Consider the following 55180-nt stretch of genomic DNA (forward strand, 5'->3'; position numbering starts at 1 on the left):
CTCGACAAGCTGGTGCGCATCTACAAGAACGAGGAATGATCGATCGCCGACCCGTGCCGGCCGGGCTCGCCATGGCGATGTTGGGCGGGCCCGCGCCGGCACGGGGAAGGCCGGTCGCGCTGCGCTAGGCCGGCCGCTGATCGCGGTGTTCGAACCCATGTCGAGACGCGGCCCGTGGGCGGCGTGCGGATAGCGGGCTAGCGGCGGGCGCAATCGAGACGAGGGAGCGAGGCATGACCCAGGATTGGACCGCAGTGGATGGCTATATCGCCGGCAAGCTGATCGGCGCGGACCCGGTGCTCGACGCCGCGCTTGCCGCCAATGCCGAGGGCGGGCTGCCGGCGATCGACGTATCGGCGGCGCAGGGCCGGATGCTCGAATTGTTCGCACGGATGACCGGCGCGCGCCGCATCCTCGAAGTGGGGACGCTGGGCGGCTATTCGACGATCTGCCTTGCCCGCGCCCTGCCCGAGGACGGGCAGCTGGTGACGCTCGAGCTCGATCCGCATCATGCCGAAGTGGCGCGGGCCAATCTGGCCCGGGCCGGGCTCGGCGATCGCTGCGAGGTGCGGGTCGGGCCGGCGGTGGAAACGCTCGCGGCGATGATTGCGGCGGGCGAGGGGCCGTTCGACCTCGTGTTCATCGATGCCGACAAGCCGGGCAACGTCGCCTATCTGGACGCCGCGCTGAAGCTCGCCCGGCCGGGCAGCGTGATCGTGGTCGACAATGTGGTCCGGGGCGGCGGGGTGCTCGACGCGGACAGCACCGATCGCAGCGTGATCGGCACCCGGGCGCTGTTCGACGCGGTCGCATCCGAGCCCCGCCTCGACGCCACCGCGATCCAGACGGTGGGCGACAAGGGCTGGGACGGCTTCCTGCTGGCAGTGGTGAAGCGCTGAAAGCTGGGCTAAGGCTCCAGCGATGATCGACCTGGATGAAGACGGCCTGCCGCCGCTCGACCCGAATTTCGCCGCGCAGTTCCAACAGGACGTGCGCCGCCCGCCCTGCCAGCTCTACCTGATCTCGCCGCTCGAGGTGGGGGGCTCCTTTCCGGAGCGATTGAAGCGCGCGCTCGGTGCTGGCGCCGTGGCGGCGTTCCAGTTTCGAGTGAAGGGCGTCGACCAGCACGAGGCCGCCCGCCTTGCCGAGCCTCTCCGGAAGATCTGCGCCGATGCCGATGTCGCCTTCATCGTCAACGACAGCGTGAGCCTGGCCAAGCGGCTGGGCGCCGACGGCGTGCATCTGGGCCAGGAGGACGGCGATCCGCGCGAGGCGCGCTCGGTGCTCGGCCCGCAGGTGCAGATCGGGGTGACGTGTCACGACAGCCGCCACCTGGCGATGGAAGCGGGTGAGGCGGGGGCGGATTATGTCGCGTTCGGCGCCTTCTACCCCACCGCCACCAAGGAGACCCGGCATCGGCCCGAGCCGGTGATCCTCAGCTGGTGGTCGGCGCTGTTCGAGCTGCCCTGCGTTGCGATCGGCGGCATCACGCCAGAGAACGCCGCGCCGCTGGTCAAGGCGGGCGCGGACTTCCTCGCGGTGTCCAATGCCGTGTGGGGCGGGGACGAGGAAGCCGCGGTGAAGGCGTTCGCCGAGATGCTGGCCTGACCCCATTCGTCGCCCCGGGGAAGAGCCGGGAAGGCGGAAACACTCGGAGTTCCAGCCGTTGTTCTTGCGGAACGTCATCTGCAGGAGCTTGTTTCGGTGCGGAAATTTCTCGGACTAGCAGCTTGTCTCGCCTGTGCCTCCGTCGGTCCCGCCGCGGCGGGGCAGGCGGGAACTTCCGGCAGGCCGCCGCTCGATCATTCGGTCCTGCATGCCCAGGTGATCCTCGATCATCTCGGCTTCTCGCCCGGCATTCTCGACGGGCGCGAGGGCCAGTCGCTCACGGCCGCGCTGAAGGGGTTCCAGGCCGCGCGCGGGCTGCCGGCCACCGGCAAGCTCGACCCGGCGACGCTGCGCGCGCTTGCGCCCTATGCCTCGCTGCGCCCGGTCCGTCGGCTGACGCTCGATGCCGACACGCTCCGGGGGCCGTATGTCAATCCGATTCCCAAGGACCCCGAGGAACAGGCGAAGCTGCCCTCGCTTGCCTATACGCGCCCGCTCGAGAAGCTGGCCGAGATGTTCCACACCACGCCCGAGGTGCTGGTGGAGCTCAATCCGGGCGGCGCCAGGATCGCACCGGGTGCGGAGTTCGTCTTCCCCAACGCGCTCCCGGCCTCGCGCGACTATCCGGCGGACATCAAGCCGGAATGGCGGCGGACGCTCGCCATGCTCAACGTCGAGGCCAAGGTGCCCGAGGCCGATCACATCGTGGTCGACAAGGGCGAGAAGGTGCTCAAGGTGTACGACAGGCGGGAACGCCTGGTCGCCCAGTTCAGCGCGACCATGGGCAGCGCGCACGATCCGCTGCCGATCGGCACCTGGAAGATCAACGGGGCGGACACCAATCCGAAATTCCATTACAACCCCAAGCTGTTCTGGGACGCGAAGAAGGGCAGTGACCCGGCGATGCTGCCGCCGGGACCGAACGGCCCGGTGGGGGTGGTGTGGCTGGACCTTTCCAAGGAGCATTACGGCATCCATGGCACGCCCGAACCGCAGCTGATCGGCCGCACCGAGAGCCATGGCTGCATCCGCTTGACCAACTGGGATGCGGCGCGGCTCGCACTGATGGTCAGGCCGGGCACCCGGGCGGTGTTCCGGGAATAGGAGCCATGCGGCTCTGGGCGAAGCGGGCCGGCTGGGGCCTGGGCGCATTGCTGGCGCTGCTGGCGATGGGGTTCCTGTCGCTGGTGCGGGTCACGGTGCAGCCCGCCGCGCCGATCGCCCTGCCGGAGCTTGCCGGGCCCCAGGACGCGGCCCCTGCCGGCTCGGGCGATTCCACCGAGCTGATCATTCCGGTGGAAGGCGTGACCGCGAGCCAGCTCCGCGACAGCTGGGGCCAGAGCCGCGGCAACGGATCGCGCGCGCATCATGCGATCGACATCATGGCCCCCCGGGGTACGCCGGTACTCGCCGCGGCATCGGGCACGGTCGAGAAGGTCTTCGACAGCGTGAACGGCGGGCACACCCTCTATATCCGCACCCGGGACGGTGCGACGATCCATTACTACGCGCATCTCGACAGCTGGCTGGTGGAGGAGAGGCAGCCGGTGCGCCAGGGCGAGCGCATCGCGGCGGTGGGCGATAGCGGCAGTGCGGCGGGCGGCGCGCCCCATCTCCACTTCGAGATCAAGCGCATGCGGCCGGGCGAGGGCTGGTGGCAGGGACAGAATGTCAATCCCTATCCGCTGCTGCGGAATGCCGGGCCGTGATCCGTCCTCTCGTCGGAAGCCGGGATCTCGTGCGGCAGATCGGACAGCATGCGGCACGAGACCCCGGCTTCCTCCGGCGCGGCCGGAGAAGGGCGGGGGTGGCTTGCCCAAGTCCTCGCGCGCGGCTAAAGGCGCCGGCTCAGCTCTTTCTCAGTTCCAGTAGGTCTTGACCATGAAGATCAGCGGCGTGGACATCCGTCCCGGCAACATCATCGAATATGAAGGCGGCATCTGGCGTGCCGTGAAGATCCAGCATACGCAGCCCGGCAAGGGCGGTGCGTACATGCAGGTCGAGCTCAAGAACCTGCGCGACGGCCGCAAGAACAACGTCCGCTTCCGCTCGGCGGAAACGGTGGAGCGGGTGCGCCTCGACACCAAGGATTTCCAGTTCCTGTACCCCGAGGGCGACAGCCTGGTGTTCATGGACAAGGAAACCTACGACCAGACCACGCTGCCGCGCGACCTGCTCGGCGATGCCGCCGCCTTCCTGCAGGACGGCATGGACGTGATCATGGAACTCTATGACGAAGAGGCGATCAGCGTGCAGCTGCCCGACACGATCGAAGCGACGATCGTCGAGGCGGATGCGGTGGTGAAGGGCCAGACGGCGTCGTCGTCGTACAAGCCGGCGGTGCTGGACAATGGCGTGCGCATCATGGTGCCGCCGCACATCGCCTCGGGCACGCGTATCGTCGTCGACGTGTACGAGCAGACCTACGTCCGCCGCGCGGACTGAAGCCCTCTCCCCTTGGGAGAAGGTTGGGTGAGGGCGGTATCGGACTGCCCTCGACCCGCATCCTCCCGTCGCTGACGCGATGGGCCCCGCCCTCTCCCGATGGGAGAGGGGTTTTGGAGCATTGACTTGGTTTCCCATTCCGGCCTCATCACCGTCATGGAGCGCGCCTGCCGCAAGGCAGGGCCCCGCCTGCGTCGCGACTTCAACGAAGTCCAGCACCTCCAGGTCAGCCGCAAGGGCCCGGCGGACTTCGTCAGCCTCGCCGACAAGCGCGCCGAAGACACGCTGATCGAGGAACTCCAGAAGGCGCGGCCGGACTGGGGCTTTCTGGTCGAGGAACGGGGCGAGATCGCCGGGGATCCGGACAAGCCGCGCTGGATCATCGATCCGCTCGACGGAACCAGCAACTTCCTGCACGGCATCCCGCATTTCTGCATTTCGATCGCGGTCGAGGATCCGCACGGCGCCCAGGGCAAGCCCGAGGTGACGCACGGCTATATCTACCAGCCGCTGACCGACGAGAGCTTCTGGTCGGAAAAGGGCCGTGGCGCCTGGCTCCAGGATCAGCGTCTGCGCGTTTCGGCGCGCCGTCATCTTGACGAAGCGCTGATCGCGACGGGCATTCCGTTCCTCGGCCATGGCGACTTTGCCGAATGGAGCCGCATCTTTGGCGCGGTGGCGCCCGAAGTAGCCGGTATCCGCCGGCTGGGCTCGGCGGCGCTCGACCTTGCCTGGGTCGCCGCGGGGCGGTTCGACGGTTTCTGGGAATCGAACCTCAAGCCCTGGGACGTGGCGGCGGGCATGCTGCTGATCCGCGAGGCGGGCGGCTTCGTGACCGATTATCGCGGGCAGGACCTGTCGCGCGAGCGCAACCAGTATCTCGCGGCCAACGACGTGCTGCATTCCAAGCTGCACAAGCTGGTGGCGAACTCGCTGCGCTGAGCGGCGGGTCGATATTTTCTCCGTCACCCCGCGAAGGCGGGGATGGCGGAGGCAGTTTCAAGGGCTTGCCTGGATTTCCGGTCTAGGGCCGGAGCGCCGTGGCCAGAAAGGCCACCATCCTGGGCCAGGCATCGGCGCGCGCCTTGGCGTTTGCCTCCGGCGTGCCGCCGCCGCGCGGGTCTGCACGCGGTTCCGCCGATCCGCCGCCCAGGTCGTGCCCGGCATCCGGATAGATCAGCGCCTGGGTCTCCAGTCCCTTCGCCTTGCGCGCCGCGACGATGTTGCGCGCCATCCGGCCCGAATTCCACAGGCGATCCGCATCGCCGGTGATCAGCATCAGGGCGCCGCGATATTCCTCGACCGGAATGCGGGCGGCGGCCTCGCGATCGGGGTGATCGGCGCGGCCATTCTCGTGGATGGCGCGCAGATCGGCGGCGGGCCCGGCCTGCAACCCCGCAACGAACCCGCGATAGGGCATGAAGGCGAGCGGCTTCCCGCCGAAGGAGAAGGAAGAGCGCGTGCCTTCCGCTTTCAGCATTTCCAGGCCCCAGCCTTCCCACACCAGGTCGGACGGCGTGTAGGCGACCACGGCGTCGATCCAGGGATAATGGCTGGCCGCGATCAAGGCGAACTCCGACCCCTTCGAGCCGGCGAACAGGCCGAATCGCTCGACATCGACGCCGGGGAACTTGGCCAGCGCCGCGCGGAGATCGGCAAGCTGGTCCACGCGGATGTCGATGAAGCTGCCCGGCAGGTCCGGGAACGCCGGTGCCGGGGCGAACTTGCCCCAGTTGGGCGAATAGTAGGGCAGGCTCACCGCGGCATAGCCGAGCCTTGCGAGGGTGGGGCCGAAGCGGCGGCCGGCTTCGTCGCCACCCTCGGCGCCGGGCAGGATCACCACCACCGGGCGGCGTGCCTCGCCGGCGATCCGATAGAGCCGCGCATGCGGGAAGCCCGCGATCTCGCGCTCGTCGAGCGCCGCCGCCTGTTTCGTCGCCGTGGCCGGTTGGGCGATGGCCGGGCAGGCCGCCATGGCCAGTCCGATTCCGAGCAGCAGATTCCGTGCGATCATGTGAAGAAACCCCCGTTCACAATATTTCACAATAGCTGGTGTATTGTGCATATAAGTCACCGGCTGGCAACCGGCGATTGTGCCGCTGCGGTGCGGTTTGCGCGGTGCCGGAGCCGCCCGGAGCGCCGTTTCGGAAGGCTTCGGGGACAAGGCATCCACAACCGGTTCTTCTTGCGAGTCATTCTCACCCGTCGAGGCGTTGCGTCCCGGGGAAGTGAGTCCTAGAAGCCCCCTCAGATTCCGCATCCGCGAGAAGAGAAGGCCCTTGGTCGACCTGTCACAATATCTGCCGATCCTGTTGTTCCTCGGGGTCGCTCTCGCGCTTTCCAGCGCCTTCGTGTTCCTGCCCATGCTGGTCAGCCGGCTGACGGGTTCGCACAAGCCGACCGAGGCCAAGCTCAGCGAGTATGAGTGCGGCTTCCCGGCCTTCGAGGATTCGCGCAGCCAGTTCGACGTGCGCTTCTACCTCGTCGCCATCCTGTTCATCATCTTCGATCTCGAAGCGGCGTTCCTGTACCCCTGGGCCGTCTCGGTCTTCTCGCTGGGCTGGACCGCCTGGATCTCGATGATGATCTTCATCGCCGAGCTCACGCTCGGCCTCGTCTACGCCTGGAAGAAGGGAGCGCTCGAATGGGAGTAGAACTCACCCCGTCGTCGTCGCCTTTGCCGGGCAGCGGCCTGATCGGCGCGCCGCCGCCGGGAACGCTCCCGGACGTCGGCTTCCTCAATGACATCAACGCCGAGATCGGCGACAAGGGCTTCCTGGTCACCTCGACCGAGGAACTGTTCCAATGGGCCCGCACCGGCTCGCTGTGGTGGATGACCTTCGGTCTCGCCTGCTGCGCGGTCGAGATGATCCACGTCAACATGCCGCGCTACGACATGGAGCGCTTCGGCGCCGCGCCGCGTGCGTCGCCGCGCCAGTCGGACGTGATGATCGTGGCCGGCACGCTGTGCAACAAGATGGCCCCGGCACTCCGCCGCGTCTACGACCAGATGTCGGAGCCGAAATACGTCATCTCGATGGGCAGCTGCGCCAATGGCGGCGGCTATTACCATTATAGCTACAGCGTCGTGCGCGGCTGCGACCGGATCGTGCCGGTGGACATCTATGTCCCGGGCTGCCCGCCGACCGCCGAGGCGCTGCTCTATGGCGTGATGCAGCTCCAGCGCAAGATCCGCCGCGTCGGGACGATCGAACGATGAGCGCGGTGAAGACCGCTGCGCCGCGCTTCGCTTCGAACGAAGGCGTGATCGAGGCGGCCGGGGCGGCGCTCGGCGGCATCCTGCTGTTCGCCGAGGACAGCGTGGGCGAAGTGAACCTGGTCCTCGACCGCGCCCGCCTGGTCGAGGGGCTCACGCTGCTGCGCGACACGCCGGGGCTGGAATATCAGCAGCTCATGGAGATCGCCGGCGTCGACTATCCGGACCGCGAGGAGCGGTTCGAAGTGGTCTATTGCCTGCTCAGCCTGACGCGGAACCACCGCATCAAGGTGAAGACCAGCACCGACGAGGAGAAGCCGGTTCCGTCCGTGACGGGGATCTGGCCGGTGGCGGGCTGGCTCGAGCGCGAAGTGTACGACATGTACGGCGTGCTCTTTTCGGGCAACACCGATCTGCGCCGCATCCTGACCGACTATGGTTTCGTCGGCCATCCGCAGCGCAAGGACTTCCCGCTGACCGGCTATGTCGAGCTGCGCTACTCGGAAGAGGCGAAGCGCGTGGTCTATGAGCCGGTGACGCTGGCCCAGGATTTCCGCAATTTCGACTTCATGAGCCCCTGGGAGGGCGCGAAATACGTGCTGCCGGGCGACGAGAAGGCGGCTGCCCCTGTGGCGCCTGCGCCCAAGCCGCAGCCCGAGGCCAAGGGCGCGCCGACACCGCTGACCGCGGACGAGACGGGCAAGCCCGCGCCCGCCGCCAAGCCGGCCAAGGCGAAGGTGACCAAGCCCAAGGCCAGCGACGGCACCGCCGATACCGGCGCCGGCAAGGCCGGTCCCGAGGCCGGCCCGGCGCCCGCCGATCCGGACCTGGTCAAGAAACCCCGCAAGCCGCGCGCGAAGAAGGCGCCGGAGGGTGAAGCGTAATGGCTGACTATCTCGACGAGATCGAAGGCGTCATCGACGGCGGCAAGCCGGAGAAGGGCGACACCGAGATCGCGAACTACACGATCAACTTCGGACCGCAGCACCCGGCGGCGCACGGCGTGCTGCGCCTGGTGACCGAGCTGGACGGCGAGATCATCGAGCGCATCGATCCGCATGTGGGCCTGCTCCACCGCGGCACCGAGAAGCTGATCGAGTACAAGACCTACACCCAGGCGCTGCCCTATTTCGACCGGCTCGACTATTGCTCGCCGCTGGGCATGGAATACAGCTTCGTGCTGGCGGTGGAGAAGCTGCTCGACCTCGAGGTTCCGCTGCGCGGCCAGTATCTGCGCGTGTTCTTCGCCGAGCTGACCCGCATCTGCAATCACATGCTGAACCTCGGCTCGCACGTGATGGACGTCGGCGCGATGACGCCGAACCTGTGGATGTTCGAGATCCGCGAAGACTGCCTGAACTTCCTGGAGCGCGCGTCGGGCGCGCGCATGCACTCGAACTGGTTCCGCGTCGGCGGCGTCCGCCAGGACGTGCCGCTCAAGCTGCTGACCGACATCGCGGAATGGCTCGACACGCGCCTGCCGCGCCTGTTCGGCGACGCGATCAGCCTGGTCGCCGAGAACCGCATCTTCAAGCAGCGCAATGTCGACATCGCGGTGGTGAGCCGCGAGGACGCGGTGGCCTGGGGCTTCTCCGGCCCGATGATCCGCGGCGCGGGCATCCCCTGGGACATCCGCAAGTCGCAGCCCTATGACGTGTACGACCGGGTCGAGTTCGACATCCCCGTCGGCACGCGCGGCGACTGCTATGACCGGTTCATGGTTCGCGTCGAGGAAGTCTATCAGTCCGCGCGCATCATGAAGCAGTGCCTCCAGCAGATGCCGGAGGGCCCGGTGCTCACCCTCGACCGCAAGATCGCGCCGCCGCGCCGCGGCGAGATGAAGCAGTCGATGGAAGCGCTGATCCACCACTTCAAGCTGTTCAGCGAAGGCTATCACGTGCCCGCGGGCGACGTGTATGTCGCGACGGAGAGCCCGAAGGGCGAGTTCGGCGTCTATCTGGTCTCGGACGGCAGCAACAAACCGTATCGCTGCAAGATCCGCCCCACCGCCTTCAGCCATCTCCAGGCGATGGACTTCATGTCGAAGGGCCACATGCTCGCCGACATCACCGCCATCCTGGGCGCGCTCGACATCGTGTTCGGGGAGTGCGACCGGTGATGGGCGGCGCGATCGGCCTCTTTCTGATGCTGGCCTTTTTCGCGGCGCAGGGCGGGGCGATTTTCGCCACGGCGTTCCTCTGCCTGCGTCGGCTCGGCGCGGACCAGCGGCTGAACCGGCTGCCGGCTATCATGGTCTCCTATGCGGTGTGGATCATGTTCACCCTCATCGGTTACTTCATGCTGGGTGGTGAAGGCGGCCTGATGGACGGCTTTGGCCTTGTCCTGATGCTTTGTGTCACGGCGCTGATCAGCGCGCTGGTCTATGCCGCCGTCTGGAGCTTCGTGCCTTCGCGTGAACGGGAGGGCTGTCATGGCTGACCGCATCGCGATCGCGCACGAGATGATCGCGCACTACAATGCGCAGGATGCCGATGCCTATGTGGCGCTGATGACCGACGGGGCCTGCGAGGCGGGCTATCGCGGCGCGGTGCTGCGCGAGGGCAGGGAAGGCGTGCGCTCGGGGCTGAAGGCGATGTTCGCCGAGTTCCCGCTGAACCGCGCCGATATCCTGGGCAGCTATGCGCTGGGCGACACCGTGGTGCTCCACGAGAAGGTCGCGCGTTCGCCCGAGAGCGAGCCCTTCGAGGTCATGTCGGTCTATTCCTTCGCGGACGGCCTGGTCGATCGGGTGGAGTTCATCCGATGAACCGCCGCACGCTCATGCTGCTCGCGATCGCCTTCACGGCGATGGCCGCCGGCCTGGTCCTGGTGCTGATGTTCCGGGTCTCGGGCAATGGCGAGCATCACAACAACAACGCCTTCGTGGCGCTGATCCCGGTGTACGCGGCGCTGATCCCGATTTTCATCGCGAGCCGCCGCCGTCGCAGCGCCTGTGAGAACGAGAAGAAGAATGGCTGACGCACCCCAACTCCCCGATGAAGCGGAGGTCCGCGCGCGCTGGAGCAATTTCCAGTGGACGCCGGAGAATGCCGTCAAGGCACAGGAAATCATGGGCCGCTATCCGGCGGGCCGGCAGCTCTCGTGCAGCATCCCCTATCTCGACCTGGCCCAGCGCCAGGTGGGCGCGGAGACCAACACCCAGGGCTGGCTGCCGATCCCGGCGATCGAGTTCGTCGCGCGCGAGCTCGGCGTGCCCTATATCCGCATCTTCGAGGTTGCGACCTTCTACACCATGTTCAACCTGGTGCCGGTCGGCCGCTATCACGTGCAGGTCTGCGGCACGACGCCGTGCATGCTGCGCGGCTCGGACGACGTGATGGCCGCCTGCAAGGCGCGCGGCATGAAGAAGGGCCATACCACCGAGGACGGGCTGTTCACGCTCACCGAGGTCGAGTGCATGGGCAATTGCTCCTCGGCGCCGATGGTCCAGATCAACGACGACAATTACGAGGATCTCGACTACGATCGCACGCTGGCGATCCTCGACGCGCTGGCGCGGGGCGAGAGCCCCAAGACGGGCACGCAGGAGCCCGGCCGCCACACCGTGGAGCCGCTCGGCGAGCCGACCAACCTGGCGGCGATGGAGACCGGGAACCACGATTATCGGGGGGAATGGTGATGAAGCCCGAGACCAAGAACCTCGTCTTCGTCATCCTCGCGATCATCGGCGGCATCGTCGTGCTCGGCTGGGCGCTGAAGATCGCCTTCAAGCTGGTCGGCATCGCAATCGTGCTCGGGCTCGCAGTGCTCGCGTACATTTTCATTCAGAACATGGTGGGGAAGGGCCGATAAATGCTCGCGGATAAGGACCGCATCTTCACCAATGTCTACGGCTTCCAGCCGTGGAACCTGCCGGCTGCCCAGAAGCGCGGCGATTGGGACAAGACCAAGGATCTGATGGCGATCGGACAGGACGCCATCATCGACAGGATCAAGGCGTCGGGCCTGCGCGGCCGCGGCGGCGCGGGCTTCCCGACCGGCATGAAGTGGAGCTTCATGCCCAAGGAACCGCGCCCGGATCGCCCGAACTTCCTGGTGATCAACGCCGACGAGTCCGAGCCGGGCTCGTGCAAGGACCGCGAGATCATCCGCCACGATCCGCACAAGCTGATCGAAGGCGCGCTGATCGCCGGCTTCGCGATGCGCGCGCGCGCGGCGTACATCTACATCCGCGGCGAATATATCCGCGAGGCCGAGACGCTCTTCGCGGCCGTGAAGGAAGCGTATGACGCCGGCCTGCTCGGCAAGAATGCGTGCAAGTCGGGCTATGACTTCGACGTGTTCGTCCATCGCGGCGCCGGCGCCTATATCTGCGGCGAAGAGACCGCGATGCTCGAGAGCCTAGAGGGCAAGAAGGGCCAGCCGCGCCTGAAGCCGCCCTTCCCGGCGGGCGCGGGCCTTTATGGCTGCCCGACCACGGTGAACAACGTCGAATCGATCGCGGTCGTGCCGACGATCCTGCGGCGCGGCCCGGAATGGTTCGCCAGCTTCGGCAACGAGAACAACAAGGGCACCAAGCTCTTCCAGATCTCGGGTCATGTGAACAAGCCGTGCGTGGTCGAGGAGGCCATGTCGATCCCGTTCCACGAGCTGATCGAGAAGCATTGCGGCGGCATCCGCGGCGGCTGGGACAACCTCCTCGCCGTCATCCCGGGCGGCTCCTCGGTGCCGCTGGTGCCGGCGGCGCAGATCAGGGATTGCCCGATGGACTTTGACGGCCTGCGCGCGCTCGGCTCGGGCCTGGGCACCGCGGCCGTGATCGTGATGGACAAGTCGACCGACATCGTCCGCGCGATCAGCCGGCTCAGCTACTTCTACAAGCATGAGAGCTGCGGCCAGTGCACGCCGTGCCGCGAAGGCACGGGCTGGATGTGGCGCGTGATGGAGCGGCTGCGCACCGGCGACGCCGACATCAGCGAGATCGACACGCTCCAGCAGGTCACCAAGCAGGTGGAGGGCCACACGATCTGCGCGCTCGGCGATGCCGCGGCGTGGCCGATCCAGGGCCTTATCCGCCATTTCCGTCCGGAGCTGGAGCGCCGGATCAACGAACGCCAGGCAGGTGCCGGCATGCAGGAGGCAGCGGAATGACCAAGGCCATGATGATGCTTGCGGCTTCGGCCGCGCTCGTCTGCGGTGCCGGCACTGCCGCCGCGCAGTCGCGCGGTTCGCAGGAAGACATCGCGCCGGGTGGTTTCGGCAACGATGTGGTCGCCGCGCGTCGCAGCACGCCGGCCGGCGAAGGGCCGGCGGTGTTCGGCAAATGCGCGGTCGATGCCGATCGCGCCGGTGCCACCGCGCTGCTCGACGCGAAGATCGGCAGCGGGGAATCGAAGAACGCTGCGAAGAAGCTGGCCGACAAGAAGACCAGTTGCGGCGCGATGATCGGCCGCGATCGCAGCGAGGAGATCGTTCGCGGCGCGATCGCCCGGCAGCTCTATACCGAGACCTATGCGGCTGCCCCGGCGCCGCTGACCAGCGAGCCGGCGCCCTTCCAGGGCAGCGGCGATCCGAGCCTCGTCCAGTACGACCTCGCCAGCTGCGCCGTGACGCGCGATCCGGTTGCGGCCGATGCGCTGGTCCGTGCGGCCGAGGGCTCGGCCGAGGAGCGGACGGCATTCCCGGCAGTGGTAGCCGCGGTCGGCCGCTGCACGCCGAACGGCGCCAAGATCGGCTTCAGCAAGGCGCAGCTCCGCGCCGGCGTCGCCGAGGGCCTGTGGGCCTATCGCAAGGGCATGGCCGCACGATGAGGCAGTGCCTCGCCCTGGCTGCAGCCCTTTGCGTCTTTGCGGGCGCGAGTGCGCACGCCCAGACGCCCTGGGGCGCCGACATGGGCCAGATGTCGGCCCAGGGCGATGTGCGCCTCCATCGGCCTGAAGAGGATGCCGCCTGGGCCGTCAGCACTGCCGGCGAGGCGCGGCTGCATGCGCTGGCCGCCTGTGCGGTGGCGAAGGAACCGCGCGACGCGGGCAAGATGGTCGCGCTCGGCTTTCCGGGCGAACGTCCTTCCGCAGAGGTGCTGGGCCTGTTCGCCGAAGCGAATTGCGGGGCGCGGGCGGAAGAGATCAGCGCCGGCGGGCGCTTCGTGCGCTGGGCGCTGATCGAGCAGCTCTATCTCGCCAGCCCGGCCGTGCCGGCGCCGGCCAATGCCGTGACGGACGGCGCGGCCAGCAGCAGCGCGCTCGGCGCCTGCGTGGCGGGGCGCGATCCGGCGGCCAGCGACGCGTTCGTGCGCAGCGCGCGGCGCTCGCCTGCCGAGGCGGCGGCCTTCAAGCGGATCGTGCCGGCGATCAACGCTTGCGCGGGCAAGAAGAAGTTGAACCTGAGCGGTGCCGAGATTCACGGCGTGCTCGCCGAGGGACTCTACAAGATGCGCGGTTCGGCCGCGCGGGGAACGAACTAGAATGCCGAAGCTAACCGTCGACGGAATCGAAGTGGAGGTGCCCGCGGGCGCCACCGTGCTCCAGGCCTGCGAGGCCGCGGGCAAGGAGATCCCGCGCTTCTGCTATCATGAGCGGCTGTCGATCGCCGGCAATTGCCGCATGTGCCTGGTCGAAGTGAAGCCCGGGCCGCCCAAGCCCCAGGCTTCGTGCGCGCTGCCCGCCGCCGACAACCAGGAGATCCGCACGGATTCGCCGATGGTGAAGGCCGCGCGCGAGGGCGTGATGGAGTTCCTGCTGATCAACCACCCGCTCGATTGCCCGATCTGCGATCAGGGCGGCGAGTGCGACCTGCAGGACCAGTCCGTCGCCTATGGCCGCGGCCACTCGCGCTACACCGAGAACAAGCGCGCGGTGACCGAGAAGTATATGGGTCCGATCATCAAGACGATCATGACCCGCTGCATCCAGTGCACCCGCTGCGTCCGCTTCGGCGAGGAAGTGGCCGGCGTGGAGGATATCGGCGCGATCTATCGCGGCGAGAACATGCAGATCACCACCTATCTGGAAAAGGCCTTCAAGAGCGAGCTTTCGGGCAACGCCGTCGACCTTTGTCCGGTGGGCGCGCTGACCCACAAGCCCGTCGCCTTCGAATATCGTTCGTGGGAGCTCAAGAAGAACCTGTCGATCGATGTGATGGACGCGGTCGGCACCAATATCCGGCTCGACAGTCGCGGCCGCCAGGTGATGCGCGTGCTTCCGCGCATCAACGAGGACGTGAACGAGGAGTGGGCGCACGACAAGACCCGCTATCATGTCGACGCGCTGGTCCGCCGCCGCCTCGACAAGCCCTATGTCCGCAAGGACGGCAAGCTGGTCGAAGCGAGCTGGGACGAAGCGTTCGACGCGATTGCCGCTGCCGCCAGCAAGGCCGGCGCGAGCGTCGCCGCGATCGCCGGCGACCTGGTCGATTGCGAGACGATGTATGCCGCCAAGGCGCTGGTGAAGGCGCTGGGCTCGGATCTGCTCGAAGGCCGCCAGACCGGCCTCGCCTATGACGTGTCGAACCTCGGCTCGGTGGCGTTCAACACGACGATCGCCGGCGTCGAGGACGCGGACGCGATCCTGCTGGTCGGCTCGAACCTCCGCTTCGAGGCACCGCTGATCAACACCCGCGTGCGCAAGGCGATCAAGAGGGGCGCCAAGGTCTTCGCGATCGGGCCGGAGACCGACCTGACCTACAAGGTCGAGTGGCTGGGCAACGACCTGTCGATCCTGGGCAAGCTGCCGGATCGTGCGGCAGAGGCGATCGACGCGGCGAAGAAGCCGGTGCTGATCGTCGGCCCGGGCGCGCTCAAGGAAGGGCAGGGCGCCACGCTGGCGATGGCCCAGGCTTTCCAGCGGCCCGCCACCGAAACCGAAGGCGCCTGGAACGGCTTCAACGTCGTCCACACCGCTGCCGCGCGCATGGGCGGGCTGATGCTCGGCTATGCGCAGAGGGGCGGCATTGCCGACATCGTCGCCGCTGCGCCGAAGCTCACTTTCTTCCTCGGCGCCGACGAAGTCGATTTCGACGCGTTCAAGGACAGCTTCAAGGTCTATATCGGCCATCATGGCGACAATGGCGCGCATCATGCGGACGTGATCCTGCCCGGCGCCACCTATGCCGAGAAGCCGGGCACCTATGTGAACCTGGAAGGCCGGGTGCAGCGCGCCGACCGGGCGGTGTTCGCTCCGGGCGACGCCCGCGAGGACTGGACGATCCTGCGCGCGCTGTCCGATCGCCTCGGCCACACGCTGCCGTTCGACAATTTCGAGCAACTGCGCGCCGAGATGGCGGGCGACGTGCCGGCGCTGGGCCGCGAAGGCCTGGCCGGCTATGATTTCGCGCCGCCCAAGCTGGCCGCCAAGGCCAAGGGCGAACTCGGCTATCCGATCGCCGATTTCTACCTCACCAACGCCATCTGCCGTGCGTCGCCGACGATGCAGCGCTGCTCGGCCGAGCTGATCCACGGCGAAGACTTCGCAGAGGCCGCAGAATGACTCCGTTTTTCCAATGGCTCGGCCTGCCCTTCGAATGGGCGTGGTTCGTGGCGACGATCGTCGGCATCCTGGTCATCGCGCTGCCGCTGATGCTCGCCGTGGCGATGATCATCTATGTCGACCGCAAGATCTGGGCGGCGATGGCGCTGCGCCGTGGCCCGAACGTGGTCGGCCCGCTCGGCCTGCTCCAGTCGTTCGCCGACGGCCTGAAGGTCTTCCTGCAGGAAACCATCATCCCGTCGGGCGCCAACAAGACTTTGTTCCTGCTCGCGCCGATCATCACCTTCACGGTGGCGCTGATCGTGTGGGCGGTGGTGCCGTTCCAGGCGGGCGTGGCGCTGTCGAACATCAATGTCGGCCTGCTCTACGTGCTCGCGGCCTCGTCGCTCGGCGTCTATGGCATCATCCTGGCGGGCTGGGCCTCGAACTCGAAATACCCGTTCTACTCGGCGATCCGCGCCGCGGCGCAGATGGTGAGCTATGAAGTCTCGATCGGCTTCGTGCTGATCTCGGTCGTGCTCTGGGCCGGCACCTTCAATGTCGGCGGCATCGTCGAGGCGCAGAAGGGGGCGGCGATCTTCGGCTGGGTCAACGGCTATTTCGCCAATCCGCTGCTGTTCCCGATGGCGGTGGTGTTCTTCATCTCGTCGCTGGCCGAGACGCAGCGCGCGCCGTTCGACCTGACCGAGGCCGAGAGCGAGCTCGTCGCGGGCTATCAGACCGAATATTCGTCGATGGCCTTCGCGCTCTACTGGCTGGGCGAATATGCCAACGTCATCCTGATGTGCGCGCTCAATGCGACGCTGTTCTGGGGCGGCTACCTGCCGCCGCTGGACATTCCGGTGCTCTATTACGTGCCGGGCATCATCTGGCTGCTCGCCAAGATGTGCTTCTTCTTCTTCTGCTTCAGCTGGGTGAAGGCCACGGTGCCCAGGTATCGCTACGACCAGCTGATGCGCCTGGGCTGGAAGATCTTCCTGCCGCTGTCGCTTCTCTTCGTGTTCCTGGTCTCCGGGTATCTGATGCTGATGCGAGTGGGACTCTGAGATGCTGATGCTCGCCGCGCTTCTGATGCAGGAGAAACCGCAGGATTCTCCCCTCGCGGTACCCGCGATGCCGATGACGAGCGGCGTGTCGAATCTCGATTGCAAGGTCTTGCTTCGCGATGGCGCGACGGTCGCCTTGACAGCCGATTTCGATCATGCGGCCCGTGCGATCCGATTTCGGTCGAAAGACCGAAGGTTGCCGTTGGGAGATGCGGCTATCCCGCTGCGCATCTATGCGGACTATTCCTCCTTCGAGGGCGGTGTGGCCACTGGAAAGCAATGGCTCAATTTCGAGACATCTCCCTTATCTCGATCCACGACCGTCACCCGGATAGAATTCAGGCTGGAATCCCGGCCGCCCAACGAGTGGCAGGGCGAATTGAACAGCCTTTACGGTCTAGCGATTTGCTACGCCAAACATTTGGATACCAAATGATGAACGTCGCCCATTTCATCCGCACCTGGACTCTCTGGGAGTTCGTGAAGGCGCACGCCCTGACCTTGAAGTATTTCTTCAAGCCCAAGGCGACGATCAACTATCCGTACGAGAAGAACCCGATCTCGCCCCGCTTCCGCGGCGAGCATGCGCTGCGCCGCTATCCCAATGGCGAAGAGCGCTGCATCGCGTGCAAGCTGTGCGAGGCGGTGTGCCCGGCGCTGGCGATCACGATCGAGGCCGAGCCGCGCGAGGACGGCAGCCGCCGCACCACGCGCTACGACATCGACATGACCAAGTGCATCTATTGCGGCCTGTGCCAGGAAGCCTGCCCGGTCGATGCGATCGTCGAGGGCCCGAACTTCGAGTTCGCCACCGAGAGCCGCGAGGAGCTGATCTACCAGAAGGAGAAGCTGCTCGAGAATGGCGACCGCTGGGAGCGCGCGATCGCCGCGAACCTTGCCGCCGATGCACCGTACCGTTAAGCGCACGCCAATCTACAGGGGCCATCCGATTCCGTGATCCAGCTTCTCGCCTTTTACCTGTTCGCATTCGTTGTGTGCGCCTCCGGCGCCATGACGATCCTGTCGCGCAACCCGGTCCATTCCGTCCTGTGGCTCATCCTGGCGTTCTTCAACGCCGCCGGCCTGATGGTGCTCGCCAATGCCGAGTTCATCGCGATGCTGCTCGTCATCGTCTATGTCGGCGCGGTCGCCGTGCTGTTCCTCTTCGTGGTCATGATGCTCAACATCGACTTTGCGGAGCTGCGCGCCGGGGTGATGCGCTATGCCGCGGTGGGCGTGGCGCTTGCCGTCGCGCTGGTCGCGGAGATCCTGATCGCGGTGGGCGCCTATAGCGCCGGTGCGCTCCAGCTCGGCCGCCGCGTCGCGCCGGTCGATGCCAAGGTGCCCAACATCGAGGCGATCGGCCAGCTTCTCTATTCCCGCTACCTGTTCGTGTTCGAAGGCGCCGGCCTGGTGCTGCTCGTCGCGATGATCGGCGCGATCGTGCTGACGCTGCGTCCGCGCACCGACGTCAAGCCGCAGAAGATCAGCCGCCAGGTCCAACGCCGCGCCAAGGACGCGACCCGCAACGTGAACCATCCCGTGGGGCAGGGGGTCGAGCTGTGATCACCCTTACGCACTATCTCGTCGTCAGCGCGATCCTGTTCACGCTGGGCGTGCTCGGCATCTTCATGAACCGCAAGAACCTCATCGTCATCCTGATGGCGATCGAGCTGATCCTGCTGTCCGTGAACCTCAACCTCGTGGCGTTCTCGAACGCCCTGGGAGACCTGGTGGGCCAGGTCTTCGCGATGTTCGTGCTCACCGTCGCTGCCGGTGAGGCCGCGATCGGTCTCGCCATTCTCGTTATCTACTTCCGCGGCCGCGGCACGATCTCGGTCGAAGACGTCAATCGGATGAAGGGCTGATGTCGGCGATCCATTTCATCGTATTCCTGCCGCTGCTCGCGGCAGTCGTGGCCGGGCTTGCCAACAAGTCCTTCGGCAGCACGTTCCCCAAGGTGATCACCACGGGGTCGCTGTTCATTGCCTGCGCGCTCTCCTGGCCGATCTTCCTTCAGTATCTCGGCGGCAGTGCCGAGCCGACGATCTCGCCGGTGTTCACCTGGATGCTGAGCGGTTCGATGCAGGTCGACTGGGCGCTGCGCGTCGACAGCCTGACCGCGGTGATGCTCGTGGTGGTGACCAGCGTCTCGGCGCTCGTCCACCTCTATAGCTGGGGCTATATGTCGGAGGAGCCGGATCAGCCGCGCTTCTTCGCCTACCTGTCGCTCTTCACCTTCGCGATGCTGATGCTCGTGACGGCCAACAACCTGGTCCAGATGTTCTTCGGCTGGGAAGGCGTGGGCCTGGCATCCTACCTCCTGATCGGCTTCTGGTTCCGCAAGCCGAGCGCGAACGCCGCCGCGATCAAGGCCTTCGTGGTCAATCGCGTGGGCGATCTCGGCTTCATGCTCGGCATCTTCGGCACCTTCCTGGTGTTCGGCACGATCGACATCCCGACGATCCTCGCCGCCGCGCCGAACATGCACGGCTCGACCATCGGCTTCCTGGGTCACCGCTTCGACACGATGACCGTGCTCTGCCTGCTGCTGTTCGTCGGCGCGATGGGCAAGTCGGCGCAGCTCGGCCTGCACACCTGGCTTCCGGACGCGATGGAAGGCCCGACCCCGGTGTCGGCGCTGATCCACGCCGCGACCATGGTGACCGCCGGCGTATTCATGGTCTGCCGCATGTCGCCGATGTTCGAGCAGAGCGCGGTCGCGCTGGGCGTGGTGACCTTTGTCGGCGCCGCGACCTGCTTCTTCGCCGCCACCGTCGGCACGACGCAGACCGACATCAAGCGCGTCATCGCCTATTCGACCTGCTCGCAGCTCGGCTACATGTTCTTCGCCGCCGGCGTCGGCGCGTACGGCGCGGCGATGTTCCACCTGTTCACGCACGCCTTCTTCAAGGCACTGCTGTTCCTGGGTGCCGGCTCGGTGATCCACGCGATGCACCATGAGCAGGACATGCGCTTCTATGGCGGCCTCAGAAAGCATATCCCGGTCACCTTCTGGACGATGCTGTTCGGCACGCTCGCCATCACCGGCGTCGGCATCCCCGGCATCTTCGGCAACACCGCGTTCGGCTTCGCCGGCTTCCACTCGAAGGACGCGATCATCGAGGCGAGCTATGCCGCGGGGCAGACCAGCGCCTTCTGGGTCGGCGTGTTCGTCGCGCTGCTCACCAGCTTCTACAGCTGGCGCCTGGTGTTCCTGACCTTCTACGGCAAGCCGCGCTGGGCGGGTTCGGAGCATATCCAGCACGCGGTCCACGATCATCACGGCCATGGCCATGACGATCATCACGACAGCGAAGCCGAAGCGAGCGACCATGCGCCGACCGCGGACGAGATCCTGCACGGCCACCATCCCGAGGGCACGGCGGGCTATCACCCGCACGAGAGCCCCTGGGTGATGCTGGTGCCGCTGGTGCTGCTGACGCTGGGCGCGATCTTCGCCGGCTTCGTCTTCCACGGCGCGTTCATCGAGCCGAGCGCGGGCGAAAGCTATTGGCGCGGTGCCATCGCCTTCAACGAGCATCTGATGCACGCGATGCACGAGGTGCCGGTATGGGTGAAGCTCAGCGCGACCTTCGCGATGCTGAGCGGCCTGGCCATCGCCTATGGCGCGTACATCGTGTCGCCGAGCTTCCCGGCGAAATTCGCCGAGGCGTTCCGCCCGCTGTACCTCTTCTCGCTCAACAAATGGTATTTCGACGAGCTCTACAACTTCCTGTTCGTGCGCCCCGCCTTCGCGATCGGCCGCCTGTTCTGGAAGAAGGGTGACGAAGCCACGATCGACCGGTTCGGCCCGAACGGTGCCGCCAAGGTCGTCCAGCTCGGCAGCTTCGGCGCTGCCCGGCTGCAATCCGGATATGTCTACGCCTATGCCTTCATCATGCTGATCGGCCTCACTGCCGCGCTGACCTGGGTGATCGCGCGATGAGCGGCTTCCCGATCCTCACCGTCATGCTGGCGGTGCCCGCGTTCGCCGCGGTCGCCTGCCTGTTCGTCAACGCGCAATCGGCCCGCTGGCTGGCGCTTGCCGCCACCTTTGTCGACCTCGCGCTCGGCATCCTGCTCTGGGCCAATTTCCAGACCGGCGACGGCGCTGCGCAGTGGCAGTTCGTCGAGCATGTCCGCCTGTTCGGCATCGGCGGCGCCGAGTTCGCCTGGGCGCTGGGCATCGACGGCTTCGCGCTGCTGCTGATCGTCCTCTCGGTCTTCCTGATGCCGATTTGCATCGGGGCGAGCTGGCGCTCGATCGAGAAGCGCGTGCCCGAATATATGGCGGCCTTCCTCGCCACCGAAGTGCTGATGATCGGCACTTTCGCGGCGCAGGACCTGATGCTGTTCTACGTCTTCTTCGAAGGCGGCCTGATCCCGATGTTCCTGATCATCGGCATCTGGGGCGGCGCCAATCGCATCTACGCGTCGTACAAGTTCTTCCTGTACACGCTGCTCGGCTCGCTGCTGATGCTGATCGCGATCCTCTACATGATCCTGACCACGGGCACGACGTCGATCCCGGCGCTGATGGCGCATGATTTCCCGCCGCATGTGCAGACATGGCTATGGCTGGCCTTCTTCGCCTCGTTCGCAGTGAAGATGCCGATGTGGCCGGTCCACACCTGGCTCCCCGACGCGCACGTGCAGGCGCCGACCGCCGGTTCGGTGATCCTGGCGGGCGTGCTGCTGAAGCTTGGCGGCTATGGCTTCCTGCGCTTCTCGCTGCCGATGTTCCCGGAGGCTTCGGCCCAGTTCATCTGGCTGGTCTTCGCCCTGTCGGCCGTCGCGGTGATCTACACGTCGCTGGTGGCGCTGGTGCAGAGCGACATGAAGAAGCTGATCGCCTATTCGTCGGTCGCGCACATGGCGATCGTCACCTTCGGCCTGTTCGCGTTCAACGCGCAGGGCGTCGAGGGCGCGATGATGGTGATGCTCGGTCACGGCGTGGTCTCGGGCGCGCTGTTCCTCTGCGTCGGCGTGATCTATGACCGGCTGCACACCCGCGAGATCGACCGCTATGGCGGCCTTGCGATCAACATGCCGCGCTATGCCGTGCTGTTCCTGCTGTTCACCATGGCCTCGGTCGGCCTGCCGGGCACCAGCAACTTCATCGGCGAGTTCCTGAGCCTTGCCGGCCTCTACCAGGTCTCGACGCTCTATGCGCTGCTGGGCACCACCGGCATCATCCTGGGTGCGGCGTACATGCTGTACCTGTACCGCCGGGTGGCATTCGGCGACCTGACCAAGGACGATGTGAAGGCGATGCCGGACCTCGACCTGCGCGAGTTCGTCATGCTCGGCGCGCTGGCCGCGGTGACGCTCTGGATGGGCGTCTATCCGGAGAGCTTCATGAAGCCGATGCGCGGCGACGTGCAGAAGCTGGTCGCGCGTCTCGAGCGCGCCGCGCCCGCCGGAGACTCGGCGCCGACCGTCGGCAAGCCCGCGCCTGCCGCCGCTGAACATGGCGAACACGCCGCTGCCCCTGCTGCGCACGCGCCCAAGGGCGCTCCGGCAGAAGCCTCCGCGCACGGGGAGGCGCACTAATGAACTATTCGTTGCAACTGATGATGGCGCTGCCCGAGCTGGTGCTCGCTATCGGCGCCGTCCTCCTCCTGCTCGTTGCCGCATGGGGCGGCGCCCAGTCGACCAAGCTGGTCAGCTGGACCGCGATCGCGGTGCTGGTCGGCGCGGGCATCGCGCTGGCCGGCCCGGCTTCGGCCGGGGGCGAGGCCTTTGGCGGCCTCTATCGTCCGGACATGTTCGCCGCCTTCGCCAAGGCGCTGATCTTCCTGGCCGCCGGCGTCTCGATCCTGATCGCGCCGCGCTTCTTCCAGCAGACTTCGGGCGACGATCTGCGCCCGGAATATCCGGTGCTGATCCTGCTCTCCGCGGTGGGCATGGGCATGATGGTCTCGGCGGGCGACCTGATGAGCCTCTATGTCGGCCTCGAGCTGCAGAGCCTCTCGGCCTATATCCTGGCGAGCTTCATGCGCCGCGACACGCGTTCGGCGGAAGCGGGCCTGAAATATTTCGTCCTCGGCGCGCTGGCTTCGGGCATCCTGCTCTACGGCATCTCGCTGGTCTATGGCTTCTCGGGCACGACGTTGTTCTCGGGGATCGCCGATGCCTATGCGTCGGGCGACCAGAAGATCGGGCTGCTGTTCGGCCTGGTGTTCGTCTTCTCGGGCCTTGCCTTCAAGATGTCGGCCGTGCCGTTCCACATGTGGACGCCGGACGTCTATGAAGGCGCGCCGACCCCGGTGACGGCCTTCTTCGCCTCGGCGCCCAAGGTCGCGGCGATCGCACTCGCCACGCGCGTGGCGATCGATGCGATGGGCCCGGCGATCGCCGACTGGCGCCAGATCGTGATCTTCGCTTCGCTGGCCTCGATCCTCTTCGGCTCGATCGCGGCGATCCGCCAGGAGAACATCAAGCGGCTGCTCGCCTATTCGTCGATCGCGAATGTCGGCTTCGCGCTGGTCGGCCTTGCCGCCGGCGGCGAGGCGGGCGTTTCGAGCGTGCTCTATTATGTCGCGATCTATGTGGTGATGACGCTGGGCAGCTTCCTAGTGGTGCTGCAGATGCGCGACCATGAGGGTCGTCCGGTCGAGACGATCTCGAGCCTGGCCGGCATGTCGCGCACGCGGCCTGGGCTGGCCGTGGCGCTGGCGATCTTCATGTTCAGCCTTGCCGGCATCCCGCCGCTGCTCGGCTTCTTTTCGAAGCTGCAGGTGTTCCTGGCGGCAGTGCATGCGGGCCTCTATGTCTTCGCTGCGGTGGCCGCTGCCGCCTCGACGATCGGCGCCTATTATTATCTCCGCATCGTCAAGGTGATGTATTTCGATGAGCCGGCGCCGGCCTTTGGCGGCCGCACCGATCCGGTCGAAGGCGCGCTGCTGGCGGTTGCCGCAGTGGTGATCTCGCCGCTGGGCTGGCCGCTGCTCGGCTATCTCGAGGTCTGGACCGGCGCGGCCGCAAAGGCGCTGTTCTGACCGGGATTGTCCGGACCGTCGCCGAGACGGGATCGACCAATGCCGACATGGCCGAGCTCGCCTGGAACGGGGCGAGCGAGGGCCTGTGGCTGCGGGCCGAGCGGCAGAGCGCGGGCAAGGGCCGCCAGGGCCGTGCCTGGCGGTCGCCGCCCGGCAATCTCTATGTCTCGACGTTGGTGCGCACCCGGCCGGGCGAGCCTTCGCCCGCCACGCTGGCGCTGGTCGCCGCCGTCGCCCTGGACGAGACGGCGCGCGTGTTCGGGCTCGTGCCGATGCTCAAATGGCCTAACGACCTGCTGGTCGACGGCGCCAAGCTCTCCGGCATCCTGCTCGAGCGGGTGGGGGATGCGGTGATCCTCGGCTTCGGCGTGAACCTTGCGCATCATCCGGAGGATCTGGACCGCGCGACGACCAGCTTCGCCGCCCATGGCCCGGCGCCCGACCCGCAGCTTTTCGCGGAGACGCTGGCCGAGAGCTTCGCCCGCTGGGTATCGCGCTGGCGCGAGGGGATCGCCCCGGTCCGCGAGCGCTGGCTTGCCCGCGCCCATCCGCTCGGCACCGCGCTGACTGCCCGTCTTGCCGACGGCACCAGCCTGGACGGACTGTTCGGCGGGCTGGACGGCGAAGGGGCGCTCATCCTGCGCTTGGCCGACGGCACCAGCCATGTCATCCATGCCGCGGACGTGTTCCTGCTCTGAGAGGCCCTGCCATGCTGCTCGCGATCGATGCCGGCAACACCAATGTCGTCTTCGCCCTGCTCGAAGGCGGCGAGGTTCGTGCCCGCTGGCGGATCGCCACCGATCCGCGGCGCACGGCGGACGAATATGCGGTGTGGCTCAGCCAGTTGCTCGGCCTGGAGGGCTATGAACGCTCCGACGTGACCGGCGTGATCATCGGCACGGTGGTGCCCCGCGCGCTGCACAACCTCCAGGTGCTGAGCAGCAAATATTTCAAGACCGACGCGGTGATCGCGGGGCAGGGCAAGGCCGAATGGGGATTCCCGCTCGACGTGGAGGAGCCCCAGGGCCTGGGCGCGGACCGCGCGCTCAACATGATCGCCGGCCATGCCCGGCACCCCGGCGACCTGATCATCATCGATTTCGGCACGGCCACCACGTTCGAGCTGGTCGATTATCGCGGCGCCTATAAGGGCGGGATCATCGCGCCGGGCATCAACCTGTCGCTGGATGCGCTGGTCACCGCGGCGGCCAAGCTGCCGCGCATCGCGATCACCGCGCCGCAGAGCGCCAGCGTGATCGGCCGCAACACGGTGGACCAGATGCATATCGGCATCTATTGGGGCTATGTCGCGATGATCGAAGGGCTGGTCGCGCGGATGAAGGCCGAGATCGGCCGCCCCGTGAAAGTGATCGCCACCGGCGGCCTTGCGGTCCTGTTCGAGAAACACACCGATGTGTTCGATGCGCTCGAGGCGGATCTCACCATCCAGGGGCTGGCGATGCTGTGGGAACGCGCCAGTAGATAGCCGCCGCCCCGGCACGGGCCGGGGTCTCGCACCGCCGGCAGCGCCTCCGCCGCCCGAGATACCGGCTTCCGCCCGGGCGACGAACAGAGCATAGGACTAACGTGACTCCAGAAAACGAACTTCTCTTCCTCGCGCTGGGCGGCTCCGGCGAGATCGGCATGAACGTCAATCTCTATGGCTGCCAGGGCAAATGGCTGATGGTCGATTGCGGCATCACCTTCGGCAGCCCCGATTATCCGGGCATCGACGTGATTCTGCCGGACCTGCAGTTCATCGAGGAGCGTATAGAGGATCTGCTCGGCATCGTCCTTACCCATGGGCATGAGGATCATATCGGTGCGCTGCCCTATCTCGCCGCCGATCTGGGCGTGCCGCTCTATGCCACGCCGTTCACCGCGGGCCTGATCCGCGGCAAGCTGGAGGAAGAGGGCATCGAGGAGAAGGTCGAGCTCAACATCGTCGACGAGGAGGGGCCGTTCAACCTCGGGCCGTTCCGCATCACCTATACGCCGCTCGCCCATTCGATCCCCGAGGGCAATGCCGTCCTCATCGAGACGCCCTATGGCCGCGTCTTCCACACCGGCGACTGGAAGCTGGACGACGCGCCGGCTCTGGGCGGCGCCTCGACTGCGGCGGAATTGACTGCGATCGGCGACAAGGGCGTGCTCGCGCTGGTCTGCGACAGCACCAACGTCTTCAATCCCGAGGCCTCGGGCTCGGAAGGCGCCGTCCGCGAAGGACTCGATCAGGTCATTGGCGCCGCCAAGGGCCGGGTGCTGGTCACCACTTTCGCTTCCAATGCCGCTCGCCTGCAGACCCTGGGCGAAGTCGCCCGCGACACCGGGCGCGAGCTGTGCGTCGCCGGGCGCTCGCTCGACCGCATCCTGCGCGTCGCCAAGCAGACCGGCTATCTGCGCGACTTCCCTGATACGGTCGATTTCGAGACCGCGATGGACCTGCCGGCGAACAAGGTGCTGATCGTCGCCACCGGCGGGCAGGGCGAGCCGCGCGCCGCGCTCAACCGCATCGCCGAGGGCAGCCATGTCCTCAAGGTGCACGAAGGCGACACGGTGGTGTTCTCCTCGCGCCAGATCCCAGGCAACGAGATCGCGATCGGGCGGATCATGAACACGCTCGCTGCCAAGGGTGTCGAACTGATCACCGATCGCCAGGCCTTCATCCACGTCTCCGGCCACCCGGGCCGCCCCGAACTCGCCGAGATGTACAAGTGGATCCGGCCCGAGATCGTCGTGCCGGTGCACGGCGAAGTTCGCCACATGTACGAGCAAGCCCGGTTCGCGCTCGAGCAGGGCGTGCCCAAGGCGATCCGCCAGGTGAATGGCGACATCGTCCGCCTGGCGCCGGACGGCCCCGAGAAGATCGGCGAGGCGCCGGTGGGCCGGCTCGTGCTCGACGGCGATATCATCCTGCCGGCGGACGGCACCACGATCAACGAGCGCCGCCGCATCGCGCTCTATGGCCAGATCAGCGTCGCGGTGGCGATCCGCAACGGCAAGCTCTCCGGCGAGCCCCAGATCCGCCTCCAGGGCATCCCGGTGGAGGAGGACCGCGAGGATTTCATCGACGAAGCGGTGGATGCCGCGCGCGAGGCGGTGAAGAAGGACGGCAAGGGCGATATCGAGAAGCTGCGCGAGTCGCTGCGCCTGGGCGTGCGCCGTGCCGCGGTGCGCTTCACGGGGAAGAAGCCCGTCGTCGATGTGCTGATCATCGAGCAATAGGCCCGGCCGCCAACACCGTATCTGTTCCCCGGTAGGGGCCGGATCCCGGTATCGGGCTGGCGGGTGAGGCGGGTGCGCCTGTCGAAGGACATTGCGGCTGGGCCCGGCCTTCGCCGGGGAGCGGGCATGCGGATGGCGCTTCCGTTCTGCCCGGCTGCGCCCTATCACCATCCCATGCCCTGGAAATCCGCGCTCGCCATCTATTTCCTCTTCTGGGCCTTCTCGGTGTTCCTCGTCCTGCCGTTCGGGGTGAAGACGAGCGAGGAGGCCGGCGTGGCGCTGGTGCCCGGCCAGGCGCCGAGCGCCCCGCACGAGTTCAGGGCCAAGCGCATCGCATTCCGCACGACGATCGTGGCGACGATCCTCTTCGCGATCTTCTACCTGAACTACCGCAACGGTTGGGTCACCACCGATATGCTCGATTGGTGGGCCCATCTACAGCCGGGGAACGGGGCCTAGGGGCACGCCCGATCGGCAAACCCCGTCATCCCCATGCAGGCAGGCCCATGCAGGCAGGCCCATGCAGGCAGGGATGACGAACGCTGGTCTCGCAGACTTGCCGGAATCCCCAATCCGGGGTGCCGCACCGCGGATCAGGTCCGCAGCCGCTCGATCGCCTGGGCCAGCGCGACATAGAGCTTGCCCATGTCCGACGAGAGCAGGGTCACGCCCATCGGCGATCCGTCGCGCAGCGCCAGGATCTGCCGGAGCATTGCTTCGAAATCATGGATGTAGCGATTGACGTTGTCGCGGAAATCCTCGTCTTCCTCGTAGAGCCGGTGGATGTCGCGCGTTTCGGAGGGGTCGAGCAGGCGCACCGCGCGGCGCGTGAAGACGCCGCGATCGCCCTTCAGATAGGCTGACCAGGCGCTGTCGGTCACATCGGCCGAGAAGGCCTTGGTGATGTCGATCGAAGCCGAGTTGAGCGCTTCGATGAGCAGCGAGACGCGACGCGCGAAGTTGTCGCTGTCCGAATCCTCGCGCTCCTTGCGGCCCTCGGCGATCCGCGCCTCGACCTGGGCAGTGGTATCGGCCAGGGCCACCATCTGCTGGGTGAGCCGCTCGGAGGCGCGCGTGGCCGCGACCACGGCCGCCTCGGTCGTCTCGGCCAGATCGGCGAGCTGGCGGCGGATCGAGGCGTCGATCGCGCGGCGCAGCGCATCGCCCGCGGCTTCCTCGATCGCCCGCTCGGCATGAGGCACGATGCCCGACAGCGTCTCGCGGGCATGGCTGGCGGCGGCGCTGGAAGTCTCGCGGACGCTCACCAGCGCCTCGACCAGTTGCGGCGCCGCGCTCTCGGCGAAACGGCGCGTGGTGGCGATGGTCTCGTCGACCATCGCGCCCAGCTGTTCGGCCTGCTCGCCCCCCGTGGCCAGGGTCTCGAGCAGGGAAGCCTGGGTCTTGGCGAGCGTGTCGCGCTGCTGGCCGACGACATCGGCAATGGCTTCGATCGCATCGTGCGTGCTCTCGGCGGCGGTGACCAGGGCCAGCAGCTCGGGCTTGGAAGCGGCGACCACCTGGCGGCTCGCGTTGATCCGGGCATCGAGCCGGGCGAGCGCTTCAGGCAGGGTCTCGTCGATCTCGCGGGCCGAGGCGTCGAGCGCGGTCAACAAGTCCTCGGACGTGCCGATCACTCTGCGCGCGGTCTGGTCGCCGGTGTCGAGCGCCACCGTCATCGCCGAGACCGAGCCATGCAGCGCGCTCATCGATGCGGCCAGGTTCCCCGTTCGCTCGGTGCCCGCGGCATGCAGGCCTTCCATGGCGCGATCGAGCCGATCGACGCCGGAGGCCAGCCCTTCGAACAGCATGTCGCCGCGACCCTGCTCCTCGGCGAGACGGTTGCCGATGCGGCCGATCGCTTCCTCGATCGCGGCCATGCGCGCGCCCATCGCCTCGGCGCTGTCACGGCCCGCGCGGTCGAGTGCGGCCTGGTTGGCGGACAGCATGGCGAGGATGGCCTCGCCCTGGGTGGCGATGCCCTTGCGCGCCTCGTCGACGGCATTGGCGGCGCGATCGAGCACGGCATCGACCTGGGTCGACATCTCGCCGGTGACCCTTTCGAGCCGCGCGCTGGCGGTCTGGCTGGTCGCTTCCATCCGGGCGATGTGCGCGGCGAGCCGGTCGGCCGCGCCGCCGGCGATCTGGTCGGCTTCCCGCCCGCGTTCGGCGAGCGCGGAGAGCTGGGTGTCGAGGGCGGCTGCCCGCTCGCCGGCGAGCAGGCCGGCGGCATCGACTCGGTCGGACAGGCCGCGCATCTCCTCATGCGCCTTGGGCAGCGACGCGAGGACCACGGCGACGCGATGCTCGGCATCGGCGGCCGATTCGCCGAGATGGCGCGTGCTGGCGTCGATCGAGCGGGCATGCTGCGCGGCGCTGCCGGCGGCGCTTTCAAGCTTCTCGGAGGCGCGTTCGCCCATGGCGATCAGAATGTTGGTCTGCTCGGCAAGCGCCGCGCGATTCTCCTCGATCTTGCGCGAGAGCGTGGCGACGACGCGCTCGAGGCTGGCAGCCTCCGCGCGCATTGCGCGTGCGCTGGCGCCGAAGCGCTGGGCCTCGGCGCGGCTCGTGCGCAGGGCAAGGAGGCAGAGGATGCCGACCAGGGCGGGAGGAACGCACAGCGCGGCGATCAGCTGGACGAGCCCGGCGGGCGCCATCGGCGCGGCGAAGGTGCCGCGCAGCAGCCAGCCCATCGCGCCGAACCAGCCCAGCACCGCGAGAATCGCGAGAGCGGGCAGAATCCAGCCGGCCCGGCGGGGCGCCTCCTCCTCTTCCTCGATCACGTCATCGGCGGCGAGCGCCGGCGCGATCCGTGCGGGCGCCACGGTTTCGGACAGGACCAGCTCCTCCGCGTCTTCGTTCGCGGGCAGCGGTTCGGCAGGTTTTCCCCCAATCATGACGCGCATTTACCACATTTCGGCGTCGTACCAACAGCGGCATGGAAACGCGCTATTAACGGTATCCGGCTAGGGACGGATCATGGCGTACGATCCGGGTGCAATCGATGCGACGCTGGCGGCGGCGGTGGGCGACGAGCCCGCGCTGATCGCCGAGCTGCGCGAAGCCTTTCACGACGGGGTGCAGAGGTGCCTCGAGACCATGAAGACCGCCGAGAGTCCCGATGGCTGGGCGGCGGCGGCGCTGCGCCTCAAGGGCCTTTCGGCCAGTTTCGGCGCGGTCCGGCTGATGGCGCTCGCCGCCGAAGCGGCCAATGGACAGGCGCATGACGGCGCGATACTCCGGCGTCTCCATCGGGCGGTCGACCGACTCTGAATTCCACGGCGCGGCTGCGCCCTGAGTTCGCGTCACGCGGCCCCGCAACGCTTTTGGTTTGATGCTGGGGAAACGCATGCGCAAGCTGGCCATCGGTCTCGCCTTCGTTCTCGCCACGATTTCCGGCGGCGTCGCGCAGGGACAGCAGGTGCCCGAAGGCGGCCAGGATGGCGGCATCCTTGTCGAAGGCCGCAAGCAGGGGCCCCGGAAGGAGGCACGGCGCTTCGTCGAGCGGATCGTCACTACCACCAAGGATCAGCTCTCGCGCTTCAACGATCCGGTATGCCCGGTGGTGCTGGGGCTGACGCCGCCCTATGCCAAGGCGATCGTCAAGCGGTTCCGCGAGGTCTCCGCAGAGGTCGGTGCCCAGGTCGATCGGGACGAGAAATGCTATCCGAACGTCTTCGTGATCGTCGCGGCGGATGCGGGCGCCATCATTGCCCAGCTGCGCGAGAAATATCACGGCTTCTTCCGCGACCTCGCCTATGACGACAAGCGCACCGCCCTTGACGAGGGGCCGGTGCGCGCCTGGCGGGTGTCCGAGGAGCTCGACCAGAGCGGCAGGCCCGGGGCGCAAGGCCCGGATGGCCTGCGCAGCTTCCGCGGCATAGACCCCGGTTCGCGCATCTCGCTGTCGACGCAGCAGGCCACCTATGCCGCGGTGGTGGTCATCGACGTCAATGCGATCGACGAGAAGTCGGTGGGACAGATCGCCGACTATGTCGCCATGCGCGTGCTTGCCGGCGCGCGCCCTCCCAAGGAGGGCGGACGGCTCGATACGATCCTGACCCTGTTCGACGGGGATGCCGTCGTCCCAGAGGGGCTGACTCAGGTCGATCGCAGCTTCCTTACGGGCATCTATCAGATGCAGGCCAATGCCCCGCTCGGCAGCCAGGCCGGCACGATCGCCGATCGGATCGTGCGGGACGCCCGGGAAACCGGAACGGCGAAGAAACCCCGTTAGCATCGGGCCCCGAAGCTGCCGGATGGACAGGCCCGGCCGCGCGCGATACGCCCATACCGCGAGAGATCGGTTCAGCCGGCGCATTCGACACGGAGAGGCCTGGGAAGGATCGACTCTATGCGCATGCCGTTTTGCCTGGCCTCGCTTCTGCTGCTTTCCATGGCCGGCGCGCCCCTGGCTCCGGCACAGGATGCCAAACCGGCGCAGGACGGCGGCATCGTCGTAACCGGCAAGGGCCCCGAGCCGATCGGGAAGGCCCGGCGCTATCTCCGCCAGGTCCTCGAGAGCGACAGCGGCCAGCTCGCGCGCTTCGTCGATCCGGTCTGCCCGCTCGTCCTCGGCCTGCCCGAGCGCTTCCGGGCGCCGATCGACGAGCGTTTCCGCATCGTCGCCGGGGCCAGCTCGGTTCGCCTCGCCAGGGGGAAATGCCGGCCGAACCTGATGATCGTGTTCGCCGACAATGCCGACGCGTTGATCGAAACGATGCGCAAGCGCCGCAATGCCGCCTTCGCCGATCTGGACGAGGGCGCGCTGCGCGATGCGTTCAAGGCGGGGCCGATCCATGCCTGGCGCCTGGTCGTGACGCGGGACGACATGGGCAATGTCGCCACCGGGGACGAGGATCCCGATTTCCCGACCATCTTCGAGAGCGAGACCCAGGCAGTCACGATCAATTCGGTGATCGTGATGGACAAGCGGGCCGCCCAAGGCAAATCGGTACGCCAGATCGCCGATTACGCCGTGATGCGCACGCTGGTGGGCGCGCGGCCGCCCGACAAGGGATCGATCGCAGCCGCTTCGATCCTGTCGCTGTTCGACCCCGCGGTGGCGCCGCCGCCGGCGGAGATCACCGATATGGACCTGGGCCTGCTCTCGGGGCTCTATCGGCTGCGGGATCCCTATGCGCAGGGCGGGGACCAGGCCTATCGGATCTCGCGCACGATGGTGACGGGTCGGCCGCGCTAGCGGGCTTCACCGGCGGGGCAGAGGGATGCTATATCGATGGCACGCCCGATTTGACGGGAGCGAGGTGGGAGTGAGTTAGCGTGCGCATGGCCCTGATCGGTTTCGCCCTGGCGATCGCTGCCCCCGGCACGGCGCAGGCGCAGGACAAGCCCGCCGACGATCCCAGCATCGTGGTTCGCGGGCAGAAGGGCGTTCCGCCGCGCGAAGCCCGCAAGTTCGTCCGCCAGGTGGTGACCAGCACCGAGGGGCAGCTCGCGCGCTTCGTCGACCCGGTCTGCCCGTTCGTGCTCGGCCTGCCGCGGCAATATGCCATGTTGGTCGAGGATCGCATTCGCGACGATGCCCGGCAGGCCGGGATCAGAACCGGAGCGGAGGGCAGGTGCCAGCCCAACCTGGTGATAATGGTCGCCGACAATGCCGATGCCGTGGTCAGGAAGCTCCGCCAGAAGTTCAGCGGCCTGTTCCTGGGCGTGAGCGCCAAGGAAATGAGCCGGGCGATGCGCGAGGGGCCGGTGCATGTGTGGAGCGCGGTGCAGGTGCGCAACGAGAACGGCCAGGCGCCCCGCCAGACCGAGTCGGACGGCCCGCCGACGCTGCGGGTCTATGGCGCCTCGCTCGTCGACCTCCAGACCCAGCAGGCGGTGCTCCAGTCGATCATGGTCCTCGATGCCGATGCCCTGCTCGGCAAGACGCTGACCCAGATCTCGGACTATGTCGCGATGCGCACGCTGGCCGGGGCCCGCCCGCCCCGCGAAGGGGTGGAGGCGAACACGATCCTCACGCTGTTCGATCCCCAGGGCGCGCCGCCGCCTGCGATGACGGGCATCGACCGCGGTTTCCTCGCCGGGCTCTACAAGGTGCGCCCGAACGGTACGTCGGTGACTCAGATGAGCACCATTTCGCGCCAGATCGTGAAGGATTCGAAGCCGCGCACGGAAAGGGAATGACCCGGGCGCTCAGCGCTTGCGGCTGAGCTCGCGCATCGCCTCGTCGAGGCCGGCCAGGGTGAGGGGGTACATGCGGTCGCCCAGCAGCTCGCGCAGGATCTTCACCGACTGGGTATAGCCCCATTGCTCGCGCGGGATCGGATTGAGCCATATCGCGGCGGGATAGGCGTTCAGCGCCCGCTGCATCCAGACGGCGCCCGCCTCCTCGTTGAAATGCTCGACCGAGCCGCCCGGATGGGTGATCTCGTACGCGCTCATCGAGGCATCGCCGACAAAGACCAGCTTATAGTCGTGCCCATATTTGTGGAGGATGTCCCAGGTGGGCGTGCGCTCCTGGAAGCGGCGGCGATTGTCCTTCCACACGCCTTCGTACAGGCAATTGTGGAAATAGAAGAACTCCAGGTTCTTGAACTCGCTGGTGGCGGCGGAGAACAGCTCCTCGCACAGCTTGATGAACGGATCCATCGATCCGCCGACGTCGAGGAAGAGCAGCAGCTTCACGGCATTGTGCCGCTCGGGGCGCATGTGCACGTCGAGCCAGCCCTGTTTCGCGGTGCCTTCGATCGTCGCGTCGATGTCGAGCTCGTCGGCCGCCCCCTCGCGGGCGAAGCGCCGCAGGCGGCGCAGCGCCACCTTGATGTTGCGGGTGCCCAGTTCGCGGGTGCTGTCGAGATTGCGGAACTCGCGGCCCTCCCACACCTTGAGCGCGCGCTTGTGCTTGCTTTCGCCGCCGATGCGCACGCCTTCGGGATTGTAGCCGCCATTGCCGTACGGGGATGTGCCGCCGGTGCCGATCCACTTGTTGCCGCCCTCGTGCCGGCCCTGCTGCTCCTCGAGCCGCTGCTTCAGCGTCTCCATGATCTCCTCCCAGGAGCCGAGCGACTGGATCTTCGCCATTTCCTCGGGGGACAGGAACTTCTCGGCGATCGCGCGCAACCATTCCTCGGGGATCGCGGCGGGGGCGACGCCATAGCTGGCGGCGATGCCCTTGAAGACCTTGGCGAAGACCTGGTCGAACCGGTCGAGCAGCCCCTCGTCCTTCACGAAGGTGGCGCGGGCGAGATAGTAGAAGGCCTCGGGCGTACGCTCGATCACGTCGCGGTCGAGCGCTTCCAGAAGCACGAGATGCTCCTTCAGGCTGGCCGGTATGCCCGCGGCACGCAGCTCGTCGAGGAAGGAAAGGAACATCCGCTTTCCTTAGGGTTGGCTCCGCCGCTCGTACAGGTTCCAGTTTGTGCCCGAAAGGCTGCGCATGCGATGCTGGGCGATCAGCGCGAAATGGCCGCCGCAGCGATCGGCGTCCGCCGGGAACGCCTCGCCCAGGAACCGGTCGACCAGCAGGAAGCGCGCCTGGGGATCGCAGCGGCCCAATATCACCTTGAGCTTGTACTTCCGGCGCGCGGCGGCGACGTCGGTGGCCGCCTGGCCGGTGTCGCGATCGAGCAGCATCGTCGTGCCTTCGGGCGCGCGCGCCATCATCTCGCGCACCGGGCCGCCCGGATCGCCGCGCTGGTCCACGGCCAGCACATAATCGCACCACAGGCTTCCGCCGAGCATCGCGGCCAGGCCGATCCCTGCCGCGATCCGCCGCCAGTCGCCCTTCTCCAGTCCGAAGCCGATCATCTCGCCCAGCATCAGCAGCAGCGGCAGCAGGGCAGGCATATAGTAACGGGCATGGCCGACATTGCCGGCGTGCAGTACGGCGAGCAGGAAAGGGAAGGCGAAGATCGCCAGCCGGTACAGCGCCATGCGCGATGCGCCCCAGCGCGGCGCCAGGACGAGCAGCACCAGCACCAGCACGATCGGCCAGATGTCCTTCCAGGGCAGGCCGATCGTATAGCCGATCGCGGTGGTGGTGCCGTTCAGGTACATCATGAAGTCGAACGGATCGTAGCGCCCGAAACGGAAGCCGGTGCCGGCGAAGTGACCAGCGGCGAGCACGAAGCCGAGCACGCCCGCCAGCACCAGCACCGGCAGCCAGAAGGTCCGGAAGATCTCGAGCGCCGCCGCTCGGAAGCCGTTGCGCTTCCACAGCACGAAGGAGGGCCAGCCGACCAGGGCGACGGCCGCGAAGATCATGGTGAGTTGCGACAAGGCGCCGAGGAAGAAGCAGAGCGCGAACGTGGTCGGGCGGCGATAGCCAAGGTCGCCCGCCAGCCAGCGATCGATGAACAGGATCGCGATCAGCATCGCCAGCGACATGCCGGCATAGCCGCGCGCTTCCGATCCCATCGTCACCAGCATCGGCGAGAAGGCGAAGAGCAGGGCGGTCGCCACCATGGTGATCCGTCCGCGCGGCTCGGCGATCCTGGCGGCCACGAGGATCGCCGCGCTGCTGCTCAGGATCGAGAGCAGGCGGACGAGCGGCGGCCAGGCGCCGAAGCCCACCATCTGCATCCAGAGCGAGTTGAGATGGTGGTTGTTGTCGTGATTGATTCCGATGAAGACGCCGATCGGCGTCAGCGCATCGCGCGCCTGCGACGCGGACCAGGCCTCGTCGAACCACAGGTCGCCCAGCGAACAGACGAAGCGCAGCGCCAGGCCCGCAACCGCGATCGCGCAGATCGCCCACCACCAGCGCCGATTCGCGCGCAGATCCCCCCCGGTCATGCTCTGCTAGATGCCTCGCCGCTCAGCTTCCGGCAAGCTCAACGCGATGCATAGGCGTCGATCAGCGAGCCGACATAATCCGGCTGCCTGGCGGTCAGCTCGGCCGAGGGGCGGGCCTTGCGCACCGTGGCGGGCGCATCGCGGTCGGGCGTGCCATAGATGAAGCCGTGCGCCGGGTAGATCGAACTGCCCAGGCCGCCCCGATCGCGGTACCAGACCTTGACCATGCTCCAATCGCCGCGCTCCGACACGTCGAACAGCGTCACGTCCTGCTCGGCATGGCCGCGTTCGCCCTCGAAGCGGGACCAGTTGGCATGGGTGATCATCAGCACGCGCTTCTCGACGATCCGGCTCACCACCGCGACATGGCCGAGCGGCAGGCGCGCGCTCTTCGAAAAGGCCAGGACGGCGCCCACCCTGGGCACGCGGCCGCGCTGGTAGCGGCCCTCGGCCTGGCCCCACCAGGTCCAGGCGTCGCCATAGATCTGGATGCCGGAAGCGGCACGCGCGAAGGGCACGCATTCGCCGACATAGTCGAGAAGGGATTGCGCACCGGCAGGCACCGCAGCGGACAGCGCGGCGGCGAGCAGCACGGGAAACGCGATACGCGGACACATACTCGGGACCCATACAAGGTCCCCCCCAAGCGGTCCGTAACCCGGAGTGGTTTAGGAAGGGTTAACTATGATCGGCGCCGAATGGAGCGCGATGCGGATAGTCTTCCGTCAGGCCCCGCCGAACAGCTTGCGGAGGACCTTGATTGGCTCGGCTATTCGGGCCTGGGCGCGGGTGCCGGAGGCTGGCGCGGGAAGGTTTCCAGCATCGGATCGATCCTTGCCCAGGCGGGGGCCTCGTCGGTCCAGATCGCGACGGTCGGCGCCAGGCCCTGGGCATCGTCGAGAAGGCCCAGGCGCAGCGTGCGGAATTGCGGGCGGGCCGAGGACTGGCCCATCACCGGCGTGCCGCAGGCGCCGCAGAAGCTCTGCGTGAGCGTGTTGCCGCTGTCGGCGACGTAGCTGGTGCTCGAAAGTATGCCGGTGAGCACGATATCGTCGGTCGCGAACATCGCATTGGTGGTGGCCGAGCCGGCGGCGACGCGCTGGCACCGGCGGCACCAGCATTGGCGCACCGCCACCGGCTCGCCGCCGATCGTGGCGGTGACGGCGCCACAGGCGCAGCTTCCGGTATAGGGCATCAGGCCTTGCCCTGCTGGCGCCGCGCCATGAAGGCGAGCCGCTCGAACAGCATCACGTCCTGCTCGTTCTTGAGCAGCGCGCCGTGGAGCGGCGGGATTGCCTTGGTCGGGTCCTTGTTCTGCAGCACGTCGAGCGGCATTTCCTCGTGGAGGAGCAGCTTGAGCCAGTCGAGCAGTTCGCTGGTGCTGGGCTTCTTCTTCAGGCCCGGGACCTCGCGGATCTCGTAGAAGATATCCATCGCCTTCGAGACCAGGATCTTCTGGATGCCGGGGAAATGGACGTCGACGATGGCCTGCATCGTCTCGCGGTCCGGGAACTTGATATAGTGGAAGAAGCAGCGGCGCAGGAACGCGTCCGGCAGGTCCTTTTCGTTGTTCGAGGTGATCACCACGATCGGGCGCTCGGCGGCGCGGACGGTTTCCTGCGTCTCGTAGACGTGGAACTCCATCCGGTCGAGCTCCTGGAGCAGGTCGTTCGGGAACTCGATATCGGCCTTGTCGATCTCGTCGATCAGCAGCACGGGCAGTTTGGGCGCGGTGAACGCCTCCCACAGCTTGCCCTTGCGGATATAGTTGGCGATCTCGTGGACGCGCGGATCGCCGAGCTGGCCGTCGCGCAGGCGGGCGACCGCGTCATATTCGTACAGGCCCTGTTGAGCCTTGGTGGTCGACTTGACGTTCCACTCGATCAGCGGGGCATTCACTGCCTTGGCGATCTCATAGGCGAGCACGGTCTTGCCCGTGCCCGGCTCGCCCTTGACGAGCAGGGGACGCCGCAGCGTGACGGCGGCATTGACCGCGACCTTCAGGTCCTCGGTCGCGACATAGCTTTGGGTGCCTTCGAAGCGCATCGCCATGGCTTAGAGGGGCGAAGCCGTCTCGCGCAAGATCGGTGTGGGGAAGTTACTGCTTGTCGCGCGCCGAGGCGCGGGCCTCGAGCAGGTCCCACAGGCCGCGATGCTGGGCGAAGAGCTGCTGCGCGCCGAACAACATGGCCCGTTCGAGCATGCCTTCGCGCACCAATGTGTCGACCACGGTCACCGTCTCCTCGGCAAGCGGCAATTGCGAGGGGGGAGGGGTGAGGCCCAGGCGCTCGCCGGCGGCATCCAGTGCCTCGCGGATCACCGCCCAGTCCATCGCCAGCGCGATCGCCGCGCCGGTGGCGCAGCCCGCGCGATCCGATTGGGCGAGCATGTCGATCGCATGGCGCTGGGCTGCGGTGGCGGCCTCGGTCTCGGCATGGCCCGGCGTGCTGGGCATCGGGCCCGCCGAGGCGACGATGCGGACGAGATAGGCGCGTTCGATGACGAAGGCGTCGGCGGCGACTTCCAGCCAGTCGCGTTCGATGCCGAGGCGGGCATGGCCCAGCGCATGGTCGATCACGCCGGGATGGCGGCCATGGAGCAGGCAGATATGATGCATCGCGTCCGACAGGTCGCGCAGCGGCTCCTCGTTGCGGGCGAGGCGCTGCAGATAAGGGTGGTGGGCGCTGCCGTCGGAGGCGATAAGCGCCCCCATCGAGCCCCACGCCCCGCCCAATCGCGCAACTTGTACGGAATCAAACGGCATAAGCCCCCGCATCTCCTGACGGCTTCATGCCGACGGGTTAGGTCTTGCAACTCCGGGGTATACCGAAGCACGTAAAGACGCGGTGAATCCGGAATTTACTGTGGATAAACCACATGTTCCCGCGCCATCCCGCGCAGGAAATGGAAACGCCCCAGAAACAAGTTCCGAGGCGATCCGATAGTATCCGCAAATAGCCCGATAGTTACGGCCATGCACCGATCCGCCTTCCCGGCGGCGCGATACGCTGGGTGGCGGCGGGTCAGATCACCAGCCCGAACACCGCGGACACGCCATTGCCGTCCGCCGGGCTGCCGAGGACCTGATAATAGAGATAATTGCCGTTGTAGACGATCTGGTTGCCGGCAATGCCCGAGGCGACGTTCTGATAGCCCTCGCTCCAGGAAATCGTGACGGCATAATGCCCCGGCTCGAGATCGGCCCAGCTCTCATTGACCGGGCTCCCCGAAGTGGCGGTGCCATTCCATTCGAAGCTCGGCCCCGGCGTGACATAGGTCCAGACGCGCACATGAACTTCCCCGGGATTGAAGGGAGCAACCTGCACGGACAAAGTAGACATGCCGAACCTCGCGCTGATGGAAGATGGCGCGAGGCTATAGCTCCGGTGCCGGCGGGTCGAGATCAGGACAGGCAATCCATCCGGATTGGTGACATCTATTTCCTACCCGAAACGAAAACGGGGAAGGCGATGCCTTCCCCATTCCGAACTTCTGCACGGCGTTCAGCGATGGATCACTGATCGAGGAACGAACGCATCTTCCGCGAACGGCTCGGGTGCTTGAGCTTGCGCAGCGCCTTGGCTTCGATCTGGCGGATTCGCTCGCGGGTGACCGAGAACTGCTGGCCGACTTCCTCGAGCGTGTGATCGGTGTTCATGCCGATGCCGAAGCGCATGCGCAACACGCGCTCCTCGCGCGGGGTGAGCGAGGCGAGGACGCGGGTTACCGTTTCCTTCAGGTTCGCCTGGATCGCGGCATCCACCGGGATCACGGCGTTCTTGTCCTCGATGAAATCGCCCAGATGGCTGTCTTCCTCGTCGCCGATCGGCGTTTCGAGGGAGATCGGCTCCTTGGCGATCTTCATCACCTTGCGCACCTTCTCGAGCGGCATGCTCAGGCGCTCGGCCATTTCCTCGGGCGTGGGCTCGCGGCCCTGCTCGTGGAGGAACTGGCGGCTGGTGCGGACCAGCTTGTTGATCGTCTCGATCATGTGGACCGGGATGCGGATCGTGCGCGCCTGGTCGGCGATCGAGCGGGTGATCGCCTGGCGGATCCACCAGGTCGCATAAGTGCTGAACTTGTAGCCGCGGCGATACTCGAACTTGTCGACCGCCTTCATCAGGCCGATATTGCCCTCCTGGATCAGGTCCAGGAACTGCAGGCCGCGGTTCGTATACTTCTTGGCGATCGAGATCACGAGGCGGAGATTGGCCTCGACCATCTCCTTCTTGGCGATGCGCGCCTCGCGCTCGCCCTTCTGCACCATGTTGACGATGCGGCGGAATTCGCCGAGCGCCATGCCGGTCGACTGGGCGATTTCGGCGATCTCGATGCGGATGCGGTCGACCGCGCCGCCCTCGTTCGCGGCAAAGGCCGCCCATTTCTTGTCGAGGCCCTGGACCGACTGCAGCCACTGCTCGTCGAGCTCATGGTCGACATAGCGGTCGAGGAAATCCTTGCGGCTCACCTTGTGGCGCTCGGCAAGGCGCAGCATCTGACCGCCCAGCGCGGTGAGGCGCCGGTTGAAGCTGTAGAGCTGGTCGACCAGATACTCGATCTTCTGCTGATGGAACTGGACCGACTCGACCTCGGCCGTCAGCTCCTCGCGCAGCTTCTGGTACTTCTTCTCGTCCGAGGCGACGAGCTCGCCGCCGGCAGCCATCGCATCGAGGCGCTGGAGCTGCATCTTGGAGAATTTCTTGTAGATCGACGTGATGTTGGCGAACTTCTCGAGCGCCTGCGGCTTGAGCGTCTCCTCCATCTGGGCGAGGCTGAGGGTATTGTCCTCCTCCTCGTCGTCCGAAGGCCGCGGCGCGCGGCGCTCGGTCATCGAATCCTCGTCTTCCTCCTCGGCGACTTCCTCGACCTCTTCCTCTTCCTTGTAGGAGGGGCCGGCGGCGGCTTCGCTGATCTCGCCATTGTCGTCCTCGGCGCCCTCGACCTGCTCGGCCGACGGCCCCTTGGAGAGCATCGCGTCGAGATCGAGGATCTCGCGCAGCTGCATCGTGCCTTCGTTGAGCGCGTTGGACCAGCCGATGATCGCGTTGAAGGTGATCGGCGACTCGCACAGGCCCAGGATCATCGTGTCCCGACCGGCCTCGATGCGCTTCGCGATCGCGATCTCGCCCTCGCGGGACAGGAGCTCCACGGCGCCCATCTCGCGCAGGTACATGCGCACCGGATCGTCGGTGCGATCGACGGTTTCCTTCTTCTTGGTCTCGAAGGCCGGCGCCGAATCGTCGTTGCCGTCGTTCGAATCGGCGTCGTCGGCGCTGTCGTCCTCGGGCTCGGCGTCCTCGCCGGCTTCCTCGTTCTCGACCACGTTGACGCCCATGTCGTTGAGCGCCGCCATCACGTCCTCGATCTGCTCCGAGGACATCTGGTCCTGCGGCAGCATCTCGTTGAGCTGGTCGACGGTGATGTAGCCGCGCTTCTTCGCCCGCGCGACTAGCTTCTTGATCGAGCCTTCGTTGAGATCGATCAGCGGCGCGTCACCCGCCTCGCCGGTGTCGGTGACGTCCGCCATGTTCGCCTTGGCCATTCAAATCCTCGAAACTTGGATGGCGGCAATTATACGCCGCCCTAATCCTCGAAATTCTCGTCGTCCGCAAGCATCAGATTCGCGAGGCGCGTTTCCAGCTCCTGGCGCTGCCGGAGCAGAGCCGTTTGCCGGGCGAACGCCGCATCGTCGAAACGCTCGAGCATCGCGGCCGTTGCCTCTGCCAGCGCCGCGTCCACCGCGGGGCGCGCCACCATCACCGCGATCGCCTCGTTCAGGTCTTCGCGCGCTTTCCTTTCCTCGGCTTCGGGCCGGGTGAAGGAGAAAGGCAGGGTATCGGCCCGGAGCAGCTCGCTCGCCATCTGATCGAAACCGGACCGCGCCAATATGGTGAGTACCTTGGCACGATCAAGCTGCCGGTCTTCGAGCGCGACGTCGACCACCGCCTCGAACAGCTTGCCGAGCGCGCCCGATGCGCCGCGCAGGGAGCCGAGCACCTCCATGTGGCGCGCGATTTCGGCGGGGTGGCGGATCAGCCCGGCGAGCACCGCCTTGGCGAGGATGGGGTCGAGCCCGCCGGCCTGCACCGAGCGGGTCCGCTGGGTGAGCGGCGGCTCGGGCGGGATCCAGTTGCCGCGCTTGTCCCGCCTCCCGCGCGCCGCCGGCGCACCGGGGCCACGGGGGGCTCGCGCCTCGAACCCGCGTTGCCCGCGCCCGAAATGCGCATCGGTGCGCTCGCGAAACTCGGCGAGATACTCGTGCTTCACATTCGGATCGCTGATCCCCCCGGCAAGTTCGCCAAGACGGCGCTTCAGGCCCGCGCGCTGCTCGGGCGTGTCGAGCGGTTCGGCGGCAACCTCGCTGTCCCAGAGCAGATCGACCAGCGGCCGCGCCTTGCCGAGCAGCGCCTCGAAGGCGGCGGGTCCCTGGGCACGGACGAGATCGTCGGGATCGAGCCCATCGGGCAGCGTGACGAAGGCGAGGCTGCGCCCCGGCTCGAGCATCGGCATGGCGCGATGCGCAGCGCGGAGGGCCGCCTTCTGCCCGGCCGAATCGCCGTCGAAGCAGAGGAGGGGGACATCGGCTATCCGCCACAGCCGTTCGAGCTGATGCTCGGTCATCGCGGTGCCGAGCGGCGCCACCGCCTCGCCGAAACCGGCCTGGGCGAGGGCGATCACGTCCATATAGCCCTCGACCGCAATGATCCGCCCGGACTTGCGTGCCGCGGCCTGGGCGCGATCCAGATTGTAGAGCGTGCGCCCCTTGTCGAAGAGCGGCGTCTCGGGGGAATTGAGATATTTCGGCTCGCCCTCGCCGATGATGCGCCCGCCAAAGGCGATGGCCCGGCCTCGCACGTCGCGGATCGGGATCATCAGTCGGCCGCGGAACCGATCGTACGGGTCCTTCTTCTCCACCGAGATCAGCAGGCCGGCCTCGACCAGCATGGGATCGCCATAGCCCTTGAGCGCGTCCTTCAGCTTGCCGCGCGAATCGGGCGCGAAGCCGATGCCGAAGGCCCTGGCGGTTTCGTCGTTGATCCCACGCTTCCTGAGCACCGCGCGCGCCTCGGCGCCTTCGATGCCGTGGAGGCGCTCGACGAAGAACCTGGCGGCGTCCTCCATTGCCTCGTGCAGCCCCTTGGCGCGCTCGGCCTTCTCGGCGCTGCGGCGATCCTGCTCGGGCATTTCCATGCCGGCCGCCTGGACCAGCTCCTTCACCGCATCGATGAAGGGCAGGCCGCGCTGATCGGTCATCCAGCGGATCGCATCGCCGTGCGCGCCGCAGCCGAAGCAATGGTAGAAGCCCTTGTCGTCGTTGACGTAGAAGGACGGCGTCTTCTCGTTATGGAACGGGCAGCAGGCACGAAACTCCCGTCCCGCCTTCTGGAGCTTCACCGTCTTGGCGATGAGGCCGGAGAGCAGGGTGCGGGCGCGGAGCTCGTCCAGAAAGGCGGGGGTAAGGCTCACCTCAGGAGAGCGCCGCCTTCACCAGGCCGCTCGCCTTGCTCATGTCCAGCGTCGTCGCATGGCGCGCCTTCAGCTCCGCCATCACGCGGCCCATGTCCTTCATGCCCGAAGCGCCCAGTTCGGCCTTGATCGCCTCGATCGCCGCCGTCGTCTCCCCGTCGCTCATCTGCGCCGGCAGGAAGCGCTCGATCACCGCGATTTCGGCCTTCTCCGTGTCGACCAGGTCCTGGCGGCCGCCCCCTTCGAACATCTCGATCGATTCGCGGCGCTGCTTCACCATCTTCTGGAGCACTTCGATCACCATCGCGTCGTCGTCCATCTGGACGGATCTGGTGCGCTCTTCGATGTCGCGGTTCTTGATCGCGCTCAGGATCAGGTTGGTCGCCTGGCGGGTCCCCTTGTCGCCGGCCTTCATGGCGGTGATCTGGGCTGCCTTGATATCGTCTCGGATCATTTCGTCTCTCGTGAATCGGGAATTGCCCGCAATAGACCCGCGAACCGGTTGACGCGAGGGGGGTAGGGGTCTAGCGGGCGGCACTTAGCGACATTGCTGCACCTCAAATGGAGAGCCACCCCTAAATGGCCGACGCCACGCCTACGCCCATGCCTGCCGGAGCTACCGGCGTTCTGGTTTTGGCGTCGGGGGACGTGATCTGGGGGCGGGGCTTCGGCGCCGAGGGGCAGGCGGTCGGCGAAGTGTGCTTCCACACCGCGATGACCGGCTATCAGGAGATCATGACCGACCCGTCGTTCGCGGGCCAGATCATCAACTTCACCTTCCCGCATATCGGCAATGTCGGCGCGAACCCCGACGATGTCGAGGCGGACGATCCCCATGCGCTGGGCATGATCGTGCGCGAGGACGTGACCGAGCCGAGCAATTTCCGCGCGACCGAGCATCTCGATGCCTGGATGAAGAAGCATGCGCGGATCGGCCTGTCGGGCATCGACACCCGCGCGCTCACCCGCCGCATCCGCCTGGCCGGCGCGCCCAACGGCGTGATCGCGCATTCGGCCGAGGGCAAGTTCGACATTCCGCTGCTGCTCGAGATAGCACGCGCCTGGCCGGGCCTGGAGGGCATGGACCTTGCCATCACGGTCACCGCCGAGACGCATTTCGGCTGGGAAGGCGGCGTCTGGCGGCTGGGCTTCGGCTATGGCGAGGGCGGCCAGGAGGACACGCGGCCGCATGTCGTCGCGCTCGACTATGGTTCGAAGCGCAACATCTTCCGCAACCTGGTCCAGGCCGGCGCCAAGGTCACCGTGCTGCCGGCGCAGGCGACCTACGAACAGATCATGGCGTTCAACCCGGACGGCTTCTTCCTGTCGAACGGCCCGGGCGACCCCGCCGCGACCGGCGAATATGCGGTGCCGGTGATCCGCCAGCTGCTCGAGACCGGCAAGCCGTTGTTCGGCATTTGCCTGGGCCACCAGCTGCTGGGGCTGGCGGTGGGCGCCGAGACGACCAAGATGTTCCAGGGGCATCGCGGCGCCAACCATCCGGTCAAGCGGCTGGAAGACGGCGCGGTGGAGATCACCAGCATGAACCACGGCTTCGCGGTGGAACGCGAGACGCTCCCCGAGAATGCCCGCGAGACGCATGTGTCGCTGTTCGACGGCTCGAATGCGGGCATCGCGCTGACCGACCGCCCGGCGTTCAGCGTGCAGTATCACCCCGAGGCCAGCCCGGGGCCGCAGGACAGCCTGTATCTGTTCGAGCGGTTCGTGGGGATGATGCGGCGGTGAGTGCAATTGAGGACCAGCGGGCGCTGCTGAAGTTTCTCTACGAAAGGGTTTTCAATTCCCCGCATCGGTTCTGCACTCTTACAACATTAAGTGACGGCACCCAGCTCTCTCACGATAGTTTGGAATATCTGCGTGGGCTGGCTGATGACCTTGAAACCGCAGGTCTGATCATCACGCGTCAAAATTACCGGGCTTCTGGGCAGAGACTCCTTCAAATCTCGGCCCGCGGGATTGACGCTGTTGAGTCGAATTCTATTCCGGTCGTGGTTGATTCTTCGAGATGGACAGGAAGATACAACCTGACGGTTGCCCAAAGGGAAGGGGTTCACCGCCTTCTTGGCGAGATCCGTGCAGAAATCGATGGCTCTAAGCTATCTAACACTCGCAAGGCGAACGCATTGGCACTTATTTCGGCGGCAGAGACCCTAGTCGAAGCGCCTGATCCCCAGTGGCCCGAGGTAATGCGCCTCCTAAGGTCACCACTTCTAGGAAACATCGCAGGCGTAGCGGGCTTGGTTTTGGCAATCGCCCAGATCATGCTTGCTGCTGCGCAAGGATAGTATTGATGCCCAAACGCACCGACATCTCCTCCATCCTCGTCATTGGCGCCGGTCCGATCGTGATCGGCCAGGCCTGCGAGTTCGACTATTCGGGCACGCAGGCGATCAAGGCGCTCAAGGAAGAGGGCTATCGCATCGTCCTGGTCAATTCGAACCCGGCGACGATCATGACCGATCCCGAACTGGCCGACGCCACCTATGTCGAGCCGATCACGCCCGCGATCGTGGCCCGGATCATCGAGAAGGAGCGCCCCGACGCGGTGCTGCCGACGATGGGCGGCCAGACCGCGCTCAATACCGCGCTGGCGCTTGCGAACGACGGCACGCTGGAGAAGTTCGGCTGCATCATGATCGGCGCCGATGCCGAGGCGATCGACAAGGCCGAGGACCGGCTGAAGTTCAAGGACGCGATGACCAAGATCGGGCTCGAAAGCGCCCGCTCGGCGATCGCGCATAGCGAGGCCGAGGCGCTGGCCGCGCTCGAGCATGTCGGCCTGCCGGCGATCATCCGCCCCAGCTTCACCATGGGCGGCTCGGGCGGCGGCATCGCCTATAACCGCGAGGAATTCATCGCCATCGTGCGGACCGGCCTCGACCTGTCGCCGACGACCGAGGTGCTGATCGAGGAGTCGCTCCTCGGCTGGAAGGAATATGAGATGGAGGTTGTCCGCGATCGCAAGGACAACGCCATCATCGTGTGCAGCATCGAAAATGTCGATGCGATGGGCACCCACACCGGCGATTCGATCACCGTCGCCCCGGCGCTGACGCTGACCGACAAGGAATACCAGATCATGCGCAATGCATCGATCGCGGTGCTCCGGGAAATCGGCGTGGAAACCGGCGGTTCGAACGTGCAGTTCGCAGTGAATCCGAAGGATGGCCGCCTGATCGTCATCGAGATGAACCCGCGCGTGTCGCGCTCGTCGGCGCTGGCATCGAAGGCGACCGGCTTCCCGATCGCCAAGGTCGCTGCCAAGCTGGCGGTGGGCTACACGCTCGACGAGATCGACAACGACATCACCGGCGCCACTCCGGCCTCGTTCGAGCCGACGATCGACTATGTCGTCACCAAGATCCCGCGCTTCGCCTTCGAGAAGTTCAAGGGCGCCGAAGCCACGCTCGGCACCGCGATGAAGTCGGTCGGCGAAGTGATGGCGATCGGCCGCAACATCCACGAATCGATGCAGAAGGCGCTGCGCGGCCTGGAGACCGGCCTGAGCGGCTTCAACAATGTCGAGAAGCTCGCCGGTGCCCGCCGCGACGAGATCGAGGCGGCGCTGGCCGTGCGCTCGCCCGACCGGCTGCTGATCGCCGCCCAGGCGCTGCGGGAGGGCTTCACCGTCGCCGAAGTCTGCGCGGTCGCCCAGTACGACCCCTGGTTCATGGAGCGCCTGGCGGAGATCATCGCGGCCGAGGCCGAGGTGATGGACAAGGGGCTTCCCCAGGATGCCGCCGGCATGCGCCGCCTCAAGGCGATGGGCTTCAGCGACAAGCGCCTCGCCTTCCTCGCGCTCAAATCGGCGAACCTGCGCGAAGGCGCCGATGCCATGGCCAAGTCGTCCGGGCTGATCGGCGAAGTCGTCAAGGCGATGACCGGCGGCGTTACCGAGAACGACGTGCGCGCGCATCGCCACAAGCTGGGCGTCCGCCCGGTGTTCAAGCGCATCGACACCTGCGCGGCCGAGTTCGAGGCGAAGACGCCGTACATGTACTCGACCTACGAGGCGCCGAGCTTCGGCGAGCCCGAGAACGAGGCAGCGCCGAGCGACCGCAAGAAGGTCGTGATCCTGGGCGGCGGTCCCAACCGCATCGGCCAGGGCATCGAGTTCGACTATTGCTGCTGCCACGCCTGCTTCGCGCTGGCGGACGCGGGCTATGAGACGATCATGGTCAACTGCAATCCCGAAACGGTGAGCACCGACTATGACACGTCGGACCGCCTCTATTTCGAGCCGCTGACTGCCGAGGACGTGCTGGAGATCCTGCACGTCGAGCAGTCGAAGGGCGAGCTGGTCGGCGTGATCGTCCAGTTCGGCGGCCAGACCCCGCTCAACCTCGCCAAGGCGCTGGAGGATGCCGGCATCCCGATCCTCGGCACCAGCCCCGATGCCATCGACCTGGCCGAGGACCGCGAGCGCTTCGCCGACCTGGTCGAGAAGCTCGGCCTCAAGCAGCCGGCCAACGGCCTGGCGCGTACGCGCGACGAGGCAGTGAAGATCGCCGAGCGGATCGGCTATCCGGTGCTGATGCGCCCGAGCTATGTGCTCGGCGGCCGCGCGATGGAGATCGTCGACTCGACCCAGCAGCTCGACGATTACATCCAGACCGCGGTGCAGGTCTCGGGCGACTCGCCGGTGCTGATCGACCAGTATCTTCGCGATGCCGTGGAAGTGGACGTGGACGCGATCGCGGACGGCACCGATGTGGTCGTCGCGGGTGTGCTCCAGCACATCGAAGAGGCCGGCGTCCATTCGGGCGACAGCGCCTGTTCGATCCCGCCCTACAGCCTGCCGGCGGAGATCGTCGCCGAGATCGAGCGCCAGACCGAGGCGCTCGCCCGGGCGCTCAAGGTCAAGGGCCTGATGAACATCCAGTTCGCGGTGAAGGACGGCGAGGTCTACCTGATCGAGGTGAACCCGCGCGCCAGCCGCACGGTGCCGTTCGTCGCCAAGGCGATCGGCATTCCGGTCGCGAAGATCGCCAGCCGCGTGATGGCGGGCGAGAAGCTGGCCGACCTGCCGAAGATCGACCGCGACATCGATTATATCGCGGTCAAGGAAGCGGTGTTCCCGTTCAACAAGTTCCCGGGCGTCGATCCGGTGCTTTCGCCCGAGATGAAGTCGACCGGCGAAGTGATGGGCATCGATCTCGACTTCGCGACCAGCTTCGCCAAGGCGCAGCTGGGCGCGGGAACGGTGCTGCCCGGCACGGGCCGGCTGTTCGTCAGCGTCAAGGATACCGACAAGCCGGTGGTGCTGCCGGGGGTGCGCCTGCTCGCCGAACTGGGCTTCACCATTGTCGCCACCGGCGGCACCGCCGACTATCTGACGAACGAGGGCATCAGGGTCGAGCGCGTCAACAAGGTGGCGCAGGGCCGTCCGCACATCGTCGACCGCATCCTGGACGGCGATATCGCACTGATCTTCAATACGACGGAAGGCTGGCAGTCGCTGAAGGATTCGTCGGACATCCGGCGTTCGGCGCTCAATCTCAAGATCCCGTACTTCACCACGGCGCAGGCGAGCGTAGCGGCGGCACGGGCGATCGAGGCGCTGTCCAGGCACAGCCTCGACGTGCGGCCGCTCCAGGATTTCTACGCCTCGCGCGGTTGATCCGATCCCTCCGGCTCCCCGCGTTTCGACGGGGAGCCGGACCGATTATTCCAGCTTCGGCTCGAAGATAACTTTCCTAGCCTTGCAGTGCGGCATTGGCAGGCTTATTATTCGCGTTCGCACAATTGATCTTCCCCCATCAGTATCCATGTGCGGGCGTTCCCCCGGGGGCGCTTGTGGGACGGGGCGTTTTGAAGGACTTGGTGGATGGCGACGGTCGACAAGATGCCGATGCTTCAGGAAGGCTATGACAAGCTTACCGCGGAGCTGAAGCGCCTGAAAATCGAACGCCCGCTGATCGTGGATGCGATCGAGGAGGCGCGCGCGCACGGCGACCTGTCGGAAAATGCCGAATATCACGCCGCCAAGGAGCAGCAGGGCCAGAACGAAGCCACGATCGCGGATATCGAGGGCAAGCTCAGCCGTGCCCAGATCATCGATCCGCGCGAGCTTTCGGGCGACAAGGTCGTGTTCGGCGCGACGGTGACGCTGCTCGACGAGGACGACAAGCCGATCAAGTACCAGATCGTCGGCGAGACCGAGGCCGATGTCAGCAAGGGCCGCATCTCGTACAACTCGCCGATCGGCCGCGCGCTGATCGGGCGCAAGGTGGACGAGGAGGTCGAGGTCTCGGTTCCTGCCGGCGACCGCTATTATCTGGTGTCGCAGATCGAATTCATCTGACGATGGATTTGCGCCGGATTACGGCCACGTCCTGGATCGTGCTGGTCACGGTCCTGGTCAGTCTGTTCGTGCTGTTCACGCATCGCGAGATCGAAGCTGCCGTGCTCGGCGGCTTCATTCCCGCGCGCCTGACCGGTACGGTCGATACGCAAGGGCTCACCATGGTCCCGGCGTTGCTGACTCCGCTCAGCGCGACGCTGCTCCATGCCGGCCTGTTCCATCTCGGCATGAATATCCTGATGCTCGCCTATACGGGCCGGGAGACGGAGAAGGCGATCGGGCCCTGGGGCGTGCTGATCCTCTATCTGGTGGGCGCCTATGCTGCGGCGGGCGCGCAGTGGCTGGCCGATCCGCAGTCGGTACGCCCGATGATCGGCGCGAGCGGCGCGGCTTCCGCGATCGTCGGTGCCTATTCGCTGCTCTATGGCCGCTCGCGCGCCAAGCCGATCGGGCCCATTCCGGCACGCGCGGTGCACGTCGCATGGCTCGCCGCCGCCTGGGTGGCGATCAACCTGATGACCGGGCTGGCATTCCAGGCCGCGAATGTGGGAATTGCCGCCGCCGCGCATATCGGCGGCTTCGCGGCCGGACTGATATTGGCCCGGCCGCTTTTCCAGTGGAACTGGCGCAAGGCCTGAATTCCACCGTGCCCGCGGCTCAGCCCTTGAGATCGGGCTCGAGCAGGCGGTGCAGGTGCACCACCACATAGCGCATCTCGGCATCGTCCACCGTGCGCTGGGCGGCGCTGCGCCAGGCATTCTCGGCGCTGGCATAGTCGGGATAGATGCCGACGACATCCAGCTTGGACGGATCGACGAAATCAAGCGTCTGCGGATCGGTCACGCGACCGCCGAAGACGAGATGCAGCTTGCTCATTGGGCCTCCGAAAGCATTTTCTGGTTTATAGAGGCCTCTAGGAAGGGGGGGCGCCGGCCTCAAGCCTTTTGCGCTGCACCCTTCGCGGCATCGACGAGATTGCCGAACAGGGAGGTGACGCGTTCCTTGGCGTCGTCGCGGCTGGGCAGCAGCGCGTCGAACTCCGCCTTGCCGGCCTCCTTCACTGCCTGGACGGTGCCGGTGACCTTGCCGGCGATCTGGCGGCCGGTGCCTTCGAGCAGTTCGCGCTCCTTCCGGCTGCGCGGAACCAGCATGCCGATCAGCACGCCCAGCGCGACGCCGCCGGCGACCAGCACATAGGGGTTCTCGGCCAGGCTTTCGCCCTGCTCGTTCGCGGGATTGGTGCTCATCAGGAGGATCCTTTCTTGCCTTTGTGCTTCAAACCCGTGGCCGGGTCGCGAGTTTCATGCCGCCTGGAGAGGATGTCGCCGATCCAGCCGCGCGCCATGACGAGGCCGATGGTAGCGGCGATGCCGGCGGCGGCGAGGGGGCGGCTGCGCACCGCCTCCGCACCCTTGCGCGCGACGGTGGCGACGCCTTGCGCGGCGGTCTCCACTGCGTCCTGCGCCAGATTGGCGGGGCGCAGCCGTTCCTGCACCTGGCCGAGCGTGCCGAACAGCCGGGCCCGGGCCGCCGCGATCCGCGCCCTTGCGGCGTCGACGTCGTGCGGATTCTCGCTCACGGCCTTTCCTTGAAGATGCGCTTCACATGGGTCCAGGCGAGCCAGCCCATCAGCCCGGCGATCGCAAGGAACGCCAGGACGACGATCAGCGTCGCCAGTCCCGGGCCGACCAGCGGGGCGAGGGTGAGGACCAGCCCGACCACCAGCGCCACTGCCGCGGCCTGGGCGAGGGCGAGCGCAACCGCGCCCATCCACAGCATCTCGCGCGCGTCACGCAGCTTCGCGCGCAGCAACGTGCGATAATAGCCAAGCTCGGCATCGGCATAGGCCCTGCCGTCCTCGGCGAGCTGCTGGAGCAGCTCGCCGATGCCCTTCTCGTCAGGCTGTGGCGCGTCCACCCCCCGCTTCGCCGCTTACGACTTGTCGCTGTCGCCGGCGTCGGACGCGGCGTCCACGCCCGACTTGATCAGGCGCGCGAGCACGAAGCCCAGGCCCGCCGCGACACCCACCGCCACCGCCGGGCTCTTGCGCACGAAGGCCGTGACGTCGGCGACCAGATCGTCCACTTCCTTGCCGCGCAGGCTTTCCGCGAAGTTCGAAATGCCGTCCGCGGCGGAGCGGGCATATTTGCCGTAATTCTCGCCGAGCCGGGCATCGACGTCGTTGGCCGCCGACTTCATCATGCTCGCGACTTCGTCGAGCGCACCCGTCGCCTTTTCCTTGCCCTCGCCGGCCAGCGCGCGGGCGCGCTCGGCGGCCTGGCTGCCGAGCTTGCTCGCTTCCTCGCGCAGCTTGTTGGTCGCGGAGCCACCCTCGGCCGCAGCCGGAGCATTCAGCGTATCACCCGTCGTTTCGTCAGCCATGCCAAAAAACCTCCATGCCCATTGCGAAACAACCACGGCCACGTTTGCGAGTTCCATCCGTTGCCGTTAGAGGCCGCGTCGCGCCCTCACTGCCATACCTAGGGAGACCGTTCCGTGACCGCAATCATCGACATCCATGCCCGCCAGATTCTCGACAGCCGGGGCAACCCCACCGTGGAGGTCGACGTGATGCTCGAGGATGGCAGCTTCGGCCGCGCCGCAGTGCCCTCGGGTGCCTCGACCGGCGCGCACGAGGCGGTGGAGAAGCGCGACGGCGACAAGTCGCGCTGGCTCGGCAAGGGCGTCGACGCCGCGGTCGAAGCAGTGAACAGCGAGATCTTCGAGGAAGTCGTCGGCATGGAGGCCGAGGACCAGGCCGATCTCGACGCCGCGATGATCGAGCTCGACGGCACCGAGAACAAGGGCCGCCTGGGCGCCAACGCCATCCTCGGCGTCAGCCTGGCCGCCGCCAAGGCCGCCGCCGACGCGCGGGGGCTGCCGCTCTATCGCTATGTCGGTGGTGTCAACGCCCATGTCCTGCCGGTGCCGATGATGAACATCATCAATGGCGGCGAGCATGCCGACAATCCGATCGACTTCCAGGAATTCATGATCGTTCCCGTCGGCGCCGAGAACATCGTCGAGGCGGTGCGCTGCGGCTCGGAGATCTTCCACACGCTGAAGAAGAAGCTGCACGAGAAGGGCCTGGCCACCGGCGTGGGCGACGAGGGCGGCTTCGCCCCGAACATCGCCAGCACCACCGAGGCGCTGGACTTCATCATGTCGTCGATCGAGGCCGCCGGCTACACGCCCGGCGACGACGTGATGCTCGCGCTCGATTGCGCCGCCACCGAATATTACAAGGACGGCGCCTACCGGATGGTGGGCGAGGGCAAGACCCTGTCGTCGGCCGAGAACGCGGCGTTCCTGGCCGACCTGGCGGCGAAATATCCGATCTTCTCGATCGAGGACGGCATGGCCGAGGACGATTGGGAAGGCTGGAAGGCGCTGACCGACCTGCTCGGCGGCAAGGTCCAGCTGGTCGGCGACGACCTGTTCGTCACCAACCCGAAGCGCCTGCTGCGCGGCATCGAGGGCGGCTATGCCAATTCGCTGCTGGTGAAGGTCAACCAGATCGGCACGCTGACCGAGACGCTGGAAGCCGTCAGCCTGGCCCAGCGCTCCTCCTATACCGCGGTGATGTCGCACCGCTCGGGCGAGACCGAGGACGCGACGATCGCCGACCTCGCGGTCGCCACCAACTGCGGCCAGATCAAGACCGGCTCGCTGGCCCGTTCGGACCGGCTTGCGAAGTACAACCAGCTGATCCGCATCGAGGAAGAGCTGGGCGACGCTGCGGTCTATGCCGGGCGTTCGGTGCTGAAGAAGTAAGGCTGCCCTCCCTCCCGTTCGCGGAAGCGGTGCGCTCGCCTCCCGATCGTCGTCCTCGCCTTGGCGAAGATGACGGTTGGGGGAGGGCGGTGAAGAATGGGGGCGGCTATCTCGTGCGCCTTGGCATCCATCGCCACGGCAGGCCGGCTGGCGCCGATTGCCGCAGCGCGAGCGAATCCGCGCGATTATCGTGAGGAAGTGTTTCTGCCCGGTCCCAGCGGTTGCGGCCCGGCGCCTGCTTGTCCATCCGCGGGGGGACACCGGCCGACAGGAGCCGGTGCGCCGCACGGAGATGAGCCATGAGCATTGTTCTCGCGATCGGGCTGGCGCTTGCAGCCCCGGGATCCGTCCATTCCACCCTGGAGCATCGCACCAGCTTCGACCATGCCGGCGAGCGGATCGACACGCATTATCGCGCGCGCGTCGTCCTCGTTCGGCGGCAGGTCGGCGCAGCCACCAAGGCCGGCATGCCGTCCACGCTCCGCTGTACCTGGCGCGCGCATCTGCGCGTCGAGCGCGAGGCACGATCCGGCGAGAAACTGCGTTCGAATCGCAGCATCGAGCATAGGGCGATCCTGGAAGGCAGCCGCCCCGGCTGGTGCGGTGCGAGCGAGAATGCGGTAACGGAGGAAATCGCCCGACGCGCCGACGATATCCGCATGCGCCTGTTGACCATCGCGGACGAGGACACGGCGATGCTGAAGGCCGAGATCGAACCGAAGGGAGTGAACCGCGGGACATGAGGGTGAGACGGGCAATCGCATTGCCGGCAGCGGCGTTCGCAATCTTCTCGGGCGCGGCGGCGCATGCGCAGGACATCTCCGGTGGCGTGGAGCTGGCAACCGACGAGAGCCGCCGTGGCCTGAGCTGGAGCGGCGGGCGAGCAGTGGCCTCTGCCGATGCGCTGGTCGCGATCGGAGCGGCGGACGCGTCCGTCCGGATCGTCAGCACGCGCAATGCGCCGAGGCACGCCGATGCCGATGCCGTGGCGGACCTGGAACTGGGGGCGGCGACCGATGCCGGGCCGTTCCGGCTGCGCGGGCATGTGACTGCGCATCTGTTCGCCGGCGCGCGCGAGCGCATGGACTATGTCGAGCTGGGTGCCCGGGGCAGCTATACGCTGGGGCCGCTCCGGCTCGGCGCCGGTGCGGTCTATGCGCCGGGCCAGCGCGCCATCGGCGGGGACAATCTCTATCTGTTCGCGTCGGCCGATGCGGGCATCCCGGCCACGCCGCTGTCCGTATCCGCGACGCTGGGGCGCAGCACGGGAAGCACGGACGATCCGGTGCGCGCCGCCCGGCTCAGGCCCCTGGGCGACTATACCGACTGGCGGCTGGGGCTGGAGTACAGCCAATTCCCCTTCACGATCGGCCTCGATTATGTCGGCACCGACTTCGCCCGGCGGACGAGCGCCTCGCCGTTCGCAGACCTGGGCCATGACGGAGATCGCGTGGTCGCGCGCGTTCGCCTGGCATTCTGACGCTCTCGCCCGGCGCAAGCTGCCCGCAGGGGGGCAGGGGACGACTCGCGCCTCCGCACCAATACGGGCCTTGCGTGCGGCGCGTGGTTAAGCGAAAAACACCAGATGCGCTCGCGTAACGCTTCTCCGTTCCAGACCTTGCTTCGCCGGGCCGGGTTGCCCGCGCTGACGCTGATCGCCATCGGCTTCTTCGGCTACAACGCCGTGCTCGGGCCGACCGGCATCATGCAGACCAAGCAGACCAAGGTGGAGTATGAGCAGAAGAAGGCGGAATATGCCGGGCTCGACAAGCAGCGGGCCGCGCTCAAGAATCGCGTCGACCTGCTCGACAAGAAGCGTGGGGTCGACCCCGACCTGGCCGATGAACTGGCGCGCAAGCAGCTGAACG

The 55180-nt window shown here is 66.8% G+C and carries 62 protein-coding genes (2 of these 62 only partly in view); 45 read left to right on the forward strand and 17 right to left on the reverse strand.

The genetic code is table 11. The annotated features are described in order from the left end of the window. The 7 genes from BGP17_RS19270 to BGP17_RS19300 all read left to right on the forward strand — a co-directional run. Window positions 1-39: the final stretch of a class I fructose-bisphosphate aldolase gene (locus BGP17_RS19270; protein WP_167298856.1), read on the forward strand. The gene continues 876 nt to the left of window position 1, outside the view; the window shows 39 of its 915 coding nt (coding positions 877-915); its start codon lies beyond the left edge, outside the window; its stop codon occupies window positions 37-39. A gap of 194 nt (window positions 40-233) precedes the next feature. Further along, window positions 234-899: an O-methyltransferase gene (locus tag BGP17_RS19275; RefSeq protein WP_286713221.1), complete on the forward strand. Its 666-nt coding sequence runs from the start codon at window positions 234-236 to the stop codon at window positions 897-899. Window positions 900-921: 22 nt separating this feature from the next. Next, on the forward strand, window positions 922-1608 hold the full coding sequence (thiE, locus tag BGP17_RS19280) for a thiamine phosphate synthase (protein WP_286713222.1): 687 nt from the start codon (window positions 922-924) through the stop codon (window positions 1606-1608). A 96-nt stretch (window positions 1609-1704) separates the two neighbouring features. Next, window positions 1705-2712, forward strand: coding sequence for a L,D-transpeptidase family protein (locus BGP17_RS19285; RefSeq protein ID WP_380926227.1), 1008 nt, complete (start codon window positions 1705-1707; stop codon window positions 2710-2712). 5 nt (window positions 2713-2717) lie between these two features. Then, a complete protein-coding gene (locus BGP17_RS19290; RefSeq protein ID WP_286713224.1) occupies window positions 2718-3317 on the forward strand; it encodes a M23 family metallopeptidase in 600 nt (199 codons plus the stop codon). Between the two features lie 172 nt (window positions 3318-3489). Then, window positions 3490-4053 (forward strand): elongation factor P, encoded by a 564-nt coding sequence (gene efp, locus BGP17_RS19295; protein ID WP_086129635.1) that lies wholly within the window; start codon window positions 3490-3492, stop codon window positions 4051-4053. Between the two features lie 126 nt (window positions 4054-4179). Next, window positions 4180-4995 (forward strand): inositol monophosphatase family protein, encoded by an 816-nt coding sequence (locus BGP17_RS19300; RefSeq protein WP_167298861.1) that lies wholly within the window; start codon window positions 4180-4182, stop codon window positions 4993-4995. An 82-nt stretch (window positions 4996-5077) separates the two neighbouring features. On the opposite strand, the gene BGP17_RS19305 is transcribed toward BGP17_RS19300, so the two are convergent. Further along, window positions 5078-6067, reverse strand: coding sequence for an acyl-CoA thioester hydrolase/BAAT C-terminal domain-containing protein (locus BGP17_RS19305; RefSeq protein ID WP_286713225.1), 990 nt, complete (start codon window positions 6065-6067; stop codon window positions 5078-5080). Between the two features lie 265 nt (window positions 6068-6332). On the opposite strand from BGP17_RS19305, the gene BGP17_RS19310 reads away from it, so the two are divergent. From BGP17_RS19310 to BGP17_RS19430, 25 genes are all read left to right on the forward strand, one after another. Beyond that, complete coding sequence (locus tag BGP17_RS19310; RefSeq protein WP_086129639.1) at window positions 6333-6707, forward strand: NADH-quinone oxidoreductase subunit A; 375 nt, start codon at window positions 6333-6335, stop codon at window positions 6705-6707. After that, window positions 6698-7273, forward strand: coding sequence for a NuoB/complex I 20 kDa subunit family protein (locus BGP17_RS19315; RefSeq protein ID WP_286713227.1), 576 nt, complete (start codon window positions 6698-6700; stop codon window positions 7271-7273). The genes BGP17_RS19310 and BGP17_RS19315 overlap by 10 nt, the downstream gene beginning before the upstream one ends. A 5-nt stretch (window positions 7274-7278) precedes the next feature. Further along, entirely contained in the window at window positions 7279-8154 is an 876-nt protein-coding gene (locus tag BGP17_RS19320; protein WP_286713315.1) for an NADH-quinone oxidoreductase subunit C, read from the forward strand. After that, window positions 8154-9389: an NADH-quinone oxidoreductase subunit D gene (locus BGP17_RS19325; RefSeq protein ID WP_167298863.1), complete on the forward strand. Its 1236-nt coding sequence runs from the start codon at window positions 8154-8156 to the stop codon at window positions 9387-9389. The genes BGP17_RS19320 and BGP17_RS19325 overlap by 1 nt, the downstream gene beginning before the upstream one ends. Then, complete coding sequence (locus tag BGP17_RS19330; RefSeq protein ID WP_286713229.1) at window positions 9389-9709, forward strand: hypothetical protein; 321 nt, start codon at window positions 9389-9391, stop codon at window positions 9707-9709. The genes BGP17_RS19325 and BGP17_RS19330 overlap by 1 nt, the downstream gene beginning before the upstream one ends. Continuing rightward, entirely contained in the window at window positions 9702-10037 is a 336-nt protein-coding gene (locus BGP17_RS19335; RefSeq protein WP_286713231.1) for a nuclear transport factor 2 family protein, read from the forward strand. Before BGP17_RS19330 ends, BGP17_RS19335 begins: the two co-directional genes overlap by 8 nt. Beyond that, a complete protein-coding gene (locus BGP17_RS19340; RefSeq protein ID WP_286713232.1) occupies window positions 10034-10249 on the forward strand; it encodes a hypothetical protein in 216 nt (71 codons plus the stop codon). The genes BGP17_RS19335 and BGP17_RS19340 overlap by 4 nt, the downstream gene beginning before the upstream one ends. Further along, entirely contained in the window at window positions 10242-10910 is a 669-nt protein-coding gene (locus tag BGP17_RS19345; RefSeq protein ID WP_286713234.1) for a complex I 24 kDa subunit family protein, read from the forward strand. Before BGP17_RS19340 ends, BGP17_RS19345 begins: the two co-directional genes overlap by 8 nt. Beyond that, window positions 10910-11083: a hypothetical protein gene (locus BGP17_RS19350; RefSeq protein ID WP_167298867.1), complete on the forward strand. Its 174-nt coding sequence runs from the start codon at window positions 10910-10912 to the stop codon at window positions 11081-11083. Before BGP17_RS19345 ends, BGP17_RS19350 begins: the two co-directional genes overlap by 1 nt. Next, window positions 11084-12382 (forward strand): NADH-quinone oxidoreductase subunit NuoF, encoded by a 1299-nt coding sequence (nuoF, locus tag BGP17_RS19355; protein ID WP_167298868.1) that lies wholly within the window; start codon window positions 11084-11086, stop codon window positions 12380-12382. Next, complete coding sequence (locus tag BGP17_RS19360) at window positions 12379-13041, forward strand: hypothetical protein (RefSeq protein ID WP_286713236.1); 663 nt, start codon at window positions 12379-12381, stop codon at window positions 13039-13041. Before nuoF ends, BGP17_RS19360 begins: the two co-directional genes overlap by 4 nt. An 80-nt stretch (window positions 13042-13121) precedes the next feature. Then, window positions 13122-13694 carry a hypothetical protein gene (locus BGP17_RS19365; RefSeq protein ID WP_286713237.1) on the forward strand — a complete coding sequence of 191 codons (573 nt, stop codon included), beginning with the start codon at window positions 13122-13124 and terminating at the stop codon, window positions 13692-13694. A gap of 1 nt (window position 13695) precedes the next feature. After that, the gene (gene nuoG / locus BGP17_RS19370; RefSeq protein ID WP_167298871.1) at window positions 13696-15714 is read left to right on the forward strand and encodes an NADH-quinone oxidoreductase subunit NuoG; all 2019 of its coding nucleotides are present in this window, start codon (window positions 13696-13698) and stop codon (window positions 15712-15714) included. Then, window positions 15711-16760 (forward strand): NADH-quinone oxidoreductase subunit NuoH, encoded by a 1050-nt coding sequence (nuoH, locus tag BGP17_RS19375; RefSeq protein ID WP_286713239.1) that lies wholly within the window; start codon window positions 15711-15713, stop codon window positions 16758-16760. Before nuoG ends, nuoH begins: the two co-directional genes overlap by 4 nt. A gap of 1 nt (window position 16761) precedes the next feature. Next, on the forward strand, window positions 16762-17196 hold the full coding sequence (locus tag BGP17_RS19380) for a hypothetical protein (RefSeq protein WP_286713241.1): 435 nt from the start codon (window positions 16762-16764) through the stop codon (window positions 17194-17196). After that, window positions 17196-17681 (forward strand): NADH-quinone oxidoreductase subunit NuoI, encoded by a 486-nt coding sequence (gene nuoI / locus BGP17_RS19385; RefSeq protein WP_086129650.1) that lies wholly within the window; start codon window positions 17196-17198, stop codon window positions 17679-17681. Before BGP17_RS19380 ends, nuoI begins: the two co-directional genes overlap by 1 nt. 33 nt (window positions 17682-17714) lie before the next feature. Beyond that, a complete protein-coding gene (locus BGP17_RS19390; protein WP_137861011.1) occupies window positions 17715-18326 on the forward strand; it encodes an NADH-quinone oxidoreductase subunit J in 612 nt (203 codons plus the stop codon). Continuing rightward, entirely contained in the window at window positions 18323-18628 is a 306-nt protein-coding gene (gene nuoK, locus BGP17_RS19395) for an NADH-quinone oxidoreductase subunit NuoK (protein ID WP_086129652.1), read from the forward strand. Before BGP17_RS19390 ends, nuoK begins: the two co-directional genes overlap by 4 nt. Continuing rightward, window positions 18628-20709 (forward strand): NADH-quinone oxidoreductase subunit L, encoded by a 2082-nt coding sequence (gene nuoL / locus BGP17_RS19400; protein ID WP_286713243.1) that lies wholly within the window; start codon window positions 18628-18630, stop codon window positions 20707-20709. Before nuoK ends, nuoL begins: the two co-directional genes overlap by 1 nt. Continuing rightward, window positions 20706-22316 (forward strand): NADH-quinone oxidoreductase subunit M, encoded by a 1611-nt coding sequence (locus BGP17_RS19405; RefSeq protein ID WP_167298877.1) that lies wholly within the window; start codon window positions 20706-20708, stop codon window positions 22314-22316. Before nuoL ends, BGP17_RS19405 begins: the two co-directional genes overlap by 4 nt. Beyond that, window positions 22316-23764, forward strand: a complete 1449-nt coding sequence (gene nuoN / locus BGP17_RS19410) for an NADH-quinone oxidoreductase subunit NuoN (RefSeq protein WP_286713244.1) — start codon at window positions 22316-22318, stop codon at window positions 23762-23764. The genes BGP17_RS19405 and nuoN overlap by 1 nt, the downstream gene beginning before the upstream one ends. A 47-nt stretch (window positions 23765-23811) precedes the next feature. After that, a complete protein-coding gene (locus tag BGP17_RS19415) occupies window positions 23812-24462 on the forward strand; it encodes a biotin--[acetyl-CoA-carboxylase] ligase (protein WP_380926230.1) in 651 nt (216 codons plus the stop codon). 11 nt (window positions 24463-24473) lie between these two features. Then, window positions 24474-25250, forward strand: coding sequence for a type III pantothenate kinase (locus tag BGP17_RS19420; RefSeq protein ID WP_167298879.1), 777 nt, complete (start codon window positions 24474-24476; stop codon window positions 25248-25250). A gap of 101 nt (window positions 25251-25351) precedes the next feature. After that, complete coding sequence (locus BGP17_RS19425; RefSeq protein ID WP_286713246.1) at window positions 25352-26989, forward strand: ribonuclease J; 1638 nt, start codon at window positions 25352-25354, stop codon at window positions 26987-26989. Between the two features lie 174 nt (window positions 26990-27163). Further along, window positions 27164-27448 (forward strand): DUF1467 family protein, encoded by a 285-nt coding sequence (locus BGP17_RS19430; protein ID WP_167299419.1) that lies wholly within the window; start codon window positions 27164-27166, stop codon window positions 27446-27448. Between the two features lie 134 nt (window positions 27449-27582). Here BGP17_RS19430 and BGP17_RS19435 read toward each other — a convergent pair whose 3' ends face one another. Continuing rightward, window positions 27583-29892 carry a coiled-coil domain-containing protein gene (locus BGP17_RS19435; protein ID WP_286713248.1) on the reverse strand — a complete coding sequence of 770 codons (2310 nt, stop codon included), beginning with the start codon at window positions 29890-29892 and terminating at the stop codon, window positions 27583-27585. Between the two features lie 73 nt (window positions 29893-29965). Here BGP17_RS19435 and BGP17_RS19440 point away from each other — a divergent pair, with 73 nt between their 5' ends. The 4 genes from BGP17_RS19440 (at window position 29966) to BGP17_RS19455 (ending at window position 33136) form a co-directional block, all read left to right on the forward strand. After that, window positions 29966-30259 carry an Hpt domain-containing protein gene (locus BGP17_RS19440; protein WP_286713250.1) on the forward strand — a complete coding sequence of 98 codons (294 nt, stop codon included), beginning with the start codon at window positions 29966-29968 and terminating at the stop codon, window positions 30257-30259. A gap of 76 nt (window positions 30260-30335) precedes the next feature. Further along, window positions 30336-31223 carry a hypothetical protein gene (locus BGP17_RS19445; protein WP_286713252.1) on the forward strand — a complete coding sequence of 296 codons (888 nt, stop codon included), beginning with the start codon at window positions 30336-30338 and terminating at the stop codon, window positions 31221-31223. A 117-nt stretch (window positions 31224-31340) separates the two neighbouring features. Continuing rightward, a complete protein-coding gene (locus BGP17_RS19450) occupies window positions 31341-32189 on the forward strand; it encodes a hypothetical protein (RefSeq protein ID WP_286713254.1) in 849 nt (282 codons plus the stop codon). Between the two features lie 86 nt (window positions 32190-32275). Beyond that, window positions 32276-33136, forward strand: coding sequence for a hypothetical protein (locus tag BGP17_RS19455; RefSeq protein WP_286713256.1), 861 nt, complete (start codon window positions 32276-32278; stop codon window positions 33134-33136). A 9-nt stretch (window positions 33137-33145) separates the two neighbouring features. Here the strand turns inward: BGP17_RS19455 and BGP17_RS19460 are convergent, their stop codons facing one another. From BGP17_RS19460 to BGP17_RS19505, 10 genes are all read right to left on the reverse strand, one after another. Next, the gene (locus BGP17_RS19460; RefSeq protein ID WP_286713257.1) at window positions 33146-34324 is read right to left on the reverse strand and encodes a vWA domain-containing protein; all 1179 of its coding nucleotides are present in this window, start codon (window positions 34322-34324) and stop codon (window positions 33146-33148) included. Window positions 34325-34333: 9 nt separating this feature from the next. Continuing rightward, window positions 34334-35746 carry a glycosyltransferase family protein gene (locus BGP17_RS19465; protein ID WP_286713259.1) on the reverse strand — a complete coding sequence of 471 codons (1413 nt, stop codon included), beginning with the start codon at window positions 35744-35746 and terminating at the stop codon, window positions 34334-34336. A 38-nt stretch (window positions 35747-35784) separates the two neighbouring features. Next, the gene (locus tag BGP17_RS19470; protein ID WP_167298888.1) at window positions 35785-36363 is read right to left on the reverse strand and encodes a CHAP domain-containing protein; all 579 of its coding nucleotides are present in this window, start codon (window positions 36361-36363) and stop codon (window positions 35785-35787) included. 152 nt (window positions 36364-36515) lie between these two features. Beyond that, a complete protein-coding gene (locus BGP17_RS19475; RefSeq protein ID WP_286713260.1) occupies window positions 36516-36941 on the reverse strand; it encodes a GFA family protein in 426 nt (141 codons plus the stop codon). After that, entirely contained in the window at window positions 36941-37792 is an 852-nt protein-coding gene (locus BGP17_RS19480; protein WP_167298890.1) for an AAA family ATPase, read from the reverse strand. Before BGP17_RS19480 ends, BGP17_RS19475 begins: the two co-directional genes overlap by 1 nt. Before the next feature lie 52 nt (window positions 37793-37844). Continuing rightward, on the reverse strand, window positions 37845-38459 hold the full coding sequence (locus tag BGP17_RS19485) for a DUF6975 family protein (RefSeq protein WP_243857146.1): 615 nt from the start codon (window positions 38457-38459) through the stop codon (window positions 37845-37847). Window positions 38460-38769: 310 nt separating this feature from the next. Beyond that, window positions 38770-39036, reverse strand: coding sequence for a hypothetical protein (locus tag BGP17_RS19490; RefSeq protein WP_286713262.1), 267 nt, complete (start codon window positions 39034-39036; stop codon window positions 38770-38772). A gap of 224 nt (window positions 39037-39260) precedes the next feature. Further along, window positions 39261-41288, reverse strand: coding sequence for an RNA polymerase sigma factor RpoD (gene rpoD, locus BGP17_RS19495; RefSeq protein ID WP_167298893.1), 2028 nt, complete (start codon window positions 41286-41288; stop codon window positions 39261-39263). Between the two features lie 41 nt (window positions 41289-41329). Next, entirely contained in the window at window positions 41330-43213 is a 1884-nt protein-coding gene (gene dnaG, locus BGP17_RS19500) for a DNA primase (RefSeq protein WP_286713263.1), read from the reverse strand. Window position 43214: 1 nt separating this feature from the next. Continuing rightward, complete coding sequence (locus BGP17_RS19505) at window positions 43215-43667, reverse strand: GatB/YqeY domain-containing protein (protein ID WP_286713264.1); 453 nt, start codon at window positions 43665-43667, stop codon at window positions 43215-43217. 125 nt (window positions 43668-43792) lie between these two features. Here BGP17_RS19505 and carA point away from each other — a divergent pair, with 125 nt between their 5' ends. The 5 genes from carA (at window position 43793) to BGP17_RS19530 (ending at window position 50176) form a co-directional block, all read left to right on the forward strand. Beyond that, window positions 43793-44959, forward strand: a complete 1167-nt coding sequence (gene carA / locus BGP17_RS19510) for a glutamine-hydrolyzing carbamoyl-phosphate synthase small subunit (protein ID WP_286713265.1) — start codon at window positions 43793-43795, stop codon at window positions 44957-44959. Next, window positions 44956-45519, forward strand: a complete 564-nt coding sequence (locus tag BGP17_RS19515; RefSeq protein ID WP_286713266.1) for a hypothetical protein — start codon at window positions 44956-44958, stop codon at window positions 45517-45519. The genes carA and BGP17_RS19515 overlap by 4 nt, the downstream gene beginning before the upstream one ends. Window positions 45520-45524: 5 nt before the next feature. Continuing rightward, window positions 45525-48854, forward strand: a complete 3330-nt coding sequence (carB, locus tag BGP17_RS19520; RefSeq protein ID WP_286713268.1) for a carbamoyl-phosphate synthase large subunit — start codon at window positions 45525-45527, stop codon at window positions 48852-48854. Window positions 48855-49061: 207 nt separating this feature from the next. Beyond that, on the forward strand, window positions 49062-49538 hold the full coding sequence (greA, locus tag BGP17_RS19525) for a transcription elongation factor GreA (RefSeq protein WP_086129679.1): 477 nt from the start codon (window positions 49062-49064) through the stop codon (window positions 49536-49538). Window positions 49539-49540: 2 nt separating this feature from the next. After that, window positions 49541-50176 carry a rhomboid family intramembrane serine protease gene (locus tag BGP17_RS19530; protein WP_167298899.1) on the forward strand — a complete coding sequence of 212 codons (636 nt, stop codon included), beginning with the start codon at window positions 49541-49543 and terminating at the stop codon, window positions 50174-50176. Between the two features lie 19 nt (window positions 50177-50195). Here BGP17_RS19530 and BGP17_RS19535 read toward each other — a convergent pair whose 3' ends face one another. Genes BGP17_RS19535 through BGP17_RS19555 form a run of 5 tightly spaced genes read right to left on the reverse strand, consistent with a single transcriptional unit; the run spans window position 50196 to window position 51920 of the window. Further along, window positions 50196-50414, reverse strand: a complete 219-nt coding sequence (locus tag BGP17_RS19535) for a DUF4170 domain-containing protein (RefSeq protein ID WP_137861039.1) — start codon at window positions 50412-50414, stop codon at window positions 50196-50198. Between the two features lie 59 nt (window positions 50415-50473). Then, window positions 50474-50785 carry a hypothetical protein gene (locus tag BGP17_RS19540; protein WP_167298900.1) on the reverse strand — a complete coding sequence of 104 codons (312 nt, stop codon included), beginning with the start codon at window positions 50783-50785 and terminating at the stop codon, window positions 50474-50476. Further along, on the reverse strand, window positions 50785-51117 hold the full coding sequence (locus BGP17_RS19545) for a DUF3618 domain-containing protein (RefSeq protein ID WP_167298901.1): 333 nt from the start codon (window positions 51115-51117) through the stop codon (window positions 50785-50787). Before BGP17_RS19545 ends, BGP17_RS19540 begins: the two co-directional genes overlap by 1 nt. Beyond that, window positions 51114-51455 carry a phage holin family protein gene (locus BGP17_RS19550; protein WP_286713269.1) on the reverse strand — a complete coding sequence of 114 codons (342 nt, stop codon included), beginning with the start codon at window positions 51453-51455 and terminating at the stop codon, window positions 51114-51116. The genes BGP17_RS19545 and BGP17_RS19550 overlap by 4 nt, the downstream gene beginning before the upstream one ends. Window positions 51456-51470: 15 nt before the next feature. Further along, window positions 51471-51920, reverse strand: coding sequence for a hypothetical protein (locus BGP17_RS19555; protein WP_167298903.1), 450 nt, complete (start codon window positions 51918-51920; stop codon window positions 51471-51473). A gap of 114 nt (window positions 51921-52034) precedes the next feature. Here BGP17_RS19555 and eno point away from each other — a divergent pair, with 114 nt between their 5' ends. The 4 genes from eno to BGP17_RS19575 all read left to right on the forward strand — a co-directional run. Beyond that, window positions 52035-53312: a phosphopyruvate hydratase gene (eno, locus tag BGP17_RS19560; protein ID WP_167298904.1), complete on the forward strand. Its 1278-nt coding sequence runs from the start codon at window positions 52035-52037 to the stop codon at window positions 53310-53312. 299 nt (window positions 53313-53611) lie between these two features. Beyond that, window positions 53612-54055 (forward strand): hypothetical protein, encoded by a 444-nt coding sequence (locus BGP17_RS19565; protein WP_286713271.1) that lies wholly within the window; start codon window positions 53612-53614, stop codon window positions 54053-54055. Then, complete coding sequence (locus BGP17_RS19570) at window positions 54052-54792, forward strand: TorF family putative porin (protein ID WP_286713273.1); 741 nt, start codon at window positions 54052-54054, stop codon at window positions 54790-54792. The genes BGP17_RS19565 and BGP17_RS19570 overlap by 4 nt, the downstream gene beginning before the upstream one ends. Window positions 54793-54897: 105 nt before the next feature. Continuing rightward, window positions 54898-55180 carry the 5' portion of an FtsB family cell division protein gene (locus tag BGP17_RS19575; RefSeq protein WP_167298907.1) on the forward strand. 65 nt of this gene lie beyond the right edge of the window, so only the first 283 of its 348 coding nucleotides appear in the window; its start codon is at window positions 54898-54900; its stop codon lies off the right edge, out of view.

The sequence above is a fragment of the Sphingomonas sp. 67-41 genome (assembly GCF_001899725.1).
Classification (GTDB): domain Bacteria; phylum Pseudomonadota; class Alphaproteobacteria; order Sphingomonadales; family Sphingomonadaceae; genus Sphingomonas; species Sphingomonas leidyi.

Coding starts and splice junctions, on each gene's coding strand:
- BGP17_RS19570 (WP_286713273.1), top strand. CDS start 54,052: ATGAGGGTGAGACGGGCAATCGCATTGCCGGCAGCGGCGTTCGCAATC.
- BGP17_RS19405 (WP_167298877.1), top strand. CDS start 20,706: ATGAGCGGCTTCCCGATCCTCACCGTCATGCTGGCGGTGCCCGCGTTC.
- BGP17_RS19470 (WP_167298888.1), bottom strand. CDS start 36,363: ATGTGTCCGCGTATCGCGTTTCCCGTGCTGCTCGCCGCCGCGCTGTCC.
- BGP17_RS19290 (WP_286713224.1), top strand. CDS start 2,718: ATGCGGCTCTGGGCGAAGCGGGCCGGCTGGGGCCTGGGCGCATTGCTG.
- BGP17_RS19340 (WP_286713232.1), top strand. CDS start 10,034: ATGAACCGCCGCACGCTCATGCTGCTCGCGATCGCCTTCACGGCGATG.
- BGP17_RS19345 (WP_286713234.1), top strand. CDS start 10,242: ATGGCTGACGCACCCCAACTCCCCGATGAAGCGGAGGTCCGCGCGCGC.
- BGP17_RS19430 (WP_167299419.1), top strand. CDS start 27,164: ATGCCCTGGAAATCCGCGCTCGCCATCTATTTCCTCTTCTGGGCCTTC.
- carB (WP_286713268.1), top strand. CDS start 45,525: ATGCCCAAACGCACCGACATCTCCTCCATCCTCGTCATTGGCGCCGGT.
- BGP17_RS19480 (WP_167298890.1), bottom strand. CDS start 37,792: ATGCGCTTCGAAGGCACCCAAAGCTATGTCGCGACCGAGGACCTGAAG.
- BGP17_RS19465 (WP_286713259.1), bottom strand. CDS start 35,746: ATGACCGGGGGGGATCTGCGCGCGAATCGGCGCTGGTGGTGGGCGATC.
- BGP17_RS19460 (WP_286713257.1), bottom strand. CDS start 34,324: ATGTTCCTTTCCTTCCTCGACGAGCTGCGTGCCGCGGGCATACCGGCC.
- nuoL (WP_286713243.1), top strand. CDS start 18,628: ATGTCGGCGATCCATTTCATCGTATTCCTGCCGCTGCTCGCGGCAGTC.
- BGP17_RS19505 (WP_286713264.1), bottom strand. CDS start 43,667: ATGATCCGAGACGATATCAAGGCAGCCCAGATCACCGCCATGAAGGCC.
- BGP17_RS19475 (WP_286713260.1), bottom strand. CDS start 36,941: ATGCCCTATACCGGAAGCTGCGCCTGTGGCGCCGTCACCGCCACGATC.
- BGP17_RS19530 (WP_167298899.1), top strand. CDS start 49,541: ATGGATTTGCGCCGGATTACGGCCACGTCCTGGATCGTGCTGGTCACG.
- nuoG (WP_167298871.1), top strand. CDS start 13,696: ATGCCGAAGCTAACCGTCGACGGAATCGAAGTGGAGGTGCCCGCGGGC.
- BGP17_RS19365 (WP_286713237.1), top strand. CDS start 13,122: ATGGGCCAGATGTCGGCCCAGGGCGATGTGCGCCTCCATCGGCCTGAA.
- BGP17_RS19555 (WP_167298903.1), bottom strand. CDS start 51,920: ATGGCTGACGAAACGACGGGTGATACGCTGAATGCTCCGGCTGCGGCC.
- BGP17_RS19335 (WP_286713231.1), top strand. CDS start 9,702: ATGGCTGACCGCATCGCGATCGCGCACGAGATGATCGCGCACTACAAT.
- BGP17_RS19445 (WP_286713252.1), top strand. CDS start 30,336: ATGCGCAAGCTGGCCATCGGTCTCGCCTTCGTTCTCGCCACGATTTCC.
- nuoI (WP_086129650.1), top strand. CDS start 17,196: ATGAACGTCGCCCATTTCATCCGCACCTGGACTCTCTGGGAGTTCGTG.
- BGP17_RS19325 (WP_167298863.1), top strand. CDS start 8,154: ATGGCTGACTATCTCGACGAGATCGAAGGCGTCATCGACGGCGGCAAG.
- BGP17_RS19420 (WP_167298879.1), top strand. CDS start 24,474: ATGCTGCTCGCGATCGATGCCGGCAACACCAATGTCGTCTTCGCCCTG.
- BGP17_RS19535 (WP_137861039.1), bottom strand. CDS start 50,414: ATGAGCAAGCTGCATCTCGTCTTCGGCGGTCGCGTGACCGATCCGCAG.
- nuoN (WP_286713244.1), top strand. CDS start 22,316: ATGAACTATTCGTTGCAACTGATGATGGCGCTGCCCGAGCTGGTGCTC.
- BGP17_RS19350 (WP_167298867.1), top strand. CDS start 10,910: ATGAAGCCCGAGACCAAGAACCTCGTCTTCGTCATCCTCGCGATCATC.
- BGP17_RS19275 (WP_286713221.1), top strand. CDS start 234: ATGACCCAGGATTGGACCGCAGTGGATGGCTATATCGCCGGCAAGCTG.
- BGP17_RS19565 (WP_286713271.1), top strand. CDS start 53,612: ATGAGCATTGTTCTCGCGATCGGGCTGGCGCTTGCAGCCCCGGGATCC.
- BGP17_RS19305 (WP_286713225.1), bottom strand. CDS start 6,067: ATGATCGCACGGAATCTGCTGCTCGGAATCGGACTGGCCATGGCGGCC.
- BGP17_RS19330 (WP_286713229.1), top strand. CDS start 9,389: ATGGGCGGCGCGATCGGCCTCTTTCTGATGCTGGCCTTTTTCGCGGCG.
- rpoD (WP_167298893.1), bottom strand. CDS start 41,288: ATGGCCAAGGCGAACATGGCGGACGTCACCGACACCGGCGAGGCGGGT.
- BGP17_RS19455 (WP_286713256.1), top strand. CDS start 32,276: ATGGCCCTGATCGGTTTCGCCCTGGCGATCGCTGCCCCCGGCACGGCG.
- greA (WP_086129679.1), top strand. CDS start 49,062: ATGGCGACGGTCGACAAGATGCCGATGCTTCAGGAAGGCTATGACAAG.
- nuoF (WP_167298868.1), top strand. CDS start 11,084: ATGCTCGCGGATAAGGACCGCATCTTCACCAATGTCTACGGCTTCCAG.
- efp (WP_086129635.1), top strand. CDS start 3,490: ATGAAGATCAGCGGCGTGGACATCCGTCCCGGCAACATCATCGAATAT.
- nuoH (WP_286713239.1), top strand. CDS start 15,711: ATGACTCCGTTTTTCCAATGGCTCGGCCTGCCCTTCGAATGGGCGTGG.
- carA (WP_286713265.1), top strand. CDS start 43,793: ATGGCCGACGCCACGCCTACGCCCATGCCTGCCGGAGCTACCGGCGTT.
- thiE (WP_286713222.1), top strand. CDS start 922: ATGATCGACCTGGATGAAGACGGCCTGCCGCCGCTCGACCCGAATTTC.
- BGP17_RS19435 (WP_286713248.1), bottom strand. CDS start 29,892: ATGCGCGTCATGATTGGGGGAAAACCTGCCGAACCGCTGCCCGCGAAC.
- BGP17_RS19440 (WP_286713250.1), top strand. CDS start 29,966: ATGGCGTACGATCCGGGTGCAATCGATGCGACGCTGGCGGCGGCGGTG.
- BGP17_RS19415 (WP_380926230.1), top strand. CDS start 23,812: ATGGCCGAGCTCGCCTGGAACGGGGCGAGCGAGGGCCTGTGGCTGCGG.
- BGP17_RS19485 (WP_243857146.1), bottom strand. CDS start 38,459: ATGGGGGCGCTTATCGCCTCCGACGGCAGCGCCCACCACCCTTATCTG.
- BGP17_RS19315 (WP_286713227.1), top strand. CDS start 6,698: ATGGGAGTAGAACTCACCCCGTCGTCGTCGCCTTTGCCGGGCAGCGGC.
- BGP17_RS19540 (WP_167298900.1), bottom strand. CDS start 50,785: ATGAGCACCAATCCCGCGAACGAGCAGGGCGAAAGCCTGGCCGAGAAC.
- BGP17_RS19360 (WP_286713236.1), top strand. CDS start 12,379: ATGACCAAGGCCATGATGATGCTTGCGGCTTCGGCCGCGCTCGTCTGC.
- BGP17_RS19450 (WP_286713254.1), top strand. CDS start 31,341: ATGCGCATGCCGTTTTGCCTGGCCTCGCTTCTGCTGCTTTCCATGGCC.
- BGP17_RS19380 (WP_286713241.1), top strand. CDS start 16,762: ATGCTGATGCTCGCCGCGCTTCTGATGCAGGAGAAACCGCAGGATTCT.